This window comes from Parabacteroides sp. AM58-2XD, assembly GCF_003463685.1.
Lineage (GTDB): Bacteria > Bacteroidota > Bacteroidia > Bacteroidales > Tannerellaceae > Parabacteroides > Parabacteroides segnis.
Genome location: NZ_QSDP01000051.1, coordinates 1 through 44043, shown reverse-complemented (window position 1 = coordinate 44043; position 44043 = coordinate 1). Strand labels below are relative to the sequence as shown.

Below are 44043 nucleotides of genomic sequence, written 5' to 3'. Positions count from 1 at the left end.
ATGGCTCATATAATTCTTTTATAAATGATTTGGAATAATACAAATCATCATCAATGGTTATGATAATTTTCTCCGAATATTTTTGTAATGCTGGCAATAACTTTGTATATGATCGAATATCTTCACAATAATTGATTTCTAATATACCCCAACCTTTCATACGTCTAATGGAAAATGGAATATTACTATCGTTCCATTTGTATTTGTCAATCCACAATGTTATTTTTTCTGGCGTTACGTTTTGGGTAAACATCGAATAGATAGCATATGGAGCACATCTTGATAAACGATCTCCATAACTAGTTAATGATACAATTGTATTTTCAGCTTTTATCTTAGATATTTTAGGCTTTATATTACAAGTGATACATATCCATGCTTTGGATTTGAAATAAAGGCCCATGATCAGGTCGTATAAGATTCTTAATTTATTCATAACTGGAAATTTTACGGTTGTCTAAATACCGGATGTTTTACATCCTGAATACTGAACACTGTTTGATATGGGAAGAATGGGGCTCTTTTCTGGTCTCTACCCACTGCAATCAAAAGTATAAAATAGCACATGAACACTATTACTGATATCATTCGAAAATGTACTTTATATGCACATAATACTTCTGGAATGACCAAACACAAATTTATTAAAAAGTATTCAGAGATACGACTGCCCATATGGCTTCCTATGATAAATGGAAAAACGCAGCCAATGGCAGAGATAGATAATAATCGGTAATCTATATTTTTATTTTTTCTTTTGAACCATGCCAAAATATACATTGTTAGTATAACAATTACCATAGCAAATCGGGAATAACTTCCTCCTCCTTCATTGGCTTGATCTTCTGACAGCTCTAGTAATTTATTACTTACACGCGCATAATAACCAATATCTACAAAAGTTTCCAATGCTAACTGGAAGCATAATATTATCATTATAATAATTATAGGTAAATATTGGGGGGATACGAAACGATACAAGGGATAAATAATAATCGAAACTAAAGCAGAAGAGTGGAATAGCGCAGCAAATATACAAACTATCATATACTGGAATGGTTTCTTTTGATATACATAACGGATTCCCCAAAAACTAATAGCCACAGCTAAAGATTGGCGTATGGTGTTCAACGATGGCAAATAAAATATGCAGATGTAGACCATCGAAGCGATGAAAAAATTTACGGAATATTTACGCAATGTAGAAAATATAAAGCTGTAAATTAACACGGCTATTATCATGAATGATAAAGGTGGATAGCTTGTGATCGAATCTGTCCCTATCAAGAATAACAATAGGCTAAGAGGTTCAAAATCCAGATCATAGGATAATATTCCCTGATAATAAGACATATAGTCATAACCTACATCAAACCTTAGTGCAGCAACAAGCATTATTATGCTAATCCCAAGACCTTGCATTAACGGACGATTCCAACGTCCATTCAAATTAAATTCGCCTAAACAAAAGAATACTACAAGTATAAATATAAACCAAAATAACATTTTATTTATTGTATGGTGATACCGGATATCTTAGACGGGAAGTATTTCCCATCTTACTTAAAATATAAAACATCAGTTTTTGTGTGAATTGTTTACATCGGCCTATCCACCCTCCTTTATATCCAATCCGCATGCCTTTCCATTCTGTTATGTTAAGATATTTCATCCACTCATCACGATAAGGTAAATAATCGCCCTTAAACCAAGGTTTCTCTCCGGCAAAGTGAACGACTACCGGATTCTTTACGGCTTCACGGATAGCTTCCATGTCATCATACCAAACGCGCACACTTAGATATTCTTCCTTTGCAAAAAGGAAACTCATCGTGTTGTACTTTGGGTGCAGATATTTTACTTTTCCTACAGACACGGCATTTAAGGCGTCTTGATCTGCTATAAAAATACGTTCCGGATATGTGTAGATGTAGTCTACACATTGTTTTCTCACTTCGTGTTTTCTCCAATAATCAAGGTTTATCAACAATACACCCGCATTAAAATAAGTGTGCTTTTCTTTGTAAATCCTTAACCGGTGATAATCATTGATGCGTACAAAATCATGGGTTGCACACAAAGCGGTGTTATCATCTAAATGAATATTCCACAAATGCTGTACATTCCCTGTAACAATTAAATCACAATCCAAATAAATAACTCGATCCATGTACTTTGGCAGCCATTCAGACGCAAAAAGACGGTAATATGTAGAAACATGATATTTATTGGGCATCCGGTCTTTTACGTCTACAATCGCTTGGAATTTTTCTAAATCGGGATAGATTAAATCTAATTCTTGCCTATATTGATCAACCAAACTCATCAACCGCCTCTTATTATTCGACGTTAAGTCCGCACAAATGATATGTACGCAAAAACAACTACCCTTATTATTTTCGAATATAGAAACTAAGGTGACGGCACAATAAGTCGTATAAGAGTCGGTTATTGCTAATAGAATGTGAATCTTATCATCCATTATTTATTTCTTTTTTTTATCAAATTATATACTCTGATAAGTGTATTGAAAAGCCACTTTTGATGAGACAATGCCAGTTCCACTAAAATTTTCTTTTTAATAGGTAATGGAAGCTGTTTCAGCAGAAAACCACGGTTAGCTTCGGGCCATACGTTCTAAAATTCAGGAATAAGACCAAATCTACACCAACCAAACTTAATTAATAATTTAGCAACATTCAAATCTGTTTCATAACGTAGTCCATATTTCTGATGTAGAAAATTTGTAATCCAGTCATAGGCTATACATTGCATTTCAATTCGGAATTTTTGCTTTGCATAAGTTGTCACACCTTGTCCTTGGCTTCGATAATGATACAAAGCTTCCGTAATATAGGTATAACTAGGTGTATTGTACATTCCACACACAAAGCCACATTGTATATCAACATGGATAAGGTTATTTTTTCATTCTATATAAACTTTTTATCGTCAATACTATTTGATCTATTTCACGTATTCTAAAAATAAGACAGAATAATATGTAAACCAATAAGCCTATAAAGCTCCAATCGCCAATTCTCCCAATAAGTTTCCATCAAAAAATTGTATACTTAAATAAACCATACCTCCAGTTACTAATGAGACAAAGAATAAAGGTATTATATTATATATTTGCTCCCAATAGTTCACAAATACAACCTTCTTTGAAAAATAGATAATAATTACCATATCAAAGAAATTGTACACAACAATTCCCCAACATAGCATACGTACTCCAAAGGGTAAAGTAATAAACAGTATAGCAATCGCTATCACTTTCTTGAGTATCTCTGCATAAAAAAAAATAATCTGAACGTCCTTTTACATTCAATATCTGATTATTGACAACCATGACTGGGTACCACATATAAGCAAAACACAATATGGAAAGTAATTCAGCAGCCGGAAGCCATTTCTCTGTCAGCAAAAATAAAATGAATGGCTTGGATAAAACCGCCATGATAATCATTAACGGGAATACAATAAAGCAAGACATTCGTAGATACCTAATAAATGAGATTTTAAGATGTTCGTTGTCATCTTGTATTTCGCATAGAAGTGGAAAAAATACCCTATTGATGATAGTTACGATATTAATAGAAGGAAAACCGGAAAATTGACAAGCCCTGTTATAAAAGCCTACATCCATGGAAGTATATCGCCGTCCTATCACCAAGCTATACAGGTTTATATAAATGGTATGTAATAATCCGGACAAAAGTAATTTGGAACCAAAAGAAAATAATGTATTAAACGATTCTCTTGAAAATACCCATTTAGGAACCCATCTGGCAAATATCCACAATAGTAATGTATTTAACAGACTATTCGATAAACTCTGAACTACCAATGCCCATACACCCCAACTCTTATATGCCAATAAAATTCCTATTATTCCACTAATCAATACGGCAGTCAAAGAGGCTTTAGCTTGTCTTTTAAAGTCGACATTGATTGTTAATTTAGCTCGTTGGACAACAGAAAAACCAGCTATGATAATGTTCAATCCTATCCAACGTGTTACCGGAGATAAATCAGGTTCCTTATAGAAAGACGCTATATAAGGAGCACTAAAATACAGAAGCAAATAAGAAACTATCGAAATAAAGATATTGAAATAGAAAACCGTAGAAAAATCTGTTTCCGTACGATTTTTTTTTTGTATCAAAGCATTGGAGAAACCACTATCCACAAACACTTGGGCAATAGCCAAAAAGATTCCTAGCATAGCTATCAATCCATAATCGGATGGCAATACCAAACGAGCTATGATAATAGTCAACACAAACTGTATCCCTTGCACGGAAAACCGTTCAACAGCACTCCACATCACGCCTTTTACGGCTTGCTGCTTTATTGAATTACTCATGTAATTTGATAAAAAAAGTAAGGGACTATCGTTTTACCCAATTTTCAATAGTCAACCCTTTTATATTTGCAAAATGCTTTACATTATCTGTTACCAAGATTAAGTTGCTACTACAAGCTGCGGAACCTATTAGCAAATCAAAATCTTCTATAGATATACCTAACGAAGCCTATTCTTTTCTTGAGCATAAAACTCAATAGAATTTGTAAAGGGTACAATGTTTATCAGTGTGTTCGAGAATTTCGAATATCCTCGATGATCGACTCTGCAGAACGGGAATCTTTCCACTCTCCGGCAAATTGAAAGACCCAATCATCATCAATGGATTGATCTTTGCTTAACAATGAATTAGAAAGCCGGGATATTAACTCTAATTTCATATCCGAACTCAAGTTTTTAAGAATACTCCAATAGGTATCCATATTGGGTATATTCATTGGGGGAACAACCGTTGCTTTCATAATTCACTTTATTTATCAATAAGCAAATATAGAGATTTCCTCTTTTACCACAAACATTTCTCCCTAAAATATTCAATTGTCTGTTAGCACTCAATTTAGGGCATAACCCTTTGAAAGGGCACTTTTCAGTGCACTAGATTGAGACCGGTAACACTCAATATGAACTCTCCAATTTCTCTACCATCCGAACTAAATCCTGGTAGCTTAAATTCTTTTGGGATAAATGTAGACCATTGCTGACACATAAATTGGTTGGCTGCAAAGATATACCTTTCTATTAATAGCCTTTTTTTGACTGCTTACGTTCCAATTGTTGAGATGCCACCATTTTTATTAAAAAGTACAGACTTTATTATAGCCCAATTAAATACTTACCACTCCTGTTTTATCCCAATTCCACTTTATTCGCGATAAGTATATGGTTCAATGCTATTTTCCGAAATTGAGAGACGTTTTCAAAATAGCCACTCTTCCTGATGGCACCCAATAATAAGGTGCTTTAGCTTTTATCTTCTCCAATTCAGGAGCATGAATATTCAACCAATTCTCCAGCCATTCCTTTTTATGAATCATTTCATTTATATTGCTGGTATTGGCTGGGTGAACTTCTACAAAGTAGGCATATTCTTCATAACCTACCGTATAATCCCAACGAGAAGCTTGTGGATAAAGAGAATTTGTCGTTGCATCTATATCTACACTCCCATTTATGTTCCGATTGTTTTTTGCTTTTATTACCGATGAATTAGCCCCCAACGCTTGCAGACCGACACGAAATCCCGACGCAATATCGTTTGTTGCCTTTATCGCTTCTTCAAACGACTGTTTGTTTGTCTTTTTACGCGCCATATTTGCTAACTATTTCAGAAGCCTTCCCTGAGAAAGAAGACAAACCTCCCCATTCCGAGATGTCCACATTGTCACTAAATAAATCCAAAGAGGTAATATCTGTAGAAACGACACCCCGATACCCTTTCTGCGAAAAATAGAACGCACGTACATCTTTTTCTTTCAATTGCTCGAACAAGGAGGCAACTGTAGTGTTCTCCCTTATTGAGAACAATTCGCACATTGCCTGTTTGAACTGTCCAATTTCGAGTTGCCGCAGGTTTTGTACGACCCATACGAATTCCAACAGGATAGATGAATGTGTAGAGACAATCAATTTGTAACCGGCTTTCATCAGTTCTATTATCTCTAAAATGATTGTTCCTATGGCACGTGGATGAAGTCCCATTTCCGGTTCCTCTATAATCACCCATTTATAGTCCTCCTTTTTCAACACCTGTGTAGGAGGTCCCGACAAACAATAGATAGCTAACAGTAAGGGCATGAATTCTTTTTGTCCTGCACTCCAAGTCATAAAAGGCAACCTCGCATCTCCTACCTGCAATTTCATTTTTCGTTGCCCTGAACTTTGGTCAATTACAACTTGTGCATCATGAAAAATCGTTTCATTAATCGATTTCTTCAACTCTCCTTTCAATCGTGTGCGCATAGGGAAAATTATTTCAGGATTACCTAACCCCCCTTGCACAAATACACGCAGAGTCTCGCTGAATATCCGCAGTACATAAGGCGTAGAAATGTCGAATTCCATAAAGTTCTTGGCTCTACCATCTGAAATGCTTAATATACGCTGCGCAGGCACATAAAAGACAGACTCACTAGCAGAGGAATTCTTAGACACTAATAATTTTTTTAAGTCAAAGGTTTCGTTTTTATATTCGATGGATGTCTTTTCTGTTACCAGCGAAGACATTCCTTCCCCAAAGTAATTTTCCAAGAAAGGTTTGCTGTCGCTTTTGCTTAAGATATAGTTATACTTACGCAACGTAGACAGAATGTGCGCATGGTCGTTTACCAACTTAAATAATTCCAAAAACAAACTTTTCCCACTGGCTTGCGGTCCAACCAGTAGTGTCAAATCTCCCAAGGAGACCTGAATGTCTTGAATGGGTCCAAAACTCTTTACATTCAATGTTTCCACATCCATCTTCGCTATTACTTTAAATCTTATGATAAGCAAAGGTACAAATAAAATAAAGAAACTTAGTCTTTTTGGGAGGCGTATTTTTATGCCTTGCTCTGGGAGTCATGTGAACAGTTTAATGCTCCAAGCGTAAGTACTCGATTTAGGGCATCCCCCTTTGAAAGGGCACCATAAAATCATAATACTTCGGCATGGCGATCCTCCTTCATATACTTTTGATTACGAGTCCAATATCCGATTACGAAGTTGTGTCAAAATTCCCTAAAATATTCAATTGTCTTCCTCAACCCTTCGTCAAGCCTTATCTTGGGTTCCCAGTCCAGTTTTTCTTTCGCCAACGTAATATCCGGTTTACGCTGTTTCGGATCGTCACCCGGTAACGGGCAATAAACAATCTTTGACTTCGAATGAGTCAATTCGATCACCTTCTCTGCCAGTTCCAGCATGGTGAACTCGCCCGGGTTTCCTGTATTGACAGGGCCGATGAAGTCGTCACCAGTGGCCATCATGCGGATCATGGCTTCAATCAAATCGTCTACATATTGGAAACTCCGGGTTTGGGTTCCATCTCCATAGATGGTGATATCTTCCCCTTTTAACGCTTGTACGATGAAGTTGGAAACGACACGTCCGTCGTTCGCATTCATTCTCGGTCCATAAGTATTGAAAATGCGGATGATTTTAATCCGTACACCGTTCTGACGATGATAATCCATAAACAAAGTCTCGGCTGCGCGTTTGCCTTCATCATAACAGCTACGGATACCGATCGGGTTCACATTTCCCCAATAAGACTCGACCTGCGGATGAATAGCCGGATCTCCATACACTTCGCTGGTCGATGCCTGGAGAATCTTTGCCTTGGTCCGTTTTGCCAATCCCAACATGTTCATGGCTCCGTAAATGGAGGTTTTCATTGTCTTGATGGCATTATATTGATAATGGGGCGGTGATGCAGGACAAGCCAGGTTATAGATCTCATCGACCTCGGCATAATAAGGAGAAGTTACATCGTGACGAACCAACTCAAAGTTGTCATACTGCAACAGGTGACGAATATTTTCCTTACTGCCGGTGAAATAATTATCCAGGCAAATCACGTCATTACCTTCTTTCACCAAGCGTTCGCATAGATGGGAGCCGAGAAAACCGGCTCCACCCGTTACTAATATCCGTTTCATTTTTGTCCGATCCTCGAATAAGTGAAACCTAACTCTTTCAATTCCTCGCCATCGTAGATGTTTCGTCCATCCACCACCACATGATTCTTCATGGCTTTACGGATGATCGCCCAACTGGGCATACGGAATTGTTTCCATTCCGTCATCAAAGCAATAGCATCTGCATCAATCACTGCTTCATACATATCTTTACAATAGGTAACTACATTGCCTATCCTGCGCTTTGTTTCATCCATGGCTATAGGATCGAATACATTAATCACAGCACCTGCTTTCAGGAGCTTGTCAATCACAACCAATGCAGGAGCTTCGCGCATATCGTCTGTTTCAGGTTTAAAAGACAATCCCCACATAGCAATAGTCTTTCCTCTCAGATCTCCATTAAAAGCTCTATTCAATTTATCAAATACAATATTCTTTTGCTCTTCATTTACCTCTTCCACAGCTTCTATAACACGCATGTGATATCCGTTTTCTATTCCTGTATGCACCAAGGCTTTCACATCCTTGGGAAAACAGGAACCGCCATATCCACAACCGGCATACAGGAACCGGCTGCCGATACGGGAATCCGTTCCCATGCCTTTACGCACATAATCTACATTCGCTCCAACACGTTCGCAAAGATTGGCTATATCATTCATGAAACTGATACGGGTTGCCAGCATGGCATTGGCAGCATATTTGGTCATTTCAGCTGAAGGGACATCCATGATCAGGATGGGATAGCCATTTAGTGTGAAAGGACGATATAATCTCTCCATCATTTTCCTTGCCCGTTCGCTTTCAACACCTACTACCACACGATCCGGTGTCATGAAATCTTTTATAGCCGCTCCCTCCTTCAGGAATTCAGGATTAGAAGCAACATCAAATTCTATATCAACCCCACGTTTATCCAACTCTTCCTGCACCGCTGCACGAACTTTTTTTGCCGTACCAACAGGTACCGTGCTCTTCGTGACTAATACAACATGTTTGTTATATGACGTCCAACTGTGCGGGCAACTTCCAACACATACTTCAAGTCTGCACTTCCATCTTCGTCCGGAGGTGTTCCTACCGCACTAAAGACTACTTCTACCTTATCCAAACAGGATGTCAAATCTGTTGTAAAATGAAGGCGGCCGGCTTTTACATTACGTGCAACCAAATCATCCAAGCCCGGTTCATAGATAGGCATCTCGCCATTGAGTAACTTCGCTATTTTGTTTTCATCGATGTCTACACATGTGACATCAATTCCCATCTCTGAAAAACAAGCTCCAGAGACTAGTCCTACATATCCAGTCCCTACAATTGCTATATTCATATATTATTTATTTAACTCTATAAATCTTTTATCTCTGATCTTATCAAACCACACATTCAACCCAACCCAAACAACGATATCCATTATGAACAAAACATTGTTATTTACATAGGATATTAATGTCATATTGATGACACTGAAAGACAATGCCATCGTCAATATGCTGATCATTGCTTTGCGAGAACTAAACCCCATATCCAAAAATTTATGATGTATATGGTTCCTGTCTGCATTGAATAACCCTTTGTGATTTCGGGCACGTACCAATATGACCCGGAATACATCGAATATGGGGACAATTAATGTTGAAAAGGCAACGACGATGGCTCCTTCGGTATAAGGAGCTCTTTCGGAATTGTTGTTGGTATAAGCGATAGCTAAAAAGGCAAGTATGTAGCCTAATGTCAGGCTACCGGTATCGCCCATGAATATTTTTTTGCAACGGTCGGCCTGACCGAATACATTATAATAGAAAAAGGGAAGCAATACCCCCAATGTGGAAAAAGCAAACATGGCATAGACCCATTGCTCGTAATAGATGTACAGGCTACCGAGTGCGAGCAACGATATGCTACTTAGCCCTGATGCCAGACCGTCAATACCGTCTATCAGATTAATGGCATTGACAATGAATACGGTTAGGAAGATAGTGAAGGGGATGCCTAGCCAGGGTGTAAGTTCGTGGATACCGAAAAGGCCGTACAGGTTGTTGATCCACAGGCCTGACAGAGGAATGAAGCAGGCGACTATGGTCTGTATGATGAATTTGCTTCGATAGCGTAGTCCTACCAAATCGTCTTTTATGCCTGATAAATACAATAACATCAGACCACAGACCATGAAGTAAAATCGGGAATTATGAAATTAAGCTTGTCAATGGCTATTTCAAGCCCAACAATATACCTTAATCCGGTGACAAAGGCTAACGAAAACAGGATGGTGGGAACAAATGAAACACCACCCAATCGAGGAATTATTCCACTATGGACTTTTCGTTCATCAGGTATATCGAACAGTTTTTTTCGGTGTGCAATTACCAGAATACGCGGAATAATAAGCCTTGAAAGGATTATTGATATGAATAACGATAAAGTAATAAGTAGGTAAGCCATTACATTAATACTAGTTATTGGACATAACAAAGTTCGTCAGTCACATGTGTGTGCTAACGAAAAATGACTAAAAAAAACGATCGTTTTAACTAGTCATTACTCTGTTTGTTTTAACAATTGAAGCATTTTCTATATAAGTTTTGAAAATTAAAATCTATATATTTTTTCTTTGTTGTAGATATGAATAAAATGCCTACCTTTGCGGTGACTAAAATAAACGATCGTTTTTTTTAGTCACGATTTTTGCTTGTATATCTATGATTTATAGTTTGTTATTGTATGTTATGAAAGGCGGTTGAAACTTTTGTTTTGGCGTTTGGGAAAGACTGTTTTTATGTGTTAAATAATACAATAATAGGTGTGTGGTTAGTGGTTAAAAATAATATATGCAGTCTGTAGCATAACAAATATTTGTATTTATTATAATGTAGTGATGAGTAATCTCTTATGGAAGTGTAATATTTCTTATCACAATATTTGAAACTTCAGCCAAATGACAGGCTGAGATAGTCTTTAGGCTTCAGATATTTGTTCCCGAATTTGTTTAGGATATACAGATCGCATGAACTGAGTTCGTAAAACAGCGTGACTGATTTATGCCATCTTCCCGGATTATTGAATTTAAAGGTGACACGTTCGCCAAGAAAAATGTGGGTCCGTACTCTTGTTGAAAAGAAGTAATAGCCTTTAGGATATTTGTCAGGGCTTTGTACCCAAAAATCTCTGTCAAGCAGGGTGTTAATGTATAACCCTGTCGTTAACGGTTCAAAATCAATGTTTTTATGCAAAGGAACTCTCCAGGGGATATAATTCTGCTTTGCCGTAAATGTTGCCATAGTGTGACGTTTTTTTGAACTTTCTGCATTCAGGTTACGGGTGGTTTTTGGAACAAACCCGAAGAGAAGGTCTGTTTCCCAGTGATGGCGGTAGTAGTCCCATCCGATCCCGAAAGAGAACATACCCATGGAGCCGGCAAATTGTATTTTACTGTACCGGGGGATAAGATTTTCCCATAGTGAAGTGTATCTTTCTATATGTCTGTCATACAAAGTCGGGGCAGGGATACTGTCCTGAGCATTTGTATAAAACGGAAAAAGCAAGGTTAGGAGCAGCAGTAGTAATTTAAAATTTAACGATTTCATATGAGTAGTCATCAGGTGTTACGGTAAAGAGTAAATAAGTACGTTTGCCAATATTGTCGCAGCAATAATAAATGATTCCGTCATCGAACAGATCGCGGGCGGCAAAGTTATGATCGTGGGCATGCAGGCAGAAAAGAGGATTGGGAAATTCCCGTATCTTTTCCTGGAAGATATCTGCCACATTGTTATTGAATTGCTCGCTTCCGGGCGGCACATGCATAACAAAGATCGTGCATTTATCATCTTCTGTTGTACCGTTCAGTTCACTCTTTATAAAGGAGAAATCGGGTACAGGAATGGAGTAATCGTATTCAAGCGCATTCGTATTCAGGCAGATGAAACGGATTGCACCACCTCCGCCATAATACTGTGAGGGGCCGACGCTGAACGAGAAGTTTTTAGGACCGTACATATCCTCGTATACCAATTCCCCGTTGCCGATAATATCATGATTGCCGATCAGGGCAACATAGGGTATTTTTAGCTTGGATAAAATTGAATGTTGCCAGATATATTCTTTTTTGATACCAAAATCGGTCAGGTCACCTCCGTGAATGACAAAATCGATAGAGTCCCGTTGGTTGACATGTTTCACGAAGTCATTCGTTTCATCCAGCCAGCGCTGGGTGTCGCCTGTAAAGATAAAACGGATGGTGTCTTTATCTTGGCAGGCGTTCCGGATTTTAAAAATATTCGTTTCATTGATATCTTTATCCTCTTTGTTCGTGATTCTTCCGTCATACGGATGGTAATCTATCAGATCACACGATGTGAGTAGTGCGAATAGTAATAACGCATATTTCTTTATCATAATAAAGCCCTATCTTTTTTGTTTGCAAAGATAGGGCAACATTTATTTTAGGAAAGGTTTCTATTGAATTATTGATGGTCAGAAAGTCTATAGGCTGAATGCCTGTTCCAGTTCTGTGAAATCGGTAATAACCAGGTCGGCTGATTCATCTCCCCGGTAATCGCTCCAGCCGATACTTTTCAGCCAGATTGTTTTGCAGCCGATAGACGTAGCGGGGATAATGTCTTTATCGTGAGAATCTCCGATTACGACGATCGTTTCTGCCGGCAATGATAATTCTTTTACACCTAACCCGAATATAGCCGGATCGGGTTTGCGGATACCGACAACTGCTGATTCGACAATCGATTTAAAATAAGTATCCAGATGAAAATCTTTTAGTACGGATTCGATGTTCCCGTAGAAATTGGAGACCAGTACCAGCGGGTATTTTTGAGACAATGCCTCCAGTATGGGACGAGCTGCGTCGATCGACTTCCGTGCATAAGCATAGCACCAGTCGGCCAGCCGCTGTTTTAATCCGGGAGTGGCATACGCTTCGGGGATAAAATCGCCGGCTTTGAGCCATTCGATCTGTATGTCTGTTTTTAGGCGCAGCATATCGAGGAAAGTGTGATGGGGCTTTACGATCGGATTTTTACCTAACGTCCGTTCGCCGTGCACATAGGCATTCCGGAAGATCTCTTTGCTTACCGGTACTTCTTCGGCCTGGTAAGCCATCCAGATCACTTCGGCCCAGTGCATGCCATTGCTGTCGATGGTACCGCCATAATCGAATATGATTCCTTTTATCTTGTCTGATTCGAACATATATTTATGATTTTGATTCGAGTTCTTTAGTGAATTGGGCACAGAAACGTTCGTGTGTTGCGATCATATATGCCAGCATGATATTCAATACCGTCATTTCAAATACGAAATACAGCCAGGGCATATCGATGAAAAGACTGACGAATAAAGCAATGACACGGGTGTTGAATGACAGCATATTCGTGTATTTCATCATCGGAAGGCTCTTTTCACGGAAGGCTTTCCGGAACCATTCCGGAGCTTCGTCGTGATACTTGGTCCGGATGATGTTCATCATTTTCTGAAACTTCGGCGACAATGCTTCCTGCCCGACGGTATAGTTGATATAAAATGTTTCAAAAAGTTTGTAGATAAAATCTTTTTTCCAACTCATCGTCTTATATTTCTCTTTCAGGGCGGGAGAGTGGGAGAGTTCGCTTCCGGCTTTTCCTTTCAGGAATAACAGGTGGATATTCCGGTAATAATCAGCCATGGCGGCTTGTTTGCTATGGAAAAATCCGGTGATAGCAGCAAATATCCAGATCCAGATACCCCATTCCGGTGTCAACCGAAGGCAGATGGCGGCATAGATAGCAATAAACCAGCAGTCACCGGCTGTTCCGTCCAGAATACGGCCCAATGGTGTTTTCTTACCGGTCATGCGAGCCAGCTGTCCGTCGGCACTGTCGTATGAGTTTGCCCAGATAAGCAATAACATACCGATGATATTTATTGTCAGGCTCTGGTAATAGAAACAAATGCCGGCTGCAATACCTATAAATATACTGGCTACGGTAATTGCATTGGGGGATACTCCCAGCTTATTGAAGAATAACGCCCAACGATAACCGATCGGGCGATAGAAGTGGATATCGATGAACTCTTCGGTATCCAGGGATTTGAGTGTAGACTCTATATCGGGTTTCTTTTTAGTTTCTTCCATTACTTGCTGATTAAATTATAGATGCGGCGGGCAATCAGGGGAGCAGCTTCGTCCCGGCAGGGAGCAAAACTGGGCCAGTCATTGAAGTCGATCAGCCGGATCGATCCGTCATCTGAAATAATACAGTCACCACCGTAAATATGAATGTTCAGTACTTCTGCCGCCTGGCTGCAAAGTTGCTGCAACTTTGAATCGTCAAACGGAATGCCTTTGGCCGTTCCGTTTATCTGTTCCAGCCCGAATTTACTGTGATGTTGGTTGGAGGGGTAGAACCAATAAAAGAAATCAGTTCCGGTCACGCCATAGAACTTAACTAGGTCGCCTACCAGGTGTTCGTTGACTACGGCAGTCTTGATTCCGCGGATAGCGTATTCTTTCAGGATTGTATTGGCTTCTTCCGGATTCCTGACGTAGGTGACATCTTCCCGGTGGATGGCGTGAAAGTCGCCTCGTTTGATCCAGCAGTTATAAAATCCGGCATTTTCCAGTGCGGCTGTCGGGTCTTCATCGGTGGGAAGGATCAAGCTGGCCGGATGGGAGATGTTGTTCGACATTAACAGGCGGGTCATTTTCTCGCGCGTACAGTTTTCTATTCCATAGCCGGAGTTGATAACGGTATAACCCTGATCTTCCATCTGCTGTAGTTTATGGATAGAAGTCCAGTTTCTGACCATATTGAAGATGGCTGTCTCTTCAAAGTTATGGATTATCAGATCTGATTCTATGTATTCGTTTACTTCACATCCCAGATCGCGCAGATGTTGAACGGTCAGAGAGAAGATGGCGGCATCGTTACCGATATGGTTGGGGGAAAATTGATTTTCCCGGCGGATGCCTGCTATTGTTAGTTTACTCATTACTTTTTTATTTAGTTGTCACTTGTCAACTATCAACTGTTTAAAAAATCTTCGGCCTTTTTGATATCTTCGGCATGATCGACGTCTACGATTTTGCTGAATGGATAAGCCTCAGTTTTAATCCTTCAGCAATAGCTGCCGTTGGTAGTTGCGCATACGTGACATGCCTTGTCCGATTGCATTATTCAGAACTTTCAGTCCGGAGCGCCGCAGGCAGTAAATACCGCCGGAGATATAAGAACATGCCGGTTCTCCTTGTTTATCCAGAAAGCCCCGGATTACTAAATCGTTGTCTGTATCTACGTATAAAGGTTTTTCGTCATCTATAAAATCAGTTACTGCCATTAACCCGTCCAATTGACTTTCTTTCAGGAACGCCTGGATGTATCCGCCGAATTCTTCTTCTTTGAAAATCGTGTCGACGGTTGTCAGGCAGATATGATCGCTGTCCAGATGGTGGCTGAGCTCATAAAAGCTATGCATGGAACTGGGCGTGGATTTAACCAGCAGATAAAAAGGAACAGGCAGTTCCAGATTCCGCAAGTGTTCCTGCACTTCCGTCATTTCTTCATTTACAATAATACTGATAGATGACGCATCGTTTTTCAGAAAAACATTGATTAAACGATCAATTAACGCCGTACCGTTTAGTTGTACCAGTGGTTTGGGCCATTTTACTCCTTCTTGCACCAAGCGGGAACCCTCGCCAGCTGCAATGATTGCATAATCCATATTTGTCAGAAACTAATTGAATTAAGATGATTGATATATGAAAAAGAAATTCTTCTATCCGAGGAAAAAATCGTTTTTGGACGGATAGAAGAAGTCTTTTTATATGTGTGTATTAATCCAGATAGCTAGGTGCTTTTTCTCCGATCATATCACGCAAAGTCTGTTTAACCATTCTCCATTGCTGGAACAGGTCGTGAACAGGCTGGTGTTCGAAATCGTGCATCGGGCTCTTGCAGAAGAATGACAACCAAGTCTGGATACCGGACATACCGGCACGCATAGCCAAGTCGCTGAACAATACCAGGTCGAGAGCGATAGGAGCGGCGAGGATAGAGTCACGGCAAAGGAAGTTTACCTTGATTTCCATCGGATAGCCCATCCATCCGAAGATGTCGATGTTGTCCCATGCTTCCTTATTATCCTTGCGGGGAGGATAATAGTTGATACGTACCTTATGATATACGTCACCATAAAGGTCCGGATATTTTTCAGGTTCGAAGATATTGTCGATCACTGACAGTTTGCTAACTTCTTTTGTCTTGAAGTTTGCAGGATCATCCAATACTTCGCCGTCGCGGTTTCCTAAGATGTTGGTGGAGAACCAGCCGCTTACACCCAGCATACGTGTTTTGAACATCGGAGCCAGTACAGTCTTCATTAATGTCTGTCCGCTCTTGAAGTCCTTTCCGGAGATAGGTACATTCATCTGTTTGGAGAATTCCCACATAGCCGGCGTGTCTACACACAGGTTAGGAGCACCCATAATGAACGGAGCGCCTTCTGCGATAGCAGCGTAAGCATAACACATACTCGGGGAAACAGCTTCCGTATTGTTTTCCTTCATCGCTTTTTCCAATGCGGCAAGCGACATGTGTTCATCTGACAGAGGAATGTAGATTTCAGTACTTGCAGCCCATAAAACGGCGATACGTTCGCAGTTGTTGGCAGCCTTGAAATCGCGGATGTCCTGGCGCAGTTGTTCTACCATTTCCCAACGGGTGGCAGCCTGTTTGATGTGCGTTCCGTTTAAGCGTTTAGCCCAGTTGTGATCGAATGCAGCCGGCATCGGTTTGATGGCCTGCAATTCTTCTTTCACATTGTTCAGGTCTTTTTCCTTTAATACTTCAGCATACATGGCAGCTTCGTATGCATTATCGGGGAATATATCCCAACCGCCGAATACAATATCGTTCAGATCAGCCAAAGGCACAATGTCTTTGATTGCTTTCTCTTCTCCGCTTTCCAACCGCATAGTCGCCATCTGGGCGATTGAGCCGATTGGTTTCGCTACTCCTTTACGAGCAGCCAGAGTACCTGTAATCATGGTGGTTGATACTGCTCCACCTACACCCACAACGAGAATGCCAAGTTTCCCTTTAGCTTCTTTTACTTCGATTTTTTCCATGTCAATTTAAGTTCAAAAATAATTGTGCAAATTTAGGCCTTCTTAATTGAATTAAAAAGGATAAATATGCGATATAATTGGTCAAAAATACTATATTTTCCAATAACTTGCCAGTCTTTCTGTACAAAAGTACTATTCTCTTCGTACTAAAGGCTTGTTTTTTTGAGTTGTGCGTGAGATAAAAAATATCTATCTCTTGAACTATTTTGTTACAAAACTATAAAAATAGATTGGTTTCACAAATAATTTTGACGAATATAGTTGTTTATCGAATAAAAATACTTTCCTTTGTGGCATGTGAACAACATAGTTTTCAGAAATTGCTCTTTTATCTCCGATGTAATATTCAACAAGTGAATTTATTTTGTAGTAATGGACCTTTCCAAGATTATTTGTTACAGTTTTTTTATTAATTATTTTATATCATTTTTGTATGAATATTTACATTGGTAACCTGAACTATCGGGTTAGAGAATCTGACTTACAGCAGGTTTTAGAAGAGTATGGAGTTGTAGAATCAGTAAAGTTGATCATTGATCGCGACACTAACAGATCAAAAGGTTTTGCATTCGCAGAATTTACAAATGAAAGCGAAGCAAGAAATGCAATCAATGAATTGAACGGTGCTGAATACGAAGGCCGTCAGATGGTTGTTAAAGAAGCTACTCCAAGACGTTGAGTTAGTTTTAACAAATAGTATAAGAGAAGGGGTACGGAAGTTAAACATCCGTATCCCTTTTTTTATTGCTAATAATTTCTTACGTTTGCTGCAAATTTTGAAATAAATGAAAACTCTTCCCTTGAAATCTGCCCGTCTGCTTCTGCCGGGTCTCTGCTTTCTGATTGCAAATCTATTTGTTGTATGTCCGGTCCGGGCACAAATTTCCGACCGGGTGTTTAAGTCGGACCATCGGATCGATCCGGAAAAGAAAGGGCAATTATCTGTCGAGCTGGATAATATAAGTTTCTTTAAAGATAATGAATATACCGGTTCGATTATGAAAGGATATTCTTTGCCGGGATTCTGGATACAACCGAAGGCTGTTTTTTATCCGCTGGGTAATATAAAACTTGAGTTGGGGGTGCATATGCTCCGTTATTGGGGGGCAAAGAAATATCCGAGCCTGGCTTATCAGGATATTGCCGAATGGAAAGGCGACCAGTATCAGCATGGTTTCCATGTCCTTCCTTTTTTTCGGGCGCAGATGGCTTTGTCCGATCATGTGAATATTGTTCTTGGCGATATTTATGGTGGTGCTAATCATAACCTGATCGAACCTTTATATAATCCGGAGTTGAACCTGACGGCTGATCCGGAAGCCGGACTTCAGTTGTTGTATGACTCCCGCAGGTTTGATCTGGATGTTTGGGTGAACTGGGAAAGTTTTATTTTCCGGGAAGATACGCATCAGGAGGCTTTTACTGTCGGGTTGTCGGGGCGTTATAAACTGAATGATCCGGATGCGCGTTTTCATTTTTATGCACCGGTGCAGGGATTGGCCCAACATCGGGGAGGGGAGATCGATACGATATTTACTAACTCTGTACAGACTTTGATGAATGGCGCTGTGGGAGTCGGTACGGTTTGGAACACAGGTAATCCGATATTCCGGAATGTAAATCTTGAATTTGATGTCGCTGGTTATTATCAGCAGGCCGGTAAGTTATGGCCATATGGCAGCGGCTCCGGTTTTTATGTTCGGGCATCTGCGGATATTTACGATTTTAGGGTGAAAACATCTTATTGGAACAGTAATAAATTCATCTCCATGTTCGGCAGTCCGTTTTATGGGGCGGTATCGACATCGGATGAAGATGTTTCTTTTGACGGGCAAAATATGGTTTATCTGGGGTTGGAATACTCAAAGAGTTTTGGGAAAGGTTTTTCCTTGGGGGTAGATGTGGATGTATATCAGCATCTGTCTGTCGATAAGTTTGGACCGGGTGCTGGTGAAGTCGGTAAATCCGGCAGCGCTACCAGTTTTTCGGCAGGGATTTATTTTCGGATCAATCCATCGTTCCTGATCAAGAAGTTTTAAAAGGAGAAAATACTGAAAGTAAATAAAGGTCTAATTTATATTAGACCTTTTTTCTTTCTGATAGGATTCAAGCAAAAATAGTGTTTTTGCTAATGACGGGAAAGTTGGTAGAACGACCGGGCGTTCCGGATTCCACTCCGGATCTTCCGTGATCATTGTGGATAAAGTTCCCGCATGCATGAGTACTGTCTGTGCATCTGTGATAGCCGTTATGATATGACGTTTTTCCGTAGGTAATAAAACGAAATACCCTTCATCGACTTCTACTACCGGGGTTGCCGTTTTCGAACAGATGAGAAGTTTGCCTGTAGTGACAAAAAGTAATATGTTTCCCATTTGTTCTGTGTCATATACTACTTCACCGGCTTTTACTTCTTTGCATTCAAATTGATTAATAAAATTCTTCATAAAAAATTGCTACTCGTTCAGCATTGCTTCAATCGGCCTGTTTGGCAGATATTGAAGCATACCGGTAGAGTATTCTATCTGATGTTTACCGTTTTCATCGGAGTAGATTACATAATATTCAATACCGGGAATATTTTTTGCCGCTTCGCGTGCTTTTTCCAGCCCCATCGCCATGAAGGCTGTCGCATAAGCATCGGCGGTGATACAATCTTCAGCTACAATTGTTGCGCTTAATATGCTTTGTTCGGATGGGTATCCGGTACGCGGGTCAATCGTATGAGCGTACTTTTTTCCATCTTTGACGTAGTAGTTACGGTAGTTGCCGGATGTGGCAACGCCTCCTTTTTTGCATAACTGGACTACTTCTTCTATATCGTTTTTTACTCCGGTTGAATCGTCTTCCGGTTTATTGATTCCTATGCGCCAGCATTTCCCGTTCTGGTTGACGCCTTTCATCGTTACTTCGCCACCAATTTCGACCATGTAATTTTCAATGCCTTCACGTTCAAGCAGACGTGCTATGACATCGCTTGCATATCCTTTGGCGATTGCGGAGCAATTCAGCAGGATGCGGGAATCGTCTTTTACGACTTTCCGTCCGTCCAGTCTGATTTTCTGATAACCGACAAATTGCTTGATACTGTCGATCATTTGAGGGGTCACACTGTCCATTTTGCTGAAACCGAATCCCCAGAGATTGACCAGAGGAGCACAGGTGATATCGAAAATGCCTTCCGAATGGTCGGACACTTCTTTCGCCCTGTTGAACACCTCGATGAACCAGTCATCTACTTCGACCGGCTCATTCCGGTTCACTTTTGATATGATAGAGTTCGGATTGAACGGGTTTAACGAAAGATTGAACTTTTGAAATTCGGCATCAATCTTTTTTGTCAGTATTTCAGAACCTTCATATTTAATATGATAGATAGTATGAAAAACGGAACCGCTTTCTTCGAAATATTGTTTCTGTTTTGTACAGGCAGTGAACATAAGTATCCATAAACCGGCCGCCAGAATGATCTTCTTGTACATCTCTTTAAATTTTAGCGCAGCAAAGATACTAAAATTTATTGTAATTCAATCAATGTCAGTTGTCAAGCCTTTTTGTTTTCCATATAAGCCCCTTTCATGGGAGATGCGCAGTTGCGTGTAAAAATATCCAGGATACCGCGGCTATGGCGGGATACAGGCTGTGTCCATTGTTTACGACGCTCCGACAGAATCCGGTCTATTTCCTCCGGTGATTGTTGGAAGCCGTTGGTTCCGATGATCTCGAGCTTACGGGCAGGTATGTCGATACGGATCAGGTCATTGTCTTCAACCAGGGCGATAGGACCGCCGTCGTATGCTTCCGGCGAGACGTGTCCGATGGCCGGGCCGCGGGTGGCTCCGGAAAAACGTCCGTCGGTAATGAGGGCAATGCTTTCTGCCAGTTCCGGGTCGGAGGCGATGGCTTCGGTCGTGTAAAACATTTCCGGCATTCCGCTGCCTTTCGGACCTTCGTAACGAATAAAGACAGCTTCTCCCGGATGGATATTTTTCTGCAATATAGCCTGCAATGCTTTTTCTTCGCTGTCGAATACACGGGCCGTCAATGTTGCCTGCATCAGGTTGGGGGAGATGGCGGCATGTTTGACAACGGCTCCTTCCGGGGCGAGATTCCCTTTTAATATGGCAATCGCTCCTTGTTTCCGGATCGGACTTTTAAACGGTTTGATAATGTCGCTGACTTTTACTCCAAGCGGGGACAAGTATTTGCGGCATCCTTCATAAAATCCGTTTGTGCGGAGTGTTTCAAGATTTTCTCCCAGGCTTTTTCCGGTTACTGTCCGGACGTCCAGGTTAAGCACGTCTTTCAGTTCTTCCATAATGGCGGGAACGCCGCCGGCATACCAGAAATATTCGCCCGGCCAGAATCCGCTTGGACGGATATTCAGTAAAAAAGGAATTTGGCGATGGATTTCATCAAATAATTCAGGCGGAAGGTCGATGCCTAGTTCATGCGCAATGGCCGGCAGATGTAGCAGGCTGTTGCTGGAGCCGGCTATCGCGGCATGCACCATGATAGCATTTCTGAAAGCGTCGATTGTCAGGATATCAGAAGGCAGTAACTCTTCTTTCCCTAATTCAACGGAACGCTGGCCGGCATACCGGGATATCTCTTTTATATAATGTACGTGCGTAGGGATCAAGGACGAACCCGGCAGTGCGATGCCTAGCGCTTCGGCCATTACCTGCATTGTCGAGGCTGTTCCCATAAATGAACAGGCTCCACAAGCCGGGCAGGCGTCTTTTTTATAAGCGAGGAATTGTTCTTCGCTTATCTCTTTCCGTTCGTATTGTGCACTGTATGTTCCGATTTGTTCTAAAGTCAGCAGGTTGGGACCGGCTTTCATAATACCTCCCGGCAGGAGCAGGGCCGGCATGTTCAGCCGGGCGATAGCCATCAGGTGGGCAGGGACCGATTTGTCGCAACTGGTAATGAATATTCCCGCATCGAAAGGCGTTGCTTTTACGTGTATCTCCATCATGGCTGCCATGATATCGCGGGATACGAGCGAATAGTTCATTCCGTCGTGGCCCTGTGCTTCGCCGTCGCAAATGTCAGTGACGTAGTAATTGGCAGCCCGTCCTCCGGCATCGCTGATACCTTTGCCGGCTTCTTCCACCAGCTTGTTCAGATGGGCACTCCCGGGGTGGCTGTGTCCGTAACTGCTCTCAACGATGATTTGCGGTTTGCTGAGATCTTCAATGCTCCAACCACTACCGAGGCGGAGTGAATCGAGTTCCGGTGCCAATTTACGTAATTCCTGACTTTTCATATATACTTATTTTATTAGCAGAAGAACAGGTGTTCTATCAATATTTTTGTTCCGATACCGATCAGTATCAGTCCGCCGATCAGGTCGAGTTTCAAATCCACCTTACGTCCGAAACGACTTCCGAAATAAACGCCTGAAACAGACATAAGGAATGTGATGATTCCGATCAGGGAAGCCTGGATGATGATATCCGATTTCAGGATAGCTAGCGAGATACCGATAGCCAGTGCGTCGATGCTTGTTGCTATGGACAGCCCGAACAATGTTTTGTTGCAGAGCGGATTTGTTTTGCAGTCCTCATCTTCTTCCTGCGTACTGTCGTATATCATTTTACCTCCCAAGTAAAGCAACAGGACGAAAGCGATCCAGTGGTCGAAGGCTGTAATGTATTTCTGGAATCCGACACCGGCCAGATAGCCCAGAACTGTCATTGTGGCCTGTGTGATACCCATAAAAGAGCCGATCTTAACCATATTGCATACGGTGCAATTCCGGATTACTGCTCCGCCGGTTACGGACACGGCCAAACTATCCATCGATAATCCGATGGCTAGTAACACTATTTCTATAATTGACATAAATTAAAAAGTTTCCACCCCGGGTGTACTCATATTTCTGATTCTATCTTATAGTTGTTTCTATTGGATGAATTCCTGGAAATCAACTCGCCGATGAATCCGGCTAAGAACATTTGCGTTCCGAGGATCATCGCAGTAAGCGATATATAGAAATATGGAGAGTTTGTTACCAACGGACGTAAATCGCCGGAGAACATGGAGATCAGTTTCATGCTTAATACGAATACCAATGCGATGAAACCGATAAAGAACATCACGCTTCCCCATAGACCGAAGAAATGCATCGGCTTTTTTCCGAATTTGGAAGTAAACCATAATGTGATCAAATCCAAATAGCCGTTGACAAAACGGTTCAGTCCGAATTTGGTTGTTCCGTATTTGCGCGCCTGATGCTGTACGACTTTTTCACCGATCTTATGGAAACCGGCAATCTTTGCCAGGTACGGAATATACCGGTGCATATCGTTGTACACTTCGATATTTTTGATAACGACATTTTTGTAAGCCTTCAGGCCGCAATTGAAATCGTGCAGGTTGTCTATGCCGGAGAATTTGCGGGCCGTGGCATTGAATAGCTTTGTCGGAATCGTCTTGGATAACGGGTCGTACCGTTTCTTTTTCCATCCTGAAACGAGGTCGTATCCGTCTTCCGTGATCATGCGGAAGAGTTCCGGGATTTCGTCCGGACTGTCCTGGAGGTCGGCATCCATGGTGATGACGACATCTCCCTGGGCACGCTCGAAACCGCAATGCAGTCCGGGTGATTTACCGTAATTGCGGCGGAACTTGATGGCTCTGATACAAGGATTCTTTTGCTGTAAGCCCTCGATCACTTCCCATGAATTGTCCGTACTGCCGTCGTTTACAAATATAATTTCGTAAGTAAAGTTATGTTCTTTCATCACCCGCTCTATCCATGCTTCCAGTTCCGGTAGAGACTCGGCTTCGTTGTACAACGGAATAACTACTGATATATCCATTATTTGTATTGTTTCTCCTTATTGTTCTTGTCTGATCGCACCGGTTTCATTGTTCCTGCACAGAATGGCTGCTACCGGTATCGAAAGTATAATACCATAAAATATATTATTGAAAACACCCTGAATAGCCATATGGATAGGGGTGAAATTGGTTTTTCCGATTGCTTCCATGACTTCGGTGCTTACCTGTGAGTCTTTCAGTACTTCGATCATTTGGTTCACGGAGTTTGCCAGAAAATCGACCGGAGCGATAAACTGGAAGAACACGAAATGTTCGAGGGCGACGATCAATGCGGCAAAAAAGTAAAGCATTGTGCCGAAGCGCCAGGCATGAAAGAAACTGATCTTTCCGCCGATGTCCTGTTTGTATCGTTTTGTCAGATAATAGGCGATGAACGGTACTGTCAGTGTAAGCACTATATATATAATGTTTAGGGCAGGAACCGTATTGCTGAAAATAAAGAACAGGTACTTGATCACCCAGAAAATTCCCATGGCTAAACCATAAGTCATCGCGCTTTTTAATAGTAGACCTTTATTTTCTTCCATTTGTGCTGCTGTTTTAAAGTTTCTATCAGCAAAATTAATCCTTTTGTTATAATATGCAATGTATAACAATAAAAAGAGGAAGTTTAACTGAATAAACTTCCTCATTTCTGAGCCTCTTGTCGGATTCGAACCAACGACCCCGAGATTACAAATCACGTGCTCTGGCCAACTGAGCTAAAGAGGCAGGTGGGTAAGCTTACTACATCGCGCCGCTACAACCAAGTACCCTTGCTGCGGTCAAGCCCTGGGGGATTCCGAGGGAGCATGCCGTGTAGGACTTACCCGGGTGCAAAAGTAGATATTATTTTTTACAATGCAAGCGTTTTTATGCATTACAGGTGATATTTGTTTCTAAGTGGCTGTAAACCTTTTCTTTTCAATATGGTTAAAAAATGTATAACCAAATTCTCTCTTCCGGGAATGTGACTTTTTATCATCGAGCCGTTGACTTTTTAATGATTTTCTATTTTGACAATTTGCTTCTCTTTTCTGTTTCCTGCTTAAAAATAGATACGTTAAAAAATATTACCCGGTTGGGTATTTTATTTTACCCGGTATATTAATCCGATTTACATGGTATACTACTATCATTTTGATAGTGCACTAACTGTTTTGATCGGGCGATTATCCGAACTTAAAACAATCATAGGATTTTTTTGACAGAATACTTTGCAGTATTGGCATAGTCTAAATATTCTTGTACATTTGTACCCTAATTCAAAAATCAAAAACACTAAGAACAATGGGTGGTTTTTTCGGAACTATTTCTAAATCGTCTTGTGCAACTGACTTATTTTACGGCACAGACTACAATTCTCACCTGGGAACCCGCAGAGGCGGTATGGCAACCCTACACGAAGGCGTCTTCAAACGCTCTATCCATAATCTGGAAAATTCTTATTTCCGTACTCGTTTTGAAAGTGAACTGGAGAAATTCCAGGGAAATTCAGGTATAGGTATCATCAGCGATACAGATCCTCAACCAATCTTTATTAACTCTCACTTAGGTAAATATGCTGTTGTGACCGTAGCAAAGGTGAACAATCTGGAGGAACTTCAGGTTGAACTGCTGGATAAAGGGTGTCACTTTTCTGAAATGAGTTCCGGCCAGATCAATCAGACTGAATTGATTTCATTACTGATCTCTCAGGGTAAGACGTTTGTTGAAGGTGTGGAAATTGTTTTTGAAAAGATAAAAGGTTCCTGCTCGATGCTTATTCTGACTGAGGAGGGCATTATTGCCGCCCGCGACAAATGGGGACGTACCCCGGTGCTGATCGGTAAGAAAGATGGTGCCTATGCAGCATCAAGCGAACCTTGTAGCTTCCCGAATCTGGGATATGAAATAGATTATAATGTAGGACCGGGCGAAGTGGTTATGCTTACGGCAGACAAGATGACGCAGTTGCGTAAGCCGAATAAGAAAATGCAGGTTTGTTCTTTCTTATGGGTGTACTATGGTTATCCGGTCTCTGAATATGAAGGGGTGAATGTGGATGCATCCCGCTATGCGAGTGGTATGGCTATGGCGAAGAAGGATGAGGTGGATGCTGATTTCGTATCGGGTATCCCTGACTCCGGTATTGGTATGGCGTTGGGATATGCTGAAGGTAAAGGGATTCCTTACCGTCGTGCTATCGTTAAATATACGCCGACATGGCCTCGTAGCTTTACCCCGGCCAATCAGTCTGTGCGTGACCTGGTTGCTAAAATGAAACTGATCCCGAACCGTGCCCTTCTGAAAGGGAAACGGGTGATTTTCTGTGACGATTCGATTGTTCGCGGAACACAGCTTCGCGATAATGTAAATATATTATATGGATATGGAGCGAAAGAGGTGCATATGAGAATCGGATGTCCTCCCATCCTGCATGCTTGTCCGTTTGTCGGTTTCTCTGCATCCAAGTCCCACCTGGAGCTGATTGCCCGCCGGATTGTCAAGGAACTGGAAGGGGATGATGCAAAAGATCTGGATAAATATGCTACAACAGGTACCGAGCAATATAATATGTTGGTGGAACGTATCCGTGAGCAGCTGAATATCACTACACTTAAATTCAATACAGTAGAAGACCTGATCGCTTCGATCGGCCTGCCGAAGGAATGTGTTTGTACACATTGTTATAATGGCAATGGCTGTTTTTAAGAGGGGAGCCAGGTACAACCGGTCAATAATCGGATAGTTCATATCTGATAAAAAGAGAAATAATTACAAAACAATCGTTGGGTAATTATTTCTCTTTATTATTTTGTTATTCGTCGCTCTTTACCTACTTTTATGCTTTAAATATAAAAGTATACCTTATGACAGTATTAGATAGATTTTTAAAGTATGTAACGTTTGAAACACAATCGAGTGAAGAGACCGGGACGACACCAAGTACTCCGGGACAGCGGGTGTTTGCAGAAGAATTGGTAAAGGAACTGGAAGAAATCGGTCTGGAAGACATTACGCTGGATGAAAACAGTTATCTGATGGCAACACTTCCGGCAAATACCGGTAAGAAGATTCCGGCTATCGGCTTTATCGCTCATCTGGATACCAGTCCGGATATGTCGGGAAAAGATGTGACTCCACGGATTGTAAATTATAAAGGCGGAGATATCGTCTTGTGCGCTGAAGAGAATGTAGTTCTTTCTCCCCAGATGTTTCCTGAACTGAATGATTATAAAGACCAGGATATTATCGTAACCAACGGTAAGACCTTGCTGGGAGCCGACGATAAAGGCGGTGTGGCAGCCATCATCGCTGCTATGAAATATCTGAAGGATCACCCGGAAATCGAACATGGCAAGATACGTATCGGTTTTACCCCGGACGAGGAGATCGGGGAAGGGGCCAACCATTTTGACGTGGAGAAATTCGGCTGTGAATGGGCTTATACGATCGACGGCGGACAGATCGGCGAACTGGAATATGAAAACTTCAATGCGGCAGTAGCCAAAATAACTTTTAAAGGCCTGAACGTTCATCCGGGTTATGCGAAGAACAAGATGTTGAATGCTTCGTTGCTGGCTATCGAGTTCGCTTCGTGGCTGCCGGCTTCACAACGTCCGGAACATACGCAGGGGTACGAAGGTTTCTATCATCTGACCAATATGTCGGGTACGGTAGAGGAAGCCTCTTTGTCCTATATCATCCGCGACCATGTGCGCACTTTGTTCGAAGAAAAGAAAGCACAGTTGAAGATGTGGGTAAAACGTATGAACGAAATCCATCCGGGCAGTACGACGCTGGAACTTCGCGACCAATATTATAATATGCGTGAAGTGGTTGAGCCGAAAAAGTATATCGTAGACCTGGCCTTTGAGGCAATGGAAGCTGCCGGTGTTAAACCGCTGGTTAAACCGATTCGCGGCGGAACGGATGGCGCCCGTTTGTCATTTATGGGATTACCCTGCCCGAATATATTTGCCGGCGGGTTGAACTTCCACGGACGTTATGAGTTCCTTCCGGTCAACTCATTGGAAAAGAGTATGCAAACAATTATAAAAATAACCGAGCTTCTGGCTCAAAAATCTTAAACGTAATAATAACATGAAAACGACTCCGTTTACCGATGTACATATCGCATTGGGAGCAAAAATGCATGAATTTGCAGGTTATAATATGCCGATCGAATATACCGGCATAATCGATGAACACATGACCGTTGTGAATGGTGTAGGTGTATTCGATGTATCTCATATGGGAGAGTTTTGGGTAAAAGGCCCGAATGCGCTGGCTTTTATCCAGGGTATCACTTCCAATGATGCATCTGTTTTGCCTTTGGGCAAGGCGCAATATACTTGCTTCCCGAATGATAAAGGTGGTATTGTGGATGACCTGCTGGTTTATCACTATGAACCGGAAAAATATCTGTTGGTCGTAAATGCAGGAAATATTGCAAAAGACTGGGATTGGTGTGTCAGTCACAACACAGTGGGAGCAGAGCTTGAAAATTCTTCCGACCGTACTGCCCAGCTGGCTATCCAGGGACCGAAAGCAACTGAAGTGCTGCAACGCCTGACTCCGGTCGATCTTTCGTCTATTCCTTATTATTCTTTTGTGACCGGAGAGTTTGCCGGTTGTAAGAATGTAATCATTTCCAATACGGGTTATACCGGTGCAGGTGGTTTCGAATTGTATTTCTATCCGGATGATGCAATGACTATCTGGAATGCAATCTTTGAAGCCGGCAAACCGGAAGGTATCAAGCCGATTGGTTTAGGTGCCCGCGACACACTTCGCCTGGAAATGGGATTCTGCCTGTATGGCAATGATCTGGATGATACGACTTCTCCGATCGAAGCCGGATTGGGTTGGATCACTAAGTTTGCGGACGGGAAAGAATTTACAAACCGTGCAGAACTGGAACGCCAGAAGAAAGAAGGTGTTACCCGTAAGTTGTGTGCGTTTGAGTTGGTAGACAAGGGTATTCCCCGCCATGGTTATGAAATCGTGGATGCTGAGGATCAGGTCATCGGTGTTGTAACATCCGGAACGATGTCGCCGGTGTTGAAGAAAGGTATCGGTATGGGATATGTGAAGCCCGAATATGCAAAAGCCGGCTCAGAATTCTTTGTGAAAGTACGTAACAGAAACTTGAAAGCCCTGGTGGTGAAAGCTCCGTTCAGAAAATAAGATTTCCGATCATAAGGATTAATAAAAGAGAGCCTCGTTCGTCATAGGATGAAGCTCTTTTTTATTAAGAAGATACTAAAATGAGAGACCTTGATATTGAGGGATTGTGCAAATACCAATATTTGATGGATATAAATCTAAAAAACATATCTGGTGTATTATTTTTCTTATCTTTGAAAAAAAATTGAGAAACATCTTTTGATTCTCAATCTATTTTGACGTAAGGGCTAAAATAATACAAGTATGAAATACAGATATTGCCTGAAAAATTATTTCTTAATAATAATTTTTTTAATAATGACATCTTTTCATTCTATGGCTTCTCAGAATGAAGGGGAAAACAAGTATGTACTCATTATCAACTCTTATACAGAGTCTACTCCCTGGAGCCGTATTTTCACAGCGCCGATCTATGAACAAATGGCTATTGGTAATGAGAAATGGACAGTCTATACTGAAAACATGGATGTAATGTTGATGAAAACAGAGGCTGATGTCGAAAATTTTATAACTTATTTATCTCAGAAATATACAGAAGCTCCTCCCTCTTTGGTTATTTTATTAGGTAATAGTTCTTATGCGTTACTGCGAGATGAATTAAAACACCGCTGGGGTAAAGATATTCCGTTTCTGGTTTGTGCAGAGAATGATTTTATAGCTCCCCGTGAATATTATTTGTCTAAAGAAGCTTGTCCGGAAGATTTGCAGGTTAAATTTTCGGAGATGGTAAAAACATTCCATAATCTGACTATTCTGCATGTTCCTGGATATATTTCTGAAACCATTGCGCTGATGAAGAAACTGAAACCTGATATGAACCGGCTCGTATTCCTGGCTGATAAGCGTTATGTCAGTGCGCAGAATAAGAGTTTCGTCCAACAGGTCATGGAAAGTGATTTCCCGGATGTCAAACTGGAACTGATCACTGCCGGAGAGACCAGTACGGATAAACTTATAACGATATTGGGAAATGTGGATAAGCGGACGTGTATTTTATATTATTCATGGATTCTTTTGAACCAGCAGGGAAATCGTACGATTATCAGTTCCGATACTTACCGGATGCTTAGTTCTTACACGGATGTTCCGATCTTTACCTTGAATGACATGGATATTGTAGAAAATGGAATGGTTGGAGGTTTTTTCTATCCGGCAGCTAATATCTCCAGCATGTTGGTTACGGCAGTCACTAATATACTGAAAGGGGAAAGAATGCATGCCATTATTACTCCCGGGCGGCCATGCCCTGTGTTGAATTATCCCATTCTGGAACAAAAGCATATTCCGGATTCTGATTTATCTTCCGGTACCCTTCTTTATATGAAGCCTCCGACATTCTGGGAGCAATATCATACTCATGTTTTTGCAGGCAGTGGGGGCCTTTTTGTCTTTATTGCGTTTCTATGTTTCCGGATTAAATCCTTGAACAGGCAACGGACATTCCAGGCAAAAGAAATCGCTTTTATGAAAAATTATAGCCGGTTGATTAACAGTATGCCTATTTCTTATATGAAACAGCGTATATTATATAAGGAAGGTAAAGCTACCGATTATATGATTATCGAAGTTAATCCTGAATTTGAACATCTATTCGATAAGAAAGAAGTTTTCATCAACAAGAAAGGCTCGGAATTGTCTCATTCCCGTCTGACACAGTATATGCAGACCTGCTCTTTTGTTTTAATGCAGAACAAGAAGATTAGTGTTCAATATTACCATGAACCGTCCGACCGTTATTTGAATGTTCTGATAATTTCATCCTGCACATCGGATTGTATCGATATCTTCATGTCAGACGTAACGGAGGTGGTTAAGACACAGCAGGTATTGCGCACTGTAAATAAAAAGTTATCCATGTCCCTGAATGTGGCAAATGTTATTCCCTGGAAATGGGATTTGGTCCGGCAGACTATCCTTTGCGATGTGAATACGGCAGTGAGTGCGAGTTTCTCTGGGTTGTTCGATGAAAATCAGCTGACAGTTCCGGCTGACCAATATTTTGCGAAGATATACAAGGAGGACCGGGGAAAAGTGGAAAAGGCCTATGAAGCACTTATACAGGGACACGTCGATAAAGTAAAAGAAGAATATCGCATTTATCATCCGGAAAAGGGAGTGCATGAACTGGAATGGGTTGAGACTTATGCCACAATAGAAAAAAGAGATGACGATGGAAAGCCGATAGCTCTGATAGGTTCCCTGATGACTATTACCGATCGTAAGAAAGCAGAATCAGAATTGATGGAAGCCAAGAATAAAGCGGAAGAATCCAACAGGCTGAAATCTGCATTCTTAGCCAATATGAGTCATGAAATACGTACTCCGTTGAATGCAATTGTCGGCTTTTCCAATATCCTTGCTATGGCGGATGATGTGGACGAGAAGGAAGAATATGTTCAGATTATTGAAAACAATAATACCTTGTTGTTGCAACTTATTAATGATATTCTGGATTTATCGAAGATAGAGGCCGGTACGTTGGATTTTGTTTATTCGGATGCCAACATAAATGGCATACTTCGCGAATTGGAAATGTCGATGCAGAGCCGTATAACGAATAATGTAAAATTGATTTTCGAACAAAAACAAGGGGACTGTTTCGTTTCTATAGTGAAGAACCGGTTTATGCAAGTTATTATAAACCTAATAACCAACGCCATCAAGTTTACGGAAGAAGGTAGCATCCGTTTCGGATACTTCATTCAAAGTAACAATATGTTGAGCATTTATGTGGCTGATACGGGATGTGGTATCCCGCCGGAGAAACAAAAAAGCATATTCGAACGTTTTGTCAAATTGAATGCTTTTGCCCAGGGAACAGGGCTGGGACTTTCTATTTGTCGGATGATTGTTGAACATTTGGGGGGTGAAATGTGGCTTGAATCGGAGGAAGGAAAGGGAACAACGTTCTGGTTTACTTTTCCTTATGAACCTGCCGTTATGCAAGAACGGGAAGAAGGTAACTTCGAGAAAAAACGGATAGAAAAAGAAAACCTGAAGGTACTTATAGCCGAAGACAATGCCGGGAATTTCAAACTGTTCGAATCTATCCTGAAACAGGATTATACGATTGTTCATGCCTGGAACGGTAAAGAGGCCATTGAACTGTTCAGAAAACATCGGCCTCATATTATTCTTATGGACATCAATATGCCGGAAATGAACGGGTACGAAGCCACTGAAGAAATTCGTAAAATCTCTCCTGAAGTTCCAATTATTGCCGTGACGGCTTATGCTTTTGCTTCAGATGAAGACCGGATCATGAACAGTGGTTTCGATGCTTATGCTTCCAAGCCATTAAATGCACAGGTGTTAAAACGTCAGATGGGGGATTTGTTGAAAAAAAGAGTACTTCTGATATGATATAATGTATATCTTTGCACCGAAAATATAAAGATAGGTCTCATGTTGAACTTTCTGAAGAACTGGACATTGCCTGTTGCAATGCTGACCGGTGTATTAGGTTATTTGATGTTTGCCAACTTCACCTTTCTGGAGCCGACAAAACCGTTTATGAATACGCTTGTTGCGTATCTTACTCCTTTCTTGATTTTTGGTCAGTTATTACTTACTTTTTGTAAAGTGGATTGGCGGGAGTTGATGCCGTCTCCGTGGCACGGATGGTTGTTGCTGTTTCAGATTGTTTCTTCATGTGCCCTGGCTGCCCTGTTGATTTTTGTTCCTATGGGAGGTTCCTATCGGGAGGTTTTTGAGGCAGCGATGGTTTGCCTGATCTGTCCGACGGCGACAGCGGCGGCAGTTATTACGGGTAAGTTGGGCGGGAGTGCCTCCAGTCTGACTACTTATACCCTGTTATCGAATATTCTGGCGGCGGTAGCTGTGCCATTGATCTTTCCTTTGGTCGAGCCTCATACGGACGTTACTTTCTTCACCGCTTTTCTGAAGATTTTGAGTAAAGTGTTTCCGTTGTTGCTTTTCCCGTTTTTTCTGGCATTGTTTTTCCGGTATTGCCTTCCGAAGATACATCATTTTTTGTTAGGTTTCCATGACCTGGCTTTTTATATGTGGGGGATGGCGCTGGCCATCGTAACGGCTCAGACCGTGAAATCGCTTGCCCATAGTACGATTCCGGTAGAGGTCGAGATATTGATCGCATTGGCTGGTTTTATTACTTGCGCCCTGCAATTCTTTCTCGGAAAACGGATCGGAACTATTTATAAAGATCGTATCAGTGCCGGTCAGGCCCTGGGACAAAAGAATACGGTGCTCGCCATCTGGATGTCTTATACTTATCTCGACCCGGTTTCTTCGGTCGGTCCGGGTTCTTATGTGTTGTGGCAGAACATCATCAACAGCTGTCAGTTGTGGAAAAAGAGAAAAAATGAGATAAAATATTAAATATAAGATATTGGTATTTAGTATTTTATGTTTATTGAGTGTAATTTCCTTTATTTTCCTTGTTTTCTTGTTTAGTCTAATAAATGCCTTTATTTTGTTACTATTTTGTTACCCGTATTCATTGGAGTAACAAAACAAATCGCTATATTTGTATCGGTAACAAAATAAGAACATAATTATGGCGAAGAAAAAACAAGAAGTTAAATTGAAAGAACCTGTAAGGATTAGATTCAAGCAGCTTGCCAATGGCAACCAGTCTATTTATTTGGACTATTATACAGGTGATGTTATTAGAAAAGAAAATTATGTTGGCGGTAAACGGCAATATGAATTTTTGAAGTTGTACCTTATACCCGAAAAAACGAGGGAGGATAAGGCGAAGAACGAAGCTACATTGGCTCTTGCAAAAGCGATTCAGAGTAAGAGGATAGTGGAGTTACAAAATGATGCACACGGTTTTCAGAACACCAACAAGTCAAAAGCGAATGTGATTGATTATTTAATGAACATGAGAAGCCAATCTAAAGAACGTGGCAGCTTGAACTATGAAAAGACTGTTGGTAATACCATCCGTGAACTAAAGTTGTTCAGAGGGGATTACATAGCTTTTCGTGATATAGATAAGGACTTCTTAAATAGCTTTGTGGATTTCTTGAAACAAGCGAAGAAAGCAAGCAAGTTTGGTTTGTTAAAGGCTGGGGGTGTATTAAGTAATAATTCCGTTATTGCTTACTATGGGGTGCTGCGTACCGCTATAAATAGAGCCTATAAAGAGGGGATTATTACGGTCAATCCAACGAAAGAGTTTGATTTTGCCAGTAAGGTAAAAGCGGAAGTCAGCCGCAGGGAGTATTTGACAATAGAGGAATTGAAGCGGCTTATCGGGACAGAGTGCAAGTATGAGATAATGAAACAAGCCTTTCTTTTCAGTTGTTTGTGTGGGCTGCGTGTAAGCGATATAAGAAAATTGAAGTGGAACGATTTGCAGAAAAGCGGTGAAAGAATAAGAATTGAAATAAAGATGCAGAAAACAAAAGAACCGCTTTATCTGCCTATATCCGATGAAGCGTTAAAGTGGTTGCCGCAACAAAATGAAGCAAAAGGCGATGATTTGATTTTTCCTTTGACGCATGAGGGAACTATAAATAAAATACTTCAAAAATGGGCGAAAGACGCAGGGATTATTAAGCATATCTCGTTTCACGTAAGCCGGCATACCCATGCTACCATGATGCTTACATTGGGGGCTGACTTGTACACAGTTAGCAAATTGTTAGGACATAAAAATATTGCCACAACTCAAATTTATGCGAAGATTGTCGATAAGAAAAAAGAAGAAGCTATAAGTTTGATACCGAATTTGACGGACTGATTTAAAAAGAAAGTATGGTTATATCACAGTTACCGTACTTTCTTTCTTTTTTTGTCTTTGTTTAGCCGGAAAAATATATCTTTGTTTCTACTAACTGAAACATAGATTATTATGACAGAAGAAGAACTGAAAATAAAATTCGACCATATACAAGGTATATTCAATCGCTGTATCAATCATGCCAGCCAAGTTATGATAGATAATATTGCCTCTAAGTCCTTATATTTCGACGCAGAACAGGCTGATAAACTGGAACAGCAAGAATATGTTCGTACCACTGATGAGTTGGTGCAGTTATATATTCGTTATTCTGTGTTGAATGATATTCAATATTTTTATTCTGTATCTGATTTCTTTTGGGAAAGCGGTTTTTATGAATCCTTGAAATCCGATGAGAAAAGAAAATACATGTCGTTTAATCCTCTTTCATTTGATTATTCCCGGTATGAGCAAGATAATACGGTTTATGATGAAGAACTGCCTTATTTTTCTGTAATAGTTAAAACTGTTGTATTGGAAAAATATTCTGCGTACTTGCGAAAAAAGAAAGAAAGTAAGGTGCAAGCGGAAATGCAGCCACAACAGAAAGAGCCGCAACCAATTCAAGATAAATGCCAAGAGCCTAAAATTATCTCCCATATTGCTGAAACAGAAAATCCGTTTAAGTCTATTTTAAACGACAGACAAATAGCATTGTTGGTGGATTGTATCAATGAAGTGGAAATTTTCAATGCTCCTATGACTTTTGAAGATTTGAAAGCAATACTTTCCTGTAAGCCAAAAGTTATATTTAGGTCTAATAACAACAGGCAGGTAGCTTTTCTTTTTTCGGAATTAAGCAATCGTGGTTTGATAACACCTAACTGGCAATCTGTTATAGCAAAGAATAAGTTGTTTGTTACGAAGAATATAAAGAAAGATAAATATCTGAATCAAGGTGATTTAGCCACAGCCGCCAATTATGTAAAAGGGGTGGAACATGAAAAAGATTATGTAACCATCAGCAATTATATCAAACAACTGAAAAAACTTTAAGAATAGGTTAATACCTCAAACATAGCTTAATCCACTATCAAGCTATTCCTCAATACTTTTGCCCCCGTAATCGATTACAAGAAACTGGAGGGCATGCACTCCATATTGTCTAACGCAAATACTTTTGTTATATGGAAACAAGTATTGAGAAGCGAGTTGCAGAACTCGAAAATTTAGTGTTCCTTTCAAAGAATGTGCTTAGTTTTGATGAAGCGAGCAAGTTCTTGAACCTTTCAAAAAGTTACCTGTACAAGCTGACTTCGGGTAACTTGATACCCCATTACAAGCCGCAGGGCAAAATGCTTTATTTTGAGAAAGCGGAATTAGAAGCGTGGTTGCGTCAGAACCCGGTGAAGACGCAGGCGCAGATAGAGCAGGAAGCGCAGAAATATATCCTTAACCGTCCCTTAAAGAAATAGCGGCTATGGAAAATAGAAAAGCGACAGAAGCCGGGCAGGATGTCACCATGCAGAAAGAGGATTTTGCAGCCCTTTGGAAAACCATCCATCTAAAGGTGACGGACACTTACGAAGTGCCGCCCGAAATACTCTGGGTGAACGGCTCTACCATTGGCACGCTGGGTAATTTCAGCGCATCCACAGGAAAAGCCAAGAGCAAAAAGACATTCAACATTTCCGCCATCGTTGCGGCAGCGTTGAAGAATGACGAGGTACTGAAGTATTCGGCATATCTGCCACCGAACAAGCGGAAAATCCTCTATGTAGATACCGAGCAGAGCAAATACCATTGCCATAAGGTCATGGAGCGTATTTTGCGACTTGCCGGACTGCCTACCGACAAGGACAGGGACGATTTTGTTTTCATCGTGCTAAGGGAGCAGACCCCCGACAAGCGGAAACAGATTATCGGCTATATGCTTGAAAATATGCCCGATGTGGGGTTGCTCATCATTGACGGAATCCGTGACTTGATGTATGACATCAACAGCCCCAGCGAATCAACCGACCTAATCAACCTCTTGATGCGCTGGTCAAGCGGATATAACCTGCATATCCACACTGTACTGCATTTGAATAAGGGGGATGACAACACAAGGGGGCATATCGGTACGGAACTGAACAACAAGGCTGAAACCGTCCTGCAAATCACGAAAAGCCAGCAGGACGGCAACATAAGCGAGGTAAAGGCGATGCACATACGTGACCGGGAATTTGACCCGTTCGCATTCCGTATCAATGACAACGCTTTACCCGAAATCGTGGATGATTATGTATTCCAACAACCTAAGCAGGACAGGAACTTTTCGCTTGCGGAACTGACTGAACGGCAACACCGGGAAGCGTTGGAGAACGGTTTCGGCAAGCAGGTGGTACAAGGCTATTCCAATGTCATAGCGGCATTGAAACAGGGTTATGCGAGTATCGGTTACGAGCGTGGACGCAATGTTCTTGTGTCGCTTAACAAGTTTCTTGTGAACAAGCGCATGATTGTGAAAGAGGGCAAGGGCTACCGCTATAATCCCGATTTCCATTATTAAAAGTCAGTTTGGTTTAGTCCGGGTGTATATACAAGAGGAACGGACTTACTATTTCCCTGTATCGGAACAGGCAGGTTTAGTATGGTACGGGTGTATATATAACGGACTAAACAGGACTGGCGCACTTTTCAACTATTTTTTTTATCCCCAAAAAAGAAAATGTTATGAACATCGAAGATGTGAAACAAATACCCATCGCAGACTATCTGCACAGTTTAGGTTACTCTCCTGTCAAGCAGCAGGGTAACGGTTTATGGTACAAATCACCGTTAAGGGAGGAACACGAACCGTCTTTCAAGGTGAACACTGACCGCAACCTTTGGTATGACTTTGGCGCAGGCAAGGGCGGTAACATCATCGCACTGGCAAAGGAACTCTATTGTTCCGACAGCCTGCCATACCTTTTAAACCGGATAGCGGAACAGACACCGCACGTCCGTCCGGTCAGTTTTTCTTTTCCCCAGCGTAGGACAGAACCGAGCTTCCAGCATTTGGAAGTCCGTGACCTTACCCATCCGGCATTGCTCCGTTACTTGCAGGGACGGGGTATCAATGTCGAACTGGCAAAAAGAGAATGTAAGGAACTCCATTTTACCAATAATGGCAGACCGTTCTTTGCTATCGGTTTCCCGAACATGGCAGGAGGTTACGAGGTTCGCAATTCCTTTTTCAAAGGCTGCATCGCCCCGAAAGACATCACCCATATACGGCAGCAGGGAGAGCCGAGGGAGAAGTGTTTGGTGTTCGAGGGTTTCATGGACTACCTCTCTTTCCTTACGCTCCGCATGAGGAACTGTCCGACCATACCCGACCTTGACAGGCAGGATTATGCCATTCTTAACTCTACCGCCAATGTGTCGAAAGCCATTGACGTGCTGTACCCGTATGAACGCATCCACTGTATGCTTGACAATGACAAGGCTGGATATGAAGCGACACGGGCTATCGAATTGGAATACCCCTACCGTGTGCGTGACTTCTCGCACAATTATAGGGGATATTCGGACTTGAACGATTATCTGTGCGGCAGGAAGCAGGAACAGAAAAACGCAGCCAGCCAAGTGCAGGAAACGAAGCAGGAAACCGGACAACGTGCCGCCCCAAGACAAAAGAGAGGCAGGGGCATTTAATCCGGCAGGACTACCAACGGCTGGCGGTTTATTTGGAGAGCAAGGTTATGTTTCGGTAAACCGAAACTACCTTGCTTTGCTCACCGCAAAGAAAATTTCTCCCGTTGGTCGCAATTTTTAAGATACCATTTAAATGTAAAAACCTATGACGAATATAAAGGATAAGCCGGGGGGACGTCCGGCAAAGAAACGGATAGAGAAGCAGCAACGGGTTGTCAGTACGAAACTGACCGAGTTGCAGTATTACGCCATCAGAAAGCGAGCCGGGGAAGCTGGGTTACGTGTCAGTGAGTATGTAAGGCAGGCGGTTGTTTCGGTAGAGGTCATACCCCGGCTGAACAGGCAGGATGCGGACACCATCCGCAAACTGGCAGGGGAAGCCAACAACATCAACCAGTTGGCGCACCGGGCGAATGCCGGAGGTTTCGCACTGGTGGCGGTGGAACTGGTGAAGCTCAAAAACCGGATTATTGAAATCATAAACCATTTGTCAGATGATTGGAAAAATAAAAAAAGGAAGCGGGTTTAAGGGCTGTGTGAACTATGTGCTTGGCAAGGAGCAGGCGGTTTTGCTTCATGCGGACGGGGTTCTGACTGAAAGCCGGGGAGATATAATCCACAGCTTCTGTATGCAGACCGGGATGAATCCCGACTTGAAAAAGCCTGTCGGACATATTGCGTTGAGTTATTCGGCAGTGGATGCGCCCAAATTGACAGATGGGAAGATGGTACAGCTTGCGCAGGAGTATATGCGTGAAATGAAAATCACCGATACGCAGTATATCATCGTGCGCCATCAAGACCGGGAACACCCACATGTGCATATCGTGTTCAACCGCATAGACAATAACGGCAAGACCATTTCGGACAGGAACGACATGTATCGTAACGAACAGGTATGCAAGAAGCTGAAAGCCAAACACGGGCTTTATTTCGCCGAGGGAAAAGAGCAGGTGAAGCAGCACCGATTGAAAGAGCCGGACAAATCAAAATACGAGATTTACACGGCTGTGAAAAATGAAATCGGCAAATCCCGTAACTGGCAGCAGTTGCAGCACAGGTTAGCGGAAAAGGGTATCACTATCCAGTTCAAACGAAAGGGACAGACTGACGAGATACAGGGCATATCCTTTTCCAAAGGCGAATACACGTTCAAGGGGTCGGAGATAGACCGCAGTTTCAGTTTTTCCAAACTGGATAAATGTTTCGGGGATGCAGGAATGAATGTTGCCGAAAGCCAACGGCAAACAACTTTCGCACCCGTTCGGGAACAAGCACCTGCACCGGACAAGGCTGACAGTCCGTTGATAACAGGTTCACTCGGTCTGTTTTCTGCTTCTTCTCCCCCAGTGGATGAAGAACCTAATTTTAATTTGAGAAAGAAGAAGAAAAAGAAAAAACAACTTAAACAGTAAAGACATGGAAGATAATTTGATTTTAGAGGGGCTTCTCTCTATGGTTACGGAACTGAAAGAGAAGCAGGAAGCACAGGCAACGCCAGCCAGTCGGGAGGAAACTCTCGAACGGCTGGGAGCAATCGAACAAGCGTTGTCGGAACTGCACAGTAATTCGGCTGTTCCCGAAGAAAAGTTGCGGGTTATTCAAAGCCAACTTGACGACATAAGGAGCAGGATGCAAGGTCAGCAGAAGAACATAGAGGACACCAAGAAAATAACATTGGAAACCTACCGTTGTTTCAAGGTAATGATTGATACTTTGGGCTCTTGCAAGACGGATAAAGAGGAAGCTACGCCCTTACCGTTCTATCAACGGATTTACAACAAGGTCGCTTCTTGGATTCGTCCGGGATTGTTTGTTTTTTCGGCAGTGCTGGTCGTCTGTTCCGTTTCCATATTCTTGAATGTCCGTTTGGCTGAACGTATGCAGCAGTTGCAGGACAACGATATGAAATACCGCTATTTGCTGATGCAAGGACAGGCAGACGGGGAAACTTTTGATATGCTGGAAAACAAGTTCAAGTGGCAACGGGATAACGGTTTTATCCGAAGTTTGACCGATTCAGTGATGGATTTTGAATATCGCATCCAAAAGCAGGCGGAAGCACTGGAACGTGCAAGGCTGTTGAATGAGCAAGCCGAACAGCTAAAGAAAGAAGCCGATAAGTTGGGTAAGCCATAAACGGGGAAAGTCGGAACAGATGAAGTACATTCACCGTTCCGGCTTTTCAGATTCACTTCTTTTTCTTCGTACAGTGTTCTTTCTCGAACTGGCGTAGCGTGGTGACGCTGAACCGTTCTTTAATAAACTCCCGGACATCGGAAGCCTTGTAATACACTTTTCCGCTGATAGTGAAGTAAGGCAGCGCACCGATAGCCCGGTAGCGTTGCAGAGTTTTGATACTTACTTTGAATAATAAACACAAGTCTTGATTATCCAATAGGTTGTCATCTTCGGGTAGTACCTTGTCCGCATTGCGTAGTACCCGTACATCCTTGCAGAGTTCTTCCAGCTTGGCGTACAGCTTCTGCATCCATACGCTGAAATCGTCATTGTCTATATACATGATTGCTTCATTTTTCTGATTATACATTCTTGTCTGTCAATCAATTGATGAAGCAAAGTTCAAAAAATAGGCGCAAAGAAATTACGGGGGAACTAATGGAATCCCCTATAAATAAATCATAAGTCACTGATTATCTATATCCTTTCTTGTCATGTTCCTTTTTGATAAGTTCTACCAATCCATTAAGAAACCCGGTCAGTTTGCCCGGCTTTCGTTTTATCACGTCCTCATGTTTTTGGTAACAGTCGCCTATCTTGATGTTGAACAGCCATTCAAAGGCTTTCGCCAAGTCCACCAAGTAGGCGGGCTTGCCGTTCTGATACACGATGTTTTTGGAGAGGAACAGACCGCTTACCATTTCCATGATGTTGATAAGGGTTGTCTTGTCTGCGAGATAGAGAGGGGAAAGGGGCTGTTTGTTGATACGTTGCTGTAGCTGTTCCGGGTATTTGATGCGCCACTCGATAAGGCGTATTTCAGTGTTCAAAAGTCCTATCGCTTCATCAATTAGATGCAGATGGGGCATTTTTTTCTTGCTCAAACCGTACACGATACGATTTAAGACGGTGCAAACCAAAGGAAAAATAACGTAGTAAAACGTTGTAATCCTGCTCATTGATACTAAAATTGGCTACATGGGTCGCCAATTCTTCGATAGCTTCTGCAAATTCAGATGCAGACACTTTACGTTGTGAGCATTCCGACAATAAGCGGAAAAATCTTTGGTCGAATATTTTTTTCATTGAGTCGATTAAAAATACTATTTGACAGCAATCAAATAGAAATGTTATTGATAATATTTTTAACTTCATATTTTAAAGAATCTGGTCTTATTATAGTTGCACTATCTGCAAAAGACAGATACCAATGTGCAAACTTACTGATTGAAAATGTTAGAAAATGAAGTTCAAACATATCCCCTATCTCTTTCTCAGATGTTAATCCGTAATAATATTTATCATCATTCATTATGGAGGTTTTATTCTTTTCTATTCTTATAACGATTTCATGTAATTTTTCTTTATCATAAAACTCGCGTATGAATTTTTCCAAAGGAGGATGCTCCCGTGATTGTAATTCATTAAGAATGTGCATTTTTTGAATTCTATCTATCCGAAATGTAAGATAGATTTCTTTGGGAAGATAAAAGCCTATTAGATACCAGTTAGTTCTCGAAAAGAAAATTCCAACAGCTTCAATCTTTCGTTCTGAAACACTTAACGCATTACTTCCCAAATAAGATATTTCAATAATTCTTTTTTGGTATATACTTTGTAAAATAAGTAAAAGAATATCAGGTTTATAGGTAGATGATTTATAAGTATCCAATACAGACATGCACTTTTCCATTGTTTCTAACATATTTTTGTCTGCAAAACGCATGACAGACCTAATCTTTTCTATTCCAGACTTATAATGTTCGTTGCTATTTGAATCAGTTAGTTCATGTACTAATTTCTCTGCAATCAAAAAGGACAAAGCCTCTTTTTGAGTAAACATTAGAGGAGATAATTTGAATCCTTCTGCAAGTGAATAACCAATACCGGGATTTCCTATGATAGGAATGCCTGCCTCTTCCAATGTTCTTATATCTCGATATACAGTGCGAATGCTTATATTAAAACGTTCTGAAATTTGCTGTGCTTTCACTAACGAGTGCGATTGTAACTGAATCAATATAGCAGAAATACGGTCTATTCTATTCATTTTGCATCTTTAATTTGAATATTTGAATCTTCAATAATAACAGCTTGTTTATTACTTATAGGAATAAGCTGCAACTTCTCATTATATAGTTGAACTATCTTTTCACCTTTTTTCTTGAATGGAAAATTTCCATAATGGGGAATCGTATAAAAATCGACCAAATCTAAAGAAGTACAGTCTTTCAATTCAGGAGCCTTTTCTATTGGATCAAAATTCACACTTCTCATATATTCTGCATCGGGAGAGGCTATTATTGCTCCGGCAGATTCCCCAATATACAGTTTACCCAATTTCACTTGTTTAGATATAATTTTATCAACACCTTTTCTTTTTAACTCTTGCAAAAGGAAAAATGTATTTCCACCTGTTATGTAGATATAATCGCATTTATGTAATATAGAAGATATTTCCTCTTTGGGCAGTTGGGTAATCTCGACTTCTTCAACAATCATTCCTGCTTCTTCTAAAGCCTTTTTCCCCTTTTTTACATAGAATCGTATTGGTTCTGTAAGGCTTGCAGTTGGTATAAAAGCTATAATTTTCCCTTGCAAATCTTCTTTGGCACAATCGACAAATAGATTAGCAACATCAGCAAATGATGAGCATAAAAATAATCTTTTCATATTCTATAATATTAAGTTGAATACTTTTTGATACAAAGATAGCGTCTTCTATGACAGCCCTATGTCAGTAAGTCTAAATATTGAAGAGTTTTTTTCATCAAAACAATCCATTATTGAAATTTACCCTATTTGTAATGTGGCTGCGTTCCCTTATGAAAAGAAGAAATAATTTTGTTCCCTTTATGAAAAACAAGTGCTACACAACCTGCCGGGATAGAACGTTGAAAGCCTTGCTTTACATCATCTATCCTTAAAAACCAATATTGCTTTATATAAGGAGCGAGCAATTTGGTAGGTTGTATTACTTGAATTTTCTCCATTCTGTTTTAATTATCAAACAAAAGTAAGATTTCTTAGATAGATATTAGGTGTAAAAAAGGGACATTCTAATTAAAACATCCAAATATCTGTTGCCTAAATCATTCAAAGTTCTCTGCATTGGAAGATATGTCATAGATAAGTTGAAAAAGTTATTATAAACACAAGTTTAGTTTGTGTTTTTGTCTATATATCCAAAACGGACTAAAACTAAATTTCTATTGACAGCAAATTATATATGCTGGCGAAAAGAAAAACAGTATTCTTCTTTTCGCCAGTTTTGCTTTTATGGTTAGAGAGTCTTTTGTTACCTTTGCACATGAAGCCCACCGCAAAGCGATTTCTTCGTTTTTTTGTTACTATT

At 41.1% G+C, this 44043-nt stretch carries 40 protein-coding genes, 1 tRNA gene and 4 pseudogenes; 15 read left to right on the top strand and 30 right to left on the bottom strand.

The window, feature by feature from the left end; all coding sequences use genetic code 11:
- The 17 genes and pseudogenes from DXA15_RS13690 to DXA15_RS13605 all read right to left on the bottom strand — a co-directional run.
- Positions 1-436, bottom strand: a pseudogene (locus DXA15_RS13690) (glycosyltransferase family 2 protein); the annotation flags it as partial.
- 11 nt (positions 437-447) lie between these two features.
- Complete coding sequence (locus DXA15_RS13685) at positions 448-1506, bottom strand: EpsG family protein (RefSeq protein WP_128134394.1); 1059 nt, start codon at positions 1504-1506, stop codon at positions 448-450.
- Between the two features lies 1 nt (position 1507).
- Positions 1508-2482 (bottom strand): glycosyltransferase family 8 protein, encoded by a 975-nt coding sequence (locus DXA15_RS13680; RefSeq protein ID WP_128134393.1) that lies wholly within the window; start codon positions 2480-2482, stop codon positions 1508-1510.
- A gap of 711 nt (positions 2483-3193) precedes the next feature.
- Positions 3194-4372, bottom strand: a complete 1179-nt coding sequence (locus DXA15_RS13675; RefSeq protein ID WP_233567269.1) for a lipopolysaccharide biosynthesis protein — start codon at positions 4370-4372, stop codon at positions 3194-3196.
- A 224-nt stretch (positions 4373-4596) separates the two neighbouring features.
- Positions 4597-4833 (bottom strand): hypothetical protein, encoded by a 237-nt coding sequence (locus DXA15_RS13665; RefSeq protein ID WP_128134392.1) that lies wholly within the window; start codon positions 4831-4833, stop codon positions 4597-4599.
- A gap of 429 nt (positions 4834-5262) precedes the next feature.
- On the bottom strand, positions 5263-5682 hold the full coding sequence (locus DXA15_RS13660) for a hypothetical protein (RefSeq protein ID WP_128134391.1): 420 nt from the start codon (positions 5680-5682) through the stop codon (positions 5263-5265).
- Positions 5672-6829 carry an AAA family ATPase gene (locus DXA15_RS13655; protein ID WP_128134390.1) on the bottom strand — a complete coding sequence of 386 codons (1158 nt, stop codon included), beginning with the start codon at positions 6827-6829 and terminating at the stop codon, positions 5672-5674. Before DXA15_RS13655 ends, DXA15_RS13660 begins: the two co-directional genes overlap by 11 nt.
- 248 nt (positions 6830-7077) lie before the next feature.
- Positions 7078-8007: a UDP-glucuronic acid decarboxylase family protein gene (locus DXA15_RS13650; protein ID WP_128134389.1), complete on the bottom strand. Its 930-nt coding sequence runs from the start codon at positions 8005-8007 to the stop codon at positions 7078-7080.
- Positions 8004-9319: pseudogene (locus DXA15_RS13645) on the bottom strand (UDP-glucose/GDP-mannose dehydrogenase family protein). Before DXA15_RS13645 ends, DXA15_RS13650 begins: the two are co-directional and overlap by 4 nt.
- A 3-nt stretch (positions 9320-9322) precedes the next feature.
- A pseudogene (locus DXA15_RS13640) lies at positions 9323-10431 on the bottom strand (MraY family glycosyltransferase).
- A gap of 485 nt (positions 10432-10916) precedes the next feature.
- Positions 10917-11573 (bottom strand): hypothetical protein, encoded by a 657-nt coding sequence (locus DXA15_RS13635; RefSeq protein WP_233567268.1) that lies wholly within the window; start codon positions 11571-11573, stop codon positions 10917-10919.
- Positions 11554-12384 carry a metallophosphoesterase gene (locus DXA15_RS13630; protein WP_128134387.1) on the bottom strand — a complete coding sequence of 277 codons (831 nt, stop codon included), beginning with the start codon at positions 12382-12384 and terminating at the stop codon, positions 11554-11556. The genes DXA15_RS13635 and DXA15_RS13630 overlap by 20 nt, the downstream gene beginning before the upstream one ends.
- Before the next feature lie 87 nt (positions 12385-12471).
- Positions 12472-13194, bottom strand: coding sequence for an HAD family hydrolase (locus DXA15_RS13625; protein ID WP_128134386.1), 723 nt, complete (start codon positions 13192-13194; stop codon positions 12472-12474).
- A 4-nt stretch (positions 13195-13198) separates the two neighbouring features.
- On the bottom strand, positions 13199-14116 hold the full coding sequence (locus DXA15_RS13620) for a CDP-alcohol phosphatidyltransferase family protein (RefSeq protein ID WP_128134385.1): 918 nt from the start codon (positions 14114-14116) through the stop codon (positions 13199-13201).
- Positions 14116-14973 carry a hypothetical protein gene (locus DXA15_RS13615; RefSeq protein WP_128134384.1) on the bottom strand — a complete coding sequence of 286 codons (858 nt, stop codon included), beginning with the start codon at positions 14971-14973 and terminating at the stop codon, positions 14116-14118. The genes DXA15_RS13620 and DXA15_RS13615 overlap by 1 nt, the downstream gene beginning before the upstream one ends.
- Before the next feature lie 32 nt (positions 14974-15005).
- Positions 15006-15705 (bottom strand): annotated as a pseudogene (locus DXA15_RS13610) (NTP transferase domain-containing protein).
- Positions 15706-15817: 112 nt separating this feature from the next.
- Positions 15818-17110 carry an inositol-3-phosphate synthase gene (locus DXA15_RS13605; RefSeq protein WP_007652868.1) on the bottom strand — a complete coding sequence of 431 codons (1293 nt, stop codon included), beginning with the start codon at positions 17108-17110 and terminating at the stop codon, positions 15818-15820.
- Positions 17111-17543: 433 nt separating this feature from the next.
- On the opposite strand from DXA15_RS13605, the gene DXA15_RS13600 reads away from it, so the two are divergent.
- The gene (locus DXA15_RS13600; RefSeq protein ID WP_007652869.1) at positions 17544-17789 is read left to right on the top strand and encodes an RNA-binding protein; all 246 of its coding nucleotides are present in this window, start codon (positions 17544-17546) and stop codon (positions 17787-17789) included.
- A gap of 106 nt (positions 17790-17895) precedes the next feature.
- On the top strand, positions 17896-19149 hold the full coding sequence (locus DXA15_RS13595) for a hypothetical protein (protein WP_128134383.1): 1254 nt from the start codon (positions 17896-17898) through the stop codon (positions 19147-19149).
- 30 nt (positions 19150-19179) lie between these two features.
- Here the strand turns inward: DXA15_RS13595 and DXA15_RS13590 are convergent, their stop codons facing one another.
- The 7 genes from DXA15_RS13590 to DXA15_RS13560 form a co-directional block, all read right to left on the bottom strand.
- Positions 19180-19557, bottom strand: coding sequence for a hypothetical protein (locus DXA15_RS13590; protein WP_007652871.1), 378 nt, complete (start codon positions 19555-19557; stop codon positions 19180-19182).
- A gap of 9 nt (positions 19558-19566) precedes the next feature.
- Positions 19567-20592, bottom strand: coding sequence for an FAD:protein FMN transferase (locus DXA15_RS13585; RefSeq protein WP_128134382.1), 1026 nt, complete (start codon positions 20590-20592; stop codon positions 19567-19569).
- A gap of 62 nt (positions 20593-20654) precedes the next feature.
- The gene (gene ilvD, locus DXA15_RS13580; protein ID WP_128134381.1) at positions 20655-22382 is read right to left on the bottom strand and encodes a dihydroxy-acid dehydratase; all 1728 of its coding nucleotides are present in this window, start codon (positions 22380-22382) and stop codon (positions 20655-20657) included.
- A 14-nt stretch (positions 22383-22396) separates the two neighbouring features.
- Positions 22397-22960 carry a manganese efflux pump MntP family protein gene (locus DXA15_RS13575; RefSeq protein WP_128134380.1) on the bottom strand — a complete coding sequence of 188 codons (564 nt, stop codon included), beginning with the start codon at positions 22958-22960 and terminating at the stop codon, positions 22397-22399.
- A gap of 29 nt (positions 22961-22989) precedes the next feature.
- Positions 22990-23940: a glycosyltransferase family 2 protein gene (locus DXA15_RS13570; protein ID WP_128134379.1), complete on the bottom strand. Its 951-nt coding sequence runs from the start codon at positions 23938-23940 to the stop codon at positions 22990-22992.
- Between the two features lie 18 nt (positions 23941-23958).
- Entirely contained in the window at positions 23959-24489 is a 531-nt protein-coding gene (locus tag DXA15_RS13565) for a DUF4199 domain-containing protein (protein WP_128134378.1), read from the bottom strand.
- A 110-nt stretch (positions 24490-24599) separates the two neighbouring features.
- A tRNA-Thr gene (locus DXA15_RS13560) sits at positions 24600-24673 on the bottom strand.
- Between the two features lie 558 nt (positions 24674-25231).
- On the opposite strand from DXA15_RS13560, the gene DXA15_RS13555 reads away from it, so the two are divergent.
- From DXA15_RS13555 to DXA15_RS13495, 13 genes are all read left to right on the top strand, one after another.
- On the top strand, positions 25232-26635 hold the full coding sequence (locus DXA15_RS13555; protein ID WP_128134377.1) for an amidophosphoribosyltransferase: 1404 nt from the start codon (positions 25232-25234) through the stop codon (positions 26633-26635).
- Between the two features lie 158 nt (positions 26636-26793).
- Complete coding sequence (gene pepT, locus DXA15_RS13550; RefSeq protein WP_128134376.1) at positions 26794-28014, top strand: peptidase T; 1221 nt, start codon at positions 26794-26796, stop codon at positions 28012-28014.
- Positions 28015-28027: 13 nt separating this feature from the next.
- Positions 28028-29113, top strand: coding sequence for a glycine cleavage system aminomethyltransferase GcvT (gcvT, locus tag DXA15_RS13545; protein ID WP_128134375.1), 1086 nt, complete (start codon positions 28028-28030; stop codon positions 29111-29113).
- A 297-nt stretch (positions 29114-29410) separates the two neighbouring features.
- Complete coding sequence (locus tag DXA15_RS13540; RefSeq protein WP_233567267.1) at positions 29411-32476, top strand: ATP-binding protein; 3066 nt, start codon at positions 29411-29413, stop codon at positions 32474-32476.
- Positions 32477-32518: 42 nt separating this feature from the next.
- Positions 32519-33472: a transporter gene (locus DXA15_RS13535; protein WP_128134373.1), complete on the top strand. Its 954-nt coding sequence runs from the start codon at positions 32519-32521 to the stop codon at positions 33470-33472.
- A 178-nt stretch (positions 33473-33650) separates the two neighbouring features.
- The gene (locus tag DXA15_RS13530) at positions 33651-34844 is read left to right on the top strand and encodes a site-specific integrase (RefSeq protein ID WP_128134372.1); all 1194 of its coding nucleotides are present in this window, start codon (positions 33651-33653) and stop codon (positions 34842-34844) included.
- A 111-nt stretch (positions 34845-34955) separates the two neighbouring features.
- The gene (locus DXA15_RS13525; RefSeq protein ID WP_049702057.1) at positions 34956-35879 is read left to right on the top strand and encodes a hypothetical protein; all 924 of its coding nucleotides are present in this window, start codon (positions 34956-34958) and stop codon (positions 35877-35879) included.
- 131 nt (positions 35880-36010) lie between these two features.
- Entirely contained in the window at positions 36011-36298 is a 288-nt protein-coding gene (locus tag DXA15_RS13520; RefSeq protein WP_005802192.1) for a helix-turn-helix domain-containing protein, read from the top strand.
- A gap of 5 nt (positions 36299-36303) precedes the next feature.
- Entirely contained in the window at positions 36304-37377 is a 1074-nt protein-coding gene (locus DXA15_RS13515; protein ID WP_049702058.1) for an AAA family ATPase, read from the top strand.
- A gap of 164 nt (positions 37378-37541) precedes the next feature.
- Complete coding sequence (locus DXA15_RS13510; RefSeq protein ID WP_049702059.1) at positions 37542-38507, top strand: toprim domain-containing protein; 966 nt, start codon at positions 37542-37544, stop codon at positions 38505-38507.
- 145 nt (positions 38508-38652) lie between these two features.
- On the top strand, positions 38653-39036 hold the full coding sequence (locus DXA15_RS13505) for a MobC family plasmid mobilization relaxosome protein (protein WP_128134371.1): 384 nt from the start codon (positions 38653-38655) through the stop codon (positions 39034-39036).
- Positions 39002-39922 carry a relaxase/mobilization nuclease domain-containing protein gene (locus tag DXA15_RS13500; protein WP_049702061.1) on the top strand — a complete coding sequence of 307 codons (921 nt, stop codon included), beginning with the start codon at positions 39002-39004 and terminating at the stop codon, positions 39920-39922. The genes DXA15_RS13505 and DXA15_RS13500 overlap by 35 nt, the downstream gene beginning before the upstream one ends.
- Positions 39923-39926: 4 nt before the next feature.
- Positions 39927-40646, top strand: coding sequence for a hypothetical protein (locus tag DXA15_RS13495; protein ID WP_004315359.1), 720 nt, complete (start codon positions 39927-39929; stop codon positions 40644-40646).
- 52 nt (positions 40647-40698) lie between these two features.
- Here the strand turns inward: DXA15_RS13495 and DXA15_RS13490 are convergent, their stop codons facing one another.
- From DXA15_RS13490 to DXA15_RS28010, 6 genes are all read right to left on the bottom strand, one after another.
- A complete protein-coding gene (locus DXA15_RS13490; RefSeq protein WP_008997282.1) occupies positions 40699-41031 on the bottom strand; it encodes a helix-turn-helix domain-containing protein in 333 nt (110 codons plus the stop codon).
- 130 nt (positions 41032-41161) lie between these two features.
- A complete protein-coding gene (locus DXA15_RS13485) occupies positions 41162-41581 on the bottom strand; it encodes an RteC domain-containing protein (protein ID WP_008770715.1) in 420 nt (139 codons plus the stop codon).
- Entirely contained in the window at positions 41535-41774 is a 240-nt protein-coding gene (locus DXA15_RS26545; protein WP_004315356.1) for a hypothetical protein, read from the bottom strand. The genes DXA15_RS13485 and DXA15_RS26545 overlap by 47 nt, the downstream gene beginning before the upstream one ends.
- Before the next feature lie 31 nt (positions 41775-41805).
- On the bottom strand, positions 41806-42738 hold the full coding sequence (locus DXA15_RS13475; protein WP_004315355.1) for a YafY family protein: 933 nt from the start codon (positions 42736-42738) through the stop codon (positions 41806-41808).
- A complete protein-coding gene (locus tag DXA15_RS13470) occupies positions 42735-43361 on the bottom strand; it encodes a Type 1 glutamine amidotransferase-like domain-containing protein (RefSeq protein WP_004315354.1) in 627 nt (208 codons plus the stop codon). Before DXA15_RS13470 ends, DXA15_RS13475 begins: the two co-directional genes overlap by 4 nt.
- Positions 43362-43486: 125 nt before the next feature.
- Positions 43487-43681 (bottom strand): DUF6597 domain-containing transcriptional factor, encoded by a 195-nt coding sequence (locus DXA15_RS28010; RefSeq protein ID WP_049702064.1) that lies wholly within the window; start codon positions 43679-43681, stop codon positions 43487-43489.
- Between the last annotated feature and the right edge of the window lie 362 nt (positions 43682-44043).

What these genes read in the sequence shown, in the direction of transcription:
- DXA15_RS13490 (WP_008997282.1), bottom strand. Translation starts at nt 41,031, where the DNA reads ATGTATATAGACAATGACGATTTCAGCGTATGGATGCAGAAGCTGTAC.
- ilvD (WP_128134381.1), bottom strand. Translation starts at nt 22,382, where the DNA reads ATGAAAAGTCAGGAATTACGTAAATTGGCACCGGAACTCGATTCACTC.
- DXA15_RS13680 (WP_128134393.1), bottom strand. Translation starts at nt 2,482, where the DNA reads ATGGATGATAAGATTCACATTCTATTAGCAATAACCGACTCTTATACG.
- DXA15_RS13555 (WP_128134377.1), top strand. Translation starts at nt 25,232, where the DNA reads ATGGGTGGTTTTTTCGGAACTATTTCTAAATCGTCTTGTGCAACTGAC.
- DXA15_RS13510 (WP_049702059.1), top strand. Translation starts at nt 37,542, where the DNA reads ATGAACATCGAAGATGTGAAACAAATACCCATCGCAGACTATCTGCAC.
- DXA15_RS13575 (WP_128134380.1), bottom strand. Translation starts at nt 22,960, where the DNA reads ATGTCAATTATAGAAATAGTGTTACTAGCCATCGGATTATCGATGGAT.
- pepT (WP_128134376.1), top strand. Translation starts at nt 26,794, where the DNA reads ATGACAGTATTAGATAGATTTTTAAAGTATGTAACGTTTGAAACACAA.
- DXA15_RS13620 (WP_128134385.1), bottom strand. Translation starts at nt 14,116, where the DNA reads ATGGAAGAAACTAAAAAGAAACCCGATATAGAGTCTACACTCAAATCC.
- DXA15_RS13520 (WP_005802192.1), top strand. Translation starts at nt 36,011, where the DNA reads ATGGAAACAAGTATTGAGAAGCGAGTTGCAGAACTCGAAAATTTAGTG.
- DXA15_RS13660 (WP_128134391.1), bottom strand. Translation starts at nt 5,682, where the DNA reads ATGGCGCGTAAAAAGACAAACAAACAGTCGTTTGAAGAAGCGATAAAG.
- DXA15_RS13630 (WP_128134387.1), bottom strand. Translation starts at nt 12,384, where the DNA reads ATGATAAAGAAATATGCGTTATTACTATTCGCACTACTCACATCGTGT.
- DXA15_RS13475 (WP_004315355.1), bottom strand. Translation starts at nt 42,738, where the DNA reads ATGAATAGAATAGACCGTATTTCTGCTATATTGATTCAGTTACAATCG.
- DXA15_RS13635 (WP_233567268.1), bottom strand. Translation starts at nt 11,573, where the DNA reads ATGAAATCGTTAAATTTTAAATTACTACTGCTGCTCCTAACCTTGCTT.
- DXA15_RS13570 (WP_128134379.1), bottom strand. Translation starts at nt 23,940, where the DNA reads ATGGATATATCAGTAGTTATTCCGTTGTACAACGAAGCCGAGTCTCTA.
- DXA15_RS13495 (WP_004315359.1), top strand. Translation starts at nt 39,927, where the DNA reads ATGGAAGATAATTTGATTTTAGAGGGGCTTCTCTCTATGGTTACGGAA.
- DXA15_RS13675 (WP_233567269.1), bottom strand. Translation starts at nt 4,372, where the DNA reads ATGAGTAATTCAATAAAGCAGCAAGCCGTAAAAGGCGTGATGTGGAGT.
- DXA15_RS28010 (WP_049702064.1), bottom strand. Translation starts at nt 43,681, where the DNA reads ATGGAGAAAATTCAAGTAATACAACCTACCAAATTGCTCGCTCCTTAT.
- DXA15_RS13470 (WP_004315354.1), bottom strand. Translation starts at nt 43,361, where the DNA reads ATGAAAAGATTATTTTTATGCTCATCATTTGCTGATGTTGCTAATCTA.
- DXA15_RS26545 (WP_004315356.1), bottom strand. Translation starts at nt 41,774, where the DNA reads ATGAAAAAAATATTCGACCAAAGATTTTTCCGCTTATTGTCGGAATGC.
- DXA15_RS13595 (WP_128134383.1), top strand. Translation starts at nt 17,896, where the DNA reads ATGAAAACTCTTCCCTTGAAATCTGCCCGTCTGCTTCTGCCGGGTCTC.
- DXA15_RS13605 (WP_007652868.1), bottom strand. Translation starts at nt 17,110, where the DNA reads ATGGAAAAAATCGAAGTAAAAGAAGCTAAAGGGAAACTTGGCATTCTC.
- DXA15_RS13650 (WP_128134389.1), bottom strand. Translation starts at nt 8,007, where the DNA reads ATGAAACGGATATTAGTAACGGGTGGAGCCGGTTTTCTCGGCTCCCAT.
- DXA15_RS13515 (WP_049702058.1), top strand. Translation starts at nt 36,304, where the DNA reads ATGGAAAATAGAAAAGCGACAGAAGCCGGGCAGGATGTCACCATGCAG.
- DXA15_RS13685 (WP_128134394.1), bottom strand. Translation starts at nt 1,506, where the DNA reads ATGTTATTTTGGTTTATATTTATACTTGTAGTATTCTTTTGTTTAGGC.
- DXA15_RS13540 (WP_233567267.1), top strand. Translation starts at nt 29,411, where the DNA reads ATGACATCTTTTCATTCTATGGCTTCTCAGAATGAAGGGGAAAACAAG.
- DXA15_RS13600 (WP_007652869.1), top strand. Translation starts at nt 17,544, where the DNA reads ATGAATATTTACATTGGTAACCTGAACTATCGGGTTAGAGAATCTGAC.
- DXA15_RS13505 (WP_128134371.1), top strand. Translation starts at nt 38,653, where the DNA reads ATGACGAATATAAAGGATAAGCCGGGGGGACGTCCGGCAAAGAAACGG.
- DXA15_RS13565 (WP_128134378.1), bottom strand. Translation starts at nt 24,489, where the DNA reads ATGGAAGAAAATAAAGGTCTACTATTAAAAAGCGCGATGACTTATGGT.
- DXA15_RS13535 (WP_128134373.1), top strand. Translation starts at nt 32,519, where the DNA reads ATGTTGAACTTTCTGAAGAACTGGACATTGCCTGTTGCAATGCTGACC.
- DXA15_RS13530 (WP_128134372.1), top strand. Translation starts at nt 33,651, where the DNA reads ATGGCGAAGAAAAAACAAGAAGTTAAATTGAAAGAACCTGTAAGGATT.
- DXA15_RS13665 (WP_128134392.1), bottom strand. Translation starts at nt 4,833, where the DNA reads ATGAAAGCAACGGTTGTTCCCCCAATGAATATACCCAATATGGATACC.
- DXA15_RS13615 (WP_128134384.1), bottom strand. Translation starts at nt 14,973, where the DNA reads ATGAGTAAACTAACAATAGCAGGCATCCGCCGGGAAAATCAATTTTCC.
- DXA15_RS13590 (WP_007652871.1), bottom strand. Translation starts at nt 19,557, where the DNA reads ATGAAGAATTTTATTAATCAATTTGAATGCAAAGAAGTAAAAGCCGGT.
- gcvT (WP_128134375.1), top strand. Translation starts at nt 28,028, where the DNA reads ATGAAAACGACTCCGTTTACCGATGTACATATCGCATTGGGAGCAAAA.
- DXA15_RS13525 (WP_049702057.1), top strand. Translation starts at nt 34,956, where the DNA reads ATGACAGAAGAAGAACTGAAAATAAAATTCGACCATATACAAGGTATA.
- DXA15_RS13500 (WP_049702061.1), top strand. Translation starts at nt 39,002, where the DNA reads ATGATTGGAAAAATAAAAAAAGGAAGCGGGTTTAAGGGCTGTGTGAAC.
- DXA15_RS13625 (WP_128134386.1), bottom strand. Translation starts at nt 13,194, where the DNA reads ATGTTCGAATCAGACAAGATAAAAGGAATCATATTCGATTATGGCGGT.
- DXA15_RS13655 (WP_128134390.1), bottom strand. Translation starts at nt 6,829, where the DNA reads ATGGATGTGGAAACATTGAATGTAAAGAGTTTTGGACCCATTCAAGAC.
- DXA15_RS13585 (WP_128134382.1), bottom strand. Translation starts at nt 20,592, where the DNA reads ATGTACAAGAAGATCATTCTGGCGGCCGGTTTATGGATACTTATGTTC.